Origin of the sequence: Candidatus Pantoea bituminis (assembly GCF_018842675.1) — a bacterium.
Classification (GTDB): Bacteria; Pseudomonadota; Gammaproteobacteria; order Enterobacterales; family Enterobacteriaceae; genus Pantoea; species Pantoea phytostimulans.
On sequence record NZ_JAGTWO010000001.1, the window covers coordinates 170,794 to 227,844 of the forward strand.

52 protein-coding genes and 12 pseudogenes (1 of these 64 only partly in view) are annotated in these 57,051 nt (G+C 48.7%); 23 read left to right on the plus strand and 41 right to left on the minus strand.

What is annotated here, in order from left to right; translation table 11 throughout:
* From KQP84_RS00910 to KQP84_RS00920, 3 genes and pseudogenes are all read right to left on the minus strand, one after another.
* Positions 1-47 (minus strand): annotated as a pseudogene (locus tag KQP84_RS00910) (O-acetyl-ADP-ribose deacetylase); it reaches 471 nt to the left of the window's first position.
* Positions 48-110: 63 nt separating this feature from the next.
* Positions 111-281 carry a DUF2256 domain-containing protein gene (locus KQP84_RS00915; protein ID WP_215844837.1) on the minus strand — a complete coding sequence of 57 codons (171 nt, stop codon included), beginning with the start codon at positions 279-281 and terminating at the stop codon, positions 111-113.
* A 209-nt stretch (positions 282-490) separates the two neighbouring features.
* A pseudogene (locus KQP84_RS00920) lies at positions 491-1,434 on the minus strand (LysR family transcriptional regulator).
* Between the two features lie 94 nt (positions 1,435-1,528).
* Here KQP84_RS00920 and KQP84_RS00925 point away from each other — a divergent pair.
* Positions 1,529-2,017 carry a GNAT family N-acetyltransferase gene (locus KQP84_RS00925; protein ID WP_215844838.1) on the plus strand — a complete coding sequence of 163 codons (489 nt, stop codon included), beginning with the start codon at positions 1,529-1,531 and terminating at the stop codon, positions 2,015-2,017.
* A gap of 177 nt (positions 2,018-2,194) precedes the next feature.
* On the opposite strand, the gene KQP84_RS00930 is transcribed toward KQP84_RS00925, so the two are convergent.
* The 4 genes and pseudogenes from KQP84_RS00930 to KQP84_RS00945 all read right to left on the minus strand — a co-directional run bounded on the left by KQP84_RS00930 (position 2,195) and on the right by KQP84_RS00945 (position 5,813).
* Positions 2,195-3,214 (minus strand): alpha/beta hydrolase, encoded by a 1,020-nt coding sequence (locus KQP84_RS00930; RefSeq protein ID WP_215844980.1) that lies wholly within the window; start codon positions 3,212-3,214, stop codon positions 2,195-2,197.
* Between the two features lie 323 nt (positions 3,215-3,537).
* Entirely contained in the window at positions 3,538-4,089 is a 552-nt protein-coding gene (locus tag KQP84_RS00935; protein WP_243079445.1) for an NADPH-dependent FMN reductase, read from the minus strand.
* Positions 4,090-4,134: 45 nt separating this feature from the next.
* Positions 4,135-5,255, minus strand: a pseudogene (locus KQP84_RS00940) (porin).
* A 93-nt stretch (positions 5,256-5,348) separates the two neighbouring features.
* The gene (locus KQP84_RS00945) at positions 5,349-5,813 is read right to left on the minus strand and encodes a helix-turn-helix domain-containing protein (protein WP_252515122.1); all 465 of its coding nucleotides are present in this window, start codon (positions 5,811-5,813) and stop codon (positions 5,349-5,351) included.
* A gap of 431 nt (positions 5,814-6,244) precedes the next feature.
* On the opposite strand from KQP84_RS00945, the gene KQP84_RS00950 reads away from it, so the two are divergent.
* Positions 6,245-6,454, plus strand: a complete 210-nt coding sequence (locus KQP84_RS00950) for a DUF1471 domain-containing protein (RefSeq protein WP_215844840.1) — start codon at positions 6,245-6,247, stop codon at positions 6,452-6,454.
* A gap of 422 nt (positions 6,455-6,876) precedes the next feature.
* Here the strand turns inward: KQP84_RS00950 and KQP84_RS26375 are convergent.
* The 5 genes and pseudogenes from KQP84_RS26375 to KQP84_RS00975 form a co-directional block, all read right to left on the minus strand.
* Positions 6,877-12,431: pseudogene (locus KQP84_RS26375) on the minus strand (AAA family ATPase).
* Complete coding sequence (locus KQP84_RS00960) at positions 12,428-12,814, minus strand: response regulator (RefSeq protein WP_215844841.1); 387 nt, start codon at positions 12,812-12,814, stop codon at positions 12,428-12,430. Before KQP84_RS00960 ends, KQP84_RS26375 begins: the two are co-directional and overlap by 4 nt.
* 44 nt (positions 12,815-12,858) lie before the next feature.
* Positions 12,859-13,112, minus strand: a pseudogene (locus KQP84_RS00965) (XapX domain-containing protein).
* Positions 13,113-13,114: 2 nt separating this feature from the next.
* The gene (locus KQP84_RS00970) at positions 13,115-13,366 is read right to left on the minus strand and encodes a DUF1427 family protein (RefSeq protein ID WP_215844842.1); all 252 of its coding nucleotides are present in this window, start codon (positions 13,364-13,366) and stop codon (positions 13,115-13,117) included.
* Between the two features lie 57 nt (positions 13,367-13,423).
* Positions 13,424-14,116 (minus strand): hydrolase, encoded by a 693-nt coding sequence (locus KQP84_RS00975; RefSeq protein WP_215844843.1) that lies wholly within the window; start codon positions 14,114-14,116, stop codon positions 13,424-13,426.
* 331 nt (positions 14,117-14,447) lie between these two features.
* On the opposite strand from KQP84_RS00975, the pseudogene KQP84_RS00980 reads away from it, so the two are divergent.
* From KQP84_RS00980 to KQP84_RS01000, 4 genes and pseudogenes are all read left to right on the plus strand, one after another.
* Positions 14,448-16,323, plus strand: a pseudogene (locus KQP84_RS00980) (amidohydrolase).
* Between the two features lie 592 nt (positions 16,324-16,915).
* A pseudogene (locus tag KQP84_RS24900) lies at positions 16,916-17,350 on the plus strand (DUF3757 domain-containing protein).
* Between the two features lie 871 nt (positions 17,351-18,221).
* Positions 18,222-19,269 (plus strand): annotated as a pseudogene (locus KQP84_RS00995) (tyrosine-type recombinase/integrase).
* 432 nt (positions 19,270-19,701) lie between these two features.
* The gene (locus KQP84_RS01000; protein WP_215844846.1) at positions 19,702-20,103 is read left to right on the plus strand and encodes an H-NS family histone-like protein; all 402 of its coding nucleotides are present in this window, start codon (positions 19,702-19,704) and stop codon (positions 20,101-20,103) included.
* A gap of 98 nt (positions 20,104-20,201) precedes the next feature.
* On the opposite strand, the pseudogene KQP84_RS01005 reads toward KQP84_RS01000, so the two are convergent.
* Positions 20,202-20,692 (minus strand): annotated as a pseudogene (locus tag KQP84_RS01005) (DMT family transporter).
* A 9-nt stretch (positions 20,693-20,701) separates the two neighbouring features.
* Entirely contained in the window at positions 20,702-21,136 is a 435-nt protein-coding gene (locus tag KQP84_RS01010; RefSeq protein WP_215844847.1) for a DMT family transporter, read from the minus strand.
* A gap of 97 nt (positions 21,137-21,233) precedes the next feature.
* On the opposite strand from KQP84_RS01010, the pseudogene KQP84_RS01015 reads away from it, so the two are divergent.
* Positions 21,234-22,168: pseudogene (locus KQP84_RS01015) on the plus strand (LysR family transcriptional regulator).
* Between the two features lie 135 nt (positions 22,169-22,303).
* Here KQP84_RS01015 and KQP84_RS01020 read toward each other — a convergent pair.
* Together KQP84_RS01020 and KQP84_RS01025 are read right to left on the minus strand one after the other, a co-directional pair.
* Positions 22,304-22,519 carry a YdgH/BhsA/McbA-like domain containing protein gene (locus tag KQP84_RS01020; RefSeq protein WP_215844848.1) on the minus strand — a complete coding sequence of 72 codons (216 nt, stop codon included), beginning with the start codon at positions 22,517-22,519 and terminating at the stop codon, positions 22,304-22,306.
* Positions 22,520-22,726: 207 nt separating this feature from the next.
* Positions 22,727-23,116 carry a RidA family protein gene (locus tag KQP84_RS01025; protein ID WP_215844849.1) on the minus strand — a complete coding sequence of 130 codons (390 nt, stop codon included), beginning with the start codon at positions 23,114-23,116 and terminating at the stop codon, positions 22,727-22,729.
* 130 nt (positions 23,117-23,246) lie between these two features.
* Between KQP84_RS01025 and KQP84_RS01030 the strand changes: the two genes are divergently transcribed.
* Positions 23,247-23,918 (plus strand): TetR/AcrR family transcriptional regulator, encoded by a 672-nt coding sequence (locus KQP84_RS01030; RefSeq protein ID WP_215844850.1) that lies wholly within the window; start codon positions 23,247-23,249, stop codon positions 23,916-23,918.
* Between the two features lie 12 nt (positions 23,919-23,930).
* Here KQP84_RS01030 and KQP84_RS01035 read toward each other — a convergent pair whose 3' ends face one another.
* On the minus strand, positions 23,931-24,140 hold the full coding sequence (locus tag KQP84_RS01035; protein WP_215844851.1) for a YdgH/BhsA/McbA family protein: 210 nt from the start codon (positions 24,138-24,140) through the stop codon (positions 23,931-23,933).
* 818 nt (positions 24,141-24,958) lie between these two features.
* Here KQP84_RS01035 and KQP84_RS01040 point away from each other — a divergent pair.
* Together KQP84_RS01040 and KQP84_RS01045 are read left to right on the plus strand one after the other, a co-directional pair.
* On the plus strand, positions 24,959-25,351 hold the full coding sequence (locus KQP84_RS01040; protein ID WP_215844852.1) for a recombinase family protein: 393 nt from the start codon (positions 24,959-24,961) through the stop codon (positions 25,349-25,351).
* Positions 25,345-26,484 (plus strand): recombinase family protein, encoded by a 1,140-nt coding sequence (locus tag KQP84_RS01045; RefSeq protein WP_215844853.1) that lies wholly within the window; start codon positions 25,345-25,347, stop codon positions 26,482-26,484. Before KQP84_RS01040 ends, KQP84_RS01045 begins: the two co-directional genes overlap by 7 nt.
* Before the next feature lie 1,419 nt (positions 26,485-27,903).
* Here the strand turns inward: KQP84_RS01045 and KQP84_RS01050 are convergent.
* On the minus strand, positions 27,904-28,425 hold the full coding sequence (locus KQP84_RS01050; protein WP_215844979.1) for a GNAT family N-acetyltransferase: 522 nt from the start codon (positions 28,423-28,425) through the stop codon (positions 27,904-27,906).
* 1,413 nt (positions 28,426-29,838) lie between these two features.
* Between KQP84_RS01050 and KQP84_RS01055 the strand changes: the two genes are divergently transcribed.
* Together KQP84_RS01055 and KQP84_RS24905 are read left to right on the plus strand one after the other, a co-directional pair.
* Positions 29,839-30,273 carry a hypothetical protein gene (locus KQP84_RS01055; RefSeq protein WP_215844854.1) on the plus strand — a complete coding sequence of 145 codons (435 nt, stop codon included), beginning with the start codon at positions 29,839-29,841 and terminating at the stop codon, positions 30,271-30,273.
* Between the two features lie 46 nt (positions 30,274-30,319).
* Positions 30,320-30,609, plus strand: a pseudogene (locus KQP84_RS24905) (mechanosensitive ion channel domain-containing protein); the annotation flags it as partial.
* A gap of 423 nt (positions 30,610-31,032) precedes the next feature.
* On the opposite strand, the gene KQP84_RS01060 reads toward KQP84_RS24905, so the two are convergent.
* From KQP84_RS01060 to KQP84_RS24915, 4 genes are all read right to left on the minus strand, one after another.
* Positions 31,033-32,316, minus strand: a complete 1,284-nt coding sequence (locus KQP84_RS01060; protein ID WP_215844855.1) for a globin domain-containing protein — start codon at positions 32,314-32,316, stop codon at positions 31,033-31,035.
* Positions 32,317-33,512: 1,196 nt separating this feature from the next.
* Positions 33,513-33,755 (minus strand): hypothetical protein, encoded by a 243-nt coding sequence (locus KQP84_RS01065; protein ID WP_215844856.1) that lies wholly within the window; start codon positions 33,753-33,755, stop codon positions 33,513-33,515.
* A 133-nt stretch (positions 33,756-33,888) separates the two neighbouring features.
* On the minus strand, positions 33,889-34,473 hold the full coding sequence (locus KQP84_RS24910) for a YsnF/AvaK domain-containing protein (protein WP_309140108.1): 585 nt from the start codon (positions 34,471-34,473) through the stop codon (positions 33,889-33,891).
* Positions 34,458-34,877: a hypothetical protein gene (locus KQP84_RS24915; protein ID WP_252515092.1), complete on the minus strand. Its 420-nt coding sequence runs from the start codon at positions 34,875-34,877 to the stop codon at positions 34,458-34,460. Before KQP84_RS24915 ends, KQP84_RS24910 begins: the two co-directional genes overlap by 16 nt.
* A 726-nt stretch (positions 34,878-35,603) precedes the next feature.
* Here KQP84_RS24915 and KQP84_RS01075 point away from each other — a divergent pair.
* On the plus strand, positions 35,604-35,822 hold the full coding sequence (locus tag KQP84_RS01075) for a hypothetical protein (protein ID WP_215844857.1): 219 nt from the start codon (positions 35,604-35,606) through the stop codon (positions 35,820-35,822).
* A gap of 566 nt (positions 35,823-36,388) precedes the next feature.
* Here the strand turns inward: KQP84_RS01075 and KQP84_RS01080 are convergent.
* From KQP84_RS01080 to KQP84_RS01090, 3 genes are all read right to left on the minus strand, one after another.
* A complete protein-coding gene (locus KQP84_RS01080) occupies positions 36,389-37,264 on the minus strand; it encodes an EamA family transporter (protein WP_215844858.1) in 876 nt (291 codons plus the stop codon).
* Positions 37,257-38,480: an ATP-grasp domain-containing protein gene (locus tag KQP84_RS01085; RefSeq protein ID WP_215844859.1), complete on the minus strand. Its 1,224-nt coding sequence runs from the start codon at positions 38,478-38,480 to the stop codon at positions 37,257-37,259. Before KQP84_RS01085 ends, KQP84_RS01080 begins: the two co-directional genes overlap by 8 nt.
* Before the next feature lie 524 nt (positions 38,481-39,004).
* On the minus strand, positions 39,005-39,430 hold the full coding sequence (locus KQP84_RS01090; protein WP_252515093.1) for a GNAT family N-acetyltransferase: 426 nt from the start codon (positions 39,428-39,430) through the stop codon (positions 39,005-39,007).
* Positions 39,431-40,182: 752 nt separating this feature from the next.
* Here KQP84_RS01090 and KQP84_RS01095 point away from each other — a divergent pair.
* The 3 genes from KQP84_RS01095 to KQP84_RS01105 all read left to right on the plus strand — a co-directional run bounded on the left by KQP84_RS01095 (position 40,183) and on the right by KQP84_RS01105 (position 41,940).
* Positions 40,183-40,425: a hypothetical protein gene (locus KQP84_RS01095; RefSeq protein ID WP_215844860.1), complete on the plus strand. Its 243-nt coding sequence runs from the start codon at positions 40,183-40,185 to the stop codon at positions 40,423-40,425.
* A 76-nt stretch (positions 40,426-40,501) separates the two neighbouring features.
* Positions 40,502-41,170: a hypothetical protein gene (locus KQP84_RS01100; protein ID WP_215844861.1), complete on the plus strand. Its 669-nt coding sequence runs from the start codon at positions 40,502-40,504 to the stop codon at positions 41,168-41,170.
* The gene (locus KQP84_RS01105) at positions 41,167-41,940 is read left to right on the plus strand and encodes a tyrosine-type recombinase/integrase (RefSeq protein WP_215844862.1); all 774 of its coding nucleotides are present in this window, start codon (positions 41,167-41,169) and stop codon (positions 41,938-41,940) included. The genes KQP84_RS01100 and KQP84_RS01105 overlap by 4 nt, the downstream gene beginning before the upstream one ends.
* 231 nt (positions 41,941-42,171) lie before the next feature.
* Here the strand turns inward: KQP84_RS01105 and KQP84_RS01110 are convergent.
* The 4 genes and pseudogenes from KQP84_RS01110 to KQP84_RS01125 form a co-directional block, all read right to left on the minus strand.
* Positions 42,172-42,479 (minus strand): annotated as a pseudogene (locus KQP84_RS01110) (DUF6404 family protein).
* 123 nt (positions 42,480-42,602) lie between these two features.
* Positions 42,603-43,214, minus strand: coding sequence for a hypothetical protein (locus tag KQP84_RS01115; protein WP_215844864.1), 612 nt, complete (start codon positions 43,212-43,214; stop codon positions 42,603-42,605).
* A 17-nt stretch (positions 43,215-43,231) separates the two neighbouring features.
* Complete coding sequence (traL, locus tag KQP84_RS01120; RefSeq protein WP_215844865.1) at positions 43,232-43,528, minus strand: type IV conjugative transfer system protein TraL; 297 nt, start codon at positions 43,526-43,528, stop codon at positions 43,232-43,234.
* Positions 43,529-43,537: 9 nt separating this feature from the next.
* A complete protein-coding gene (locus tag KQP84_RS01125) occupies positions 43,538-43,867 on the minus strand; it encodes a type IV conjugative transfer system pilin TraA (protein WP_215844866.1) in 330 nt (109 codons plus the stop codon).
* Positions 43,868-44,150: 283 nt separating this feature from the next.
* Here KQP84_RS01125 and KQP84_RS01130 point away from each other — a divergent pair, with 283 nt between their 5' ends.
* The 3 genes from KQP84_RS01130 (at position 44,151) to KQP84_RS01140 (ending at position 45,477) form a co-directional block, all read left to right on the plus strand.
* A complete protein-coding gene (locus KQP84_RS01130) occupies positions 44,151-44,507 on the plus strand; it encodes a hypothetical protein (RefSeq protein ID WP_215844867.1) in 357 nt (118 codons plus the stop codon).
* A 185-nt stretch (positions 44,508-44,692) separates the two neighbouring features.
* Positions 44,693-44,983: a MarR family transcriptional regulator gene (locus tag KQP84_RS01135; protein ID WP_215844868.1), complete on the plus strand. Its 291-nt coding sequence runs from the start codon at positions 44,693-44,695 to the stop codon at positions 44,981-44,983.
* 131 nt (positions 44,984-45,114) lie between these two features.
* On the plus strand, positions 45,115-45,477 hold the full coding sequence (locus KQP84_RS01140; protein ID WP_370661465.1) for a helix-turn-helix domain-containing protein: 363 nt from the start codon (positions 45,115-45,117) through the stop codon (positions 45,475-45,477).
* A 46-nt stretch (positions 45,478-45,523) separates the two neighbouring features.
* Here KQP84_RS01140 and KQP84_RS01145 read toward each other — a convergent pair whose 3' ends face one another.
* Positions 45,524-45,925, minus strand: a complete 402-nt coding sequence (locus tag KQP84_RS01145) for a relaxosome protein TraM (protein WP_215844870.1) — start codon at positions 45,923-45,925, stop codon at positions 45,524-45,526.
* Positions 45,926-46,340: 415 nt separating this feature from the next.
* Here KQP84_RS01145 and KQP84_RS01150 point away from each other — a divergent pair, with 415 nt between their 5' ends.
* Positions 46,341-46,838 (plus strand): lytic transglycosylase domain-containing protein, encoded by a 498-nt coding sequence (locus KQP84_RS01150; protein ID WP_215844871.1) that lies wholly within the window; start codon positions 46,341-46,343, stop codon positions 46,836-46,838.
* 261 nt (positions 46,839-47,099) lie between these two features.
* On the opposite strand, the gene KQP84_RS01155 is transcribed toward KQP84_RS01150, so the two are convergent.
* The 3 genes from KQP84_RS01155 to KQP84_RS01165 form a co-directional block, all read right to left on the minus strand.
* The gene (locus KQP84_RS01155) at positions 47,100-47,543 is read right to left on the minus strand and encodes an LPD29 domain-containing protein (protein WP_215844872.1); all 444 of its coding nucleotides are present in this window, start codon (positions 47,541-47,543) and stop codon (positions 47,100-47,102) included.
* Complete coding sequence (locus KQP84_RS01160) at positions 47,510-47,953, minus strand: hypothetical protein (protein ID WP_215844873.1); 444 nt, start codon at positions 47,951-47,953, stop codon at positions 47,510-47,512. The genes KQP84_RS01155 and KQP84_RS01160 overlap by 34 nt, the downstream gene beginning before the upstream one ends.
* Positions 47,954-48,017: 64 nt before the next feature.
* The gene (locus KQP84_RS01165; RefSeq protein ID WP_215844874.1) at positions 48,018-48,611 is read right to left on the minus strand and encodes a hypothetical protein; all 594 of its coding nucleotides are present in this window, start codon (positions 48,609-48,611) and stop codon (positions 48,018-48,020) included.
* Positions 48,612-48,781: 170 nt separating this feature from the next.
* Here KQP84_RS01165 and KQP84_RS01170 point away from each other — a divergent pair, with 170 nt between their 5' ends.
* On the plus strand, positions 48,782-49,039 hold the full coding sequence (locus KQP84_RS01170; RefSeq protein ID WP_215844875.1) for a hypothetical protein: 258 nt from the start codon (positions 48,782-48,784) through the stop codon (positions 49,037-49,039).
* An 844-nt stretch (positions 49,040-49,883) separates the two neighbouring features.
* Here the strand turns inward: KQP84_RS01170 and KQP84_RS01175 are convergent.
* From KQP84_RS01175 to KQP84_RS01200, 6 genes are all read right to left on the minus strand, one after another.
* Positions 49,884-50,114: a hypothetical protein gene (locus tag KQP84_RS01175; RefSeq protein ID WP_215844876.1), complete on the minus strand. Its 231-nt coding sequence runs from the start codon at positions 50,112-50,114 to the stop codon at positions 49,884-49,886.
* A gap of 649 nt (positions 50,115-50,763) precedes the next feature.
* Complete coding sequence (locus KQP84_RS01180; protein ID WP_215844877.1) at positions 50,764-51,087, minus strand: hypothetical protein; 324 nt, start codon at positions 51,085-51,087, stop codon at positions 50,764-50,766.
* An 84-nt stretch (positions 51,088-51,171) separates the two neighbouring features.
* Positions 51,172-51,618 carry a hypothetical protein gene (locus tag KQP84_RS01185; RefSeq protein ID WP_215844878.1) on the minus strand — a complete coding sequence of 149 codons (447 nt, stop codon included), beginning with the start codon at positions 51,616-51,618 and terminating at the stop codon, positions 51,172-51,174.
* 1,317 nt (positions 51,619-52,935) lie between these two features.
* Positions 52,936-53,316, minus strand: a complete 381-nt coding sequence (locus KQP84_RS01190) for a hypothetical protein (protein ID WP_215844879.1) — start codon at positions 53,314-53,316, stop codon at positions 52,936-52,938.
* The gene (locus tag KQP84_RS01195; protein WP_215844880.1) at positions 53,313-53,462 is read right to left on the minus strand and encodes a succinate dehydrogenase flavoprotein subunit; all 150 of its coding nucleotides are present in this window, start codon (positions 53,460-53,462) and stop codon (positions 53,313-53,315) included. The genes KQP84_RS01190 and KQP84_RS01195 overlap by 4 nt, the downstream gene beginning before the upstream one ends.
* 135 nt (positions 53,463-53,597) lie before the next feature.
* Complete coding sequence (locus KQP84_RS01200; protein WP_215844881.1) at positions 53,598-53,921, minus strand: DUF5983 family protein; 324 nt, start codon at positions 53,919-53,921, stop codon at positions 53,598-53,600.
* Positions 53,922-54,344: 423 nt separating this feature from the next.
* Between KQP84_RS01200 and KQP84_RS24920 the strand changes: the two genes are divergently transcribed.
* On the plus strand, positions 54,345-54,644 hold the full coding sequence (locus KQP84_RS24920) for a hypothetical protein (protein WP_252515094.1): 300 nt from the start codon (positions 54,345-54,347) through the stop codon (positions 54,642-54,644).
* Between the two features lie 252 nt (positions 54,645-54,896).
* Positions 54,897-55,175, plus strand: a complete 279-nt coding sequence (locus tag KQP84_RS24925; protein WP_252515095.1) for a GIY-YIG nuclease family protein — start codon at positions 54,897-54,899, stop codon at positions 55,173-55,175.
* A gap of 222 nt (positions 55,176-55,397) precedes the next feature.
* On the opposite strand, the gene KQP84_RS01210 is transcribed toward KQP84_RS24925, so the two are convergent.
* Both KQP84_RS01210 and KQP84_RS01215 read right to left on the minus strand, forming a co-directional pair.
* Complete coding sequence (locus KQP84_RS01210; RefSeq protein ID WP_215844882.1) at positions 55,398-56,033, minus strand: YuaM family protein; 636 nt, start codon at positions 56,031-56,033, stop codon at positions 55,398-55,400.
* Positions 56,034-56,288: 255 nt separating this feature from the next.
* Positions 56,289-56,681, minus strand: coding sequence for a hypothetical protein (locus KQP84_RS01215; RefSeq protein ID WP_215844883.1), 393 nt, complete (start codon positions 56,679-56,681; stop codon positions 56,289-56,291).
* Positions 56,682-57,051 lie beyond the last annotated feature (370 nt).

The following is a 57,051-nucleotide window of genomic DNA, read 5'->3' on the forward strand; positions in this document are numbered from 1 at the left end:
GCAGAGACTTTGGTTATATCGCCTTGTAACAAGGTTATTTTGTTCATTCTTTCCCCCTATTCAGACTTACAGAGTGCTTTTCCGCCTAAAGCTGCCTGCTATGACGTTTTTCATTCAACGTTGCTGACAACCTGCTGCTTTCTCTGCCGTCGGCATCGCTCGGAGCAATATTGCACGTCATCCCAACACGTTTCCCATTTCTTACGCCAGTTCATCGGTTTCTTGCAGCATTTGCAATAACGCACAGGTAACGCTTTTTTATTGCCTTTAAATTCGGTCATACCTGTCCCATCAATCTAGCGCTACGTTTTTAGTCTTTTTACGTCAACTCACTACCTCATTTTAGCTTACGGATTTGATAAGATCTGGCCGCGCAGATTAACTGAGGCAGCAAATGTACAGGGAAAGCGGGCGCACCCGTCGCGGATTTGGCGGGTGCCGAAATTTGATGATTAAGGTGCGTTGAATACCTGGATTTTTTCCGAAATAGTTAACCTTCGCGACATTCTGCGGAGGTATAACAATATTCTTTCTCCGTTACTGATCTAACAATTTTTGATTTAATCCATTCCGTCGGCTCTCTTTTACCGCTTCGTTTGTGTGAGTATATTTTCACTGTGAATCTGGGTGCCTCAAAAGGGAGTTTGAAGATCCTGACCTTGGCGGTCTGTGAAATTTTGCTCGCCACATAAGAGGAATTGCCATCAGCAGTTCGCTTTCCGCAATAATGAAGGGAGCGCCAAGCATTGACGGGGTTTTAATGACAACTTTGCGTTTTAACCCCAACCGTTCAAGGTGTGAATCAAGCAGCCCCTGCTTTTCATTCCAGGGCGTAACGACTAAATGCCCGGCAGACAGATACTCGGCCAAATCCAGGCTGGAACGCTGCTCAGTGCTGATGACGACAAACTCGTCGCTGAATAAATCCGTTTCCTCCAAATCGGGATGATTAAGTCCGCCCGGCTCGCTGAAGCTAAGCGCCATATCAATCTCACCGGCGAGTAATTCATTGAGAGCCGGATTATGGGGTAAATGGCAGAGCTCAAAACTCAGGTGTGGCGCTTCGTCTTTTAGCGCCTTCATTAGGCCGGGAAATAAGCAAAAGGCCGTGTAATCCGTAACGGCAATTTTAAAGCTGACGTCACTGGTTCGTGGGTTAAAGGGCTGAGCGGGACAAAGATGCTTATTAAGCGCCATGAGTGCTTCAGCAATGTAGGGCGCTAACTGGCAAGCATAGACACTGGGACACATTTTATGACCGTCCCGATAAAACAGCGGATCTTTAAGAAATTCCCGCAGTCTGGAAAGTGCATGACTTAGCGCGGACGTGCTCATAGAAAGCTCTATCGCGGCCAGCCTCACTGAGTTATGCCTGAAAACGGCGTCGAAAACCGGCAGAAGGTTTAAATCAAGTCTCCTCAGCACATGATGCATGAGATTCACCTTTAGTTGATTTTATTGCACTTATTTCATCGAACAATAACGATTATGCTGGTCAGCTTCAATCTTATTGAGCAAGCGATGACTTATGGGCGTGACTATTCGACAGGCGTATCCCGAAGATGCAGACATTATCTACAACATGATCGTTGAATTATCCATTTACGAGCAGGGTCTGCAGCAACCTCTAACAAATGCAGAGGAGATCAGGAATACGTTGTTTGGTTCCAATAGTAATACTGAAGCCTTCATTTGTGAGATTGACGGGGTCACTGCCGGATATGCTGTGGTATCAACCAGCTATTCAGCCTGGCTGGGACGCAGCGGTTTATACATGGAAGATCTCTATTTCTCTCCAAATTACCGCGGTTTAGGCGCAGGCAAAGCCCTGCTTCAGTTCATCGCACAGCAGGCGATAAAACGTCAGTGCGGCCGTATTGAATGGAGTGTCCTGAACTGGGATCAGTCCGCTAAAGATTTCTATCTCAGCATTGATGCCCTGCCCTTAAATGAATGGGTTCGTTATCGCCTTGATGGTGCAGCTTTACAGAAGTTTGCTGAAGCTGGCGCTAACTGAAGCCGTTGTCAGGCAAAACCCTCTTAACTGGCGTTCCGTTGCAAAGGCTTACGGCAATGATGGTGTAAACGAGAGGTCGGTGAATGATAACCGGCGATAGAACGGGATAGGTTCGATGTTCACTCATAGGCATCATGAGTGAAAACATCATGCCAGCCCTGAGGCTGGCAGGGTTATTTACTTCAAATGCAAACGGATTTCTGAAGACGCCTGCTGTAGTGCCGTTCGTACCGTGGGTTCCTGACTCAATGCGTTAAGTAAGCCGTAGTCGTGGATCATCCCGTTATAGCGGGTCACGGTAACAGGGACACCAGCCGCATCAAGCTTACGTCCAAATGCTTCGCCTTCATCACGTAATACGTCCAGTTCGGCTGTCTGAATCAGGGTTGGCGGTAAGCCTTTCAACTGCTCAGGGGTTGCCCGTAACGGAGAGGCGAAGATGTTATTACGATCTTTTTCGGAAGTGGTGTAGCTGTCCCAGAACCATTTCATCATATTGCGGCTAAGGAAATGTCCTTCCGCAAACTGCTGGTATGAAGCATCGTCAAAATTTGCATCAGTAACGGGCCAAAGCATAACGCTATAGCGGATGGCTGGCGTGTGATATTGCTTTGCCTGCAGCGCTACTGCCGCAACCATGTTACCGCCGACACTGTTTCCGGCCAACGCCAGACGTGAACCATCAACACCAATTTCAGCGCCGTGCTCAGCAACCCATTTAGTCGCTTCATACGCCTGCGTAATGGCGACAGGATAATGCGCTTCAGGAGAAGGCGTATAATTTACAAATACCGCCGCCGCACCAGACTCATTGACCAGATCGCGCACCAAACGCTCGTGCGTCGGGTAATCACCCAGAACCCAGCCACCGCCATGGAAAAACATAAACACAGGCAACGTTCCCGACGTGTTTTCAGGCTTCACTACGGTAAGCGTTAAGGGTTTGCCCAAAACATTGATGACTTTTTCAGTTACCACAGCCGGAGGAAGTTTAACGCCTTTCTGAGCACCAATGAGCACGTCGCGCGCCGCTTTCGGTGAGAGCTGCTCAATAGGCTTACCGCCGCTGCTGTTCAGCACAGTGAGAAAACGTGCTACACCCGCAGTAGGTGCAGGTGTGTTATCTGCCGTTGCAGCATAGGCAGCCGAGATCTGAGCAGCCAGCAGCAAGGCGCCTGCTTTCATTTTTATATTCATCATAATTCCCTGTCATTAATTGCAGTTAAATGTTGCGCTATATACGGTTGCCAGAAATAAGGTTATTAACCGATATATAACGCACCACTCAATGTGTGGATCTCAATTAAATTTCATTGGTATTGATAGAGCACAAGAGCCTGTCGTCATAGAAGATGTGCGGGATTCATTAATATGTTAATTACTGACATAAACGCGTGTTCATTTCCGGCATGCAACATGGCCGGAATAAGTAAAATCCAGCGCTTGCACCCGTGAAATGCGTGTAAATAAAAGCGCAGAGAAAATACTGTAATGCTCTCTGCGCCTTATTCAGCGACAACTCACTTTGCAGCAAACTCGGTAAAAGCCGTTAACTGACGTGCCAGAAAAGCCCGCGTATTCTCATCTGTCAGCCTATTACCGCTGATTTTCTCGCTGACATCACCAATGATGGCCTCAGGTTTATTCATTATGCGGGCATCGAAATAGCCCAGAATCTGCCGCAGATGTATCTGTGCTCTGACGCCGCCTAACTTCCCGGGTGAAGCTGACTGAATCAAAACCGGTTTACCTGCAATCGGTTGAGGGGATACGCGTGACAACCAATCCAGTGCATTCTTCAACACGCCTGGTATCGAATGGTTGTATTCGGGTGTAATGATGATAAGCCCATCGGCCTGGATAATACTTTCAGCCATGGCTAGCACTTCCTCGGGAAAACCCGCCGCTTCTGTATCGGAACTGTAATGCGGAAATTCACCGGGAGAACCGAGCGGCGTAAAAGAGACGCCCTCTGGAGCCAGCTCCGGCAAAGTATTGGCAATGATTGCGTTAACAGAGCCGGTACGCAAGCTGCAGGTCAGCGTGACAAATTTAAGGTCTGGCGTGTTCATGTTTGCCCTCAGGGTTTTCATATTCATGTTATGCAGGCTGGGTTATCAGAACTGATAGACAAGGCCAACGGCCAGGATGTCATCGGTTGATACGCCTGCCGCCTCGGAAAAATCACTTTTATCAATCAGGTTCAGCTTGTAATCCACGTACGCCAGCATGTTTTTGTTGAACAGATAGGAGCCGCCAAAATCGACAAACTTCACGAGATCCTGATTGCCATACGTTCTACCGTTACCGGCCATTCCCAGGTCTTTAGCGCGCGCCTGGTTAAAAGCAATGAAGGGAACCCAGCCTGAGTCAAACGTATACTGCGCAAAGGCCTCAAAGATGTCTGACTGATTGGCGTAGCCATACACGCCAGCATTTGCGCTAGAGCCAAAGCGTGAGGCGTTATACGCCTGCGTGTACATCACGCCCAGATAGACATTGTTCGCATCATATTTTAGCGCTGCAGAGTAGGCTTCTGCCCTGTCACCGCGCCCCATAATGCCGCTGCTGCCATTCTGCTCACGGGTACGATCGGAATTTGTGAAAGCACCCACGGCCTTAAACCCGTCGCCAAAAGCGTAAGAAACCGACATACCATATCCGTCACCGTTCTGACGCAACACGTCGCGAGCGCCAGGCTCACCGTCGCCGTCATTTTTCCCTGATACTGCAGTGTGATGTCCAGGCCATCGATTAAGCCGAAAAGATCGCTATTTCGGTAAGTGGTGAGGCTGTTTCCGCGGCGAAACATAAACTGATCGGTGTTATAAGTCAGGGCATCAAATTCCGGCTGCATATCTGTCAGGCTTAGCGCGTCATAAAGCACGCCGGTGTTGCGGCCATAATCAAATGATCCGTAGCTGCCTACCTTAATACCGGCAAAGCCCAGACGGGTGAACATGGAGTTGCTGTCGCTCTCCGGCTGGTTAGCGTTGAACTGGCTCTGCCACTGGCCGTAGCCGGTGATCAGGTCTGAAATCTGGGTTTGGCCCTTAAATCCAATACGCATGTAGGACTGATCGCCATCCTGACTGGCGTCATCACTAAAATAATGCAACCCCGATACCAGACCATATAAGTCAAGCTTGTTGCCATCTTTATTATAGATTTCGGCCGCAGAGACATTCCCCGACAAAATGATGCAGGACGCCATAAGCGCCAAATATTTTATATCCATTAATTCCTCTTGGTGCGGCATAAACATTAAGTCTAAATATTTGCTTCGAATCTCAACTACCCCAGCGGATCTTTTAATTTCTACCTAAAAATTTTATTTTCTTAATTCATTAAAAAACATTTGCTTCGATATCTGGCAAATATGATTCTCATGCAAATTTCGCGTGATCTCCCTGAACGCGACTTCCTGGCCTGAACACTCTTTTCTGAATATCGTCGGTGCAATCAGAAGATACTTTTTAAAAATTCGGCTAAAGTTTTGTTGACTGGTAAAACCATTTTCAATGGCTATGTCGAGAATATCTCTATTAGTAAAGGCGACTGAAAAGGCTGCCCTGGAAATTCTTCGCAGCCGGATGTACTCAGCAAGGTTACACCCCATTTGCACTCTGAATACCCGCTGAAAATGCCAATGCCCATAGCCACTTCGTTGCGTGACCGTTTTCACCCGTATCGTTTCATCAGACAAATTATCTTCAATCCATGGAAGCAGGTCCCTGACCACGGTATCCACAATTTTACTGCGTACCGTAATCATCTTCTCGCCAGGATGAGTCATGTTCACATCGATTTCCCGTTCGGTTAACTCGATATAAAGTGCGCTTAGCGCAATGACTGAGCGAACTTAAGGTGGATAAATTATCAGGTCTGCTTTAAGCAAAAGGAAGTTATACAAAGGGATAGGTATACAAACAGATAGTTATACGAAGAGATAATTGAAAAAGCCGCTGACAGGAGAACTTAACTTTTATGCGGCCTTGTTCTTTATAAATGGCTGTGAAGTATGACATACCCTAAATATTCAACCTGGCGGTTGACTGTCTGAGCAAAACCCGTCTATCGATAAAATTTTTACTGACAATGAAGGTTCAAATATTTTGATTTACTTCACCACAAAACAGCTATTTTAACCGGAACCTTATCGACCTACTATTCATCCCATCGAGACAAATCGTCTCATAAACTGAAAATCTCAATAAGGAACCGACCATGAATATCGTCAAAAACATTGTTGCTTTAGCTGCTCTTTCTTTGTTCTCTTTCTCAGGTTTTGCGCAGAGCGTGACTGCAAGCGCCTCGACGCTTGATAGTGCTGAAGCTAAAATTGCGCTTCAGGCCAAGCAAGCGGGCACTTCATATAAGATCACCAGCGCACGCTTTACAAACGGTGCTTATATCTCAGCAGAGCTGGTTAAGTGATGAAAAGGGCCGCAGCTAAAGCGTTAAGCCTGCGGCCGGATTCAATGGAGAGAATAAGATGAATATGCTCAAAAATTGTGTTGTGCTGCTCTTTGTCGCCCTTTACTTAATCACATTAAAAAAATGCAGCCGTCCGGGCGAACAAAACCGTATTTCTGGCAGAACGGTAAACACGCTATCGAATCACTCATAAGCCCATAAGCTGTTGAGGTAATTTGAAAGGAACGTCTAAAATAGATAGCGCGACGCTGACAGGATATTTATCATTATTTATCCAGACACAAATAATAATGATAAATATCATCAAGCCAAGCGTATTAACTGATTATAACGTGGTCAATTTAGTTAGATAATATTTAATTGAAATAGAATTAATTAAAAAAACCTCCCGCGGGACACGCGGGAGGGTTACGTTAACGCGCTTACGCTATATTCAACGGAAGCGTAAACCAGAACAGACTCCCTCCGTCCTGCCGGTTTTCAGCACAAAGTACCCCGCCGTGTCGTTTGATAATTTCATTGCAGATGGTGAGCCCCATTCCCATCCCTTCCGCTTTGGTGGTATAGAAAGAGTCGAAAATTTTACCGATAACCTCTTCTGCCAGACCTGTACCGTTATCTGCGACTTCAATCTTAATAAGGTTATCAGCGGGATGGGAGGAAGCGAGTCGCAGAATACGTGCGCCCTGATTATCAGTCATTGCTTCAATAGCATTGATAACCAGGTTAAGGAGAACCTGCTGTATCTGTACGCTCTCGCAAAATATCTCATCCAGTTCCGCTTTAAAATCCAGCTCCAGCGCAACGTGTCGACGCTCAAGTTCAAGACGCGATAGGGTTAAAATATCACGTGCTAGCAGATGAAGCCTGGCGGGGGCAAATTCAGAGACGTTATTACGGGTGAGCGCCTGCAACCCACGAATGATCTCCCCGCCCGGCGACCTTCCTTGATAATCTCTTCCAGACTCTGACTGGCATTCTCGAGTTGCGAAGGTTCACGTTTCAGCCAGCGTAGGCTGGCACCGGCATTGGCCACGATAGACATCAGCGGCTGATTGATCTCATGTGCGATAGAGGATGTTAGCTGTCCGACAGTCGTGGCGCGCGCGACGCGGGCAAGTTCAGCCTGAGCAATCCTGACAGCATCCTCAGAGTGGCGTTGCGCCGTGATGTCCGTCAGCGTGCCAAAATATTCCGCCACTTCTGGCCAGTTTTCGACGGGCTCGCCAATGCCTTTAATGTACCGGCATTCACCATCATCCCGAATGATGCGGAATTCAGCCTTCATGCTGACACCATCACGAACACTCGTTTCTATCAGCGCTTTAAGACAGTGAATATCATCTGGGTGAACACGACTCTGGAATTCAACCATTGACGTGCTGCTCTGTTCGGCGGGCAGGCCCATAATGCGTTTATATTCATCTGATATCAGCTGTATGTCTGGATCCAGAAGCCAATGCCACGTGCCGGTATTACTTATTTTTTCACCGAGCATCAGCGAGGTCTGGCTGGCGCGAAGCTGTTTTTCAATTTTCCGACGCTGGATGTTTTCATCCACCAGCTCAGCGTACAGACGAGCAGTCTCAAGTGAAACAGCGGCCTGCGCGCCCAGCATCGACACTATCCTTGAATGTTCGGCGGTAAACACGTCCGGCATCAAACGATTCTCCAGATAAAGCACCCCGACCATTTGTGCTTGCCTGAACATCGGCACGCACATGACCGCAGCACCAGATGCGACCAGATAGTTGTCCTGACTGAACGGGCTGAACACTTCCGGTTTGCCCGTGCGGATTTCCTGCCCGGTGCGAATGACTGCAGATAATATTGAAAGCGGAAGATCCGTAGAGACCGGCAGCTCTTTGACGATTTTCACCCGAATCCCGTCAACAGTCGTGGTGGCCCTGGCCTGAATTTCTGGTACATCGCCGTCAGTCAGGCGGATAAGCAAGCAGTGCTGCGCCCCGGCTCTTTCAACCAGCATCACCATAAGGATATGAATCAGGCGATCCAGATTGATCTCTTCTGTCAGCGCACGCATAGCCGTTACCATGCTCTGCAAATCGCTGATAACCGCGCTTTGCTCAAAGGTCACTGTGTTGAGCGCCGTCTGTGGGTTCGGATTAGCCAGATTAGGATATAAGCTTTCAAGCTGGCGCACCTTCGCGCCAGCCCCCAGCGTTCCCATGCTGACAGCGCACCCTTAATGTAGGCATCTCCAGCAAACACCAGGTTTCTGTCATAAGCAAAGCGAGCCGCCAACTCGCAGGCCAGACCATTGATGTGATGAAATTGCTCTTTACGCGACAGTTCAATGGCCTTTTCATACTGCTCCATCGCCTGCGCTGTCTTTTCCTCAAGCCTCAGCAGCTCGGCACGCAGCAGCGCTTCCTTGTCTGAAAATGTTTTTTCATTCTCATTTGACCAAGTGACGATCTTATCCAGATGGCGCATCAACTGCTGACGCTTCTCTTCGTCAAAAGTGTTGGGCTTAAGCGGTACGGAGAGAGCCAGCGCACTGTATAAATGGAAATCCAACATATGCACATGACCCGGGATAAATTCAGTCAACGGTGCTGCGTTCGCAAAACATTGACTGGCCGAGTCATACTCATGAGCGAAAAAGTGCGCCATCCCTTTGTAAAGGCGTGACCAAAACTGCATGAGCAACACGGGTTCGATAGCATTTTCCGGCTTCAACACGTTTAAAACGGGTGTCATAAAATGGTCGCCTGAAAACGTATCGCCTCTTGGCTTACGTAAGAACATAACGTAGTCAAGCTGCATGCCCAGAATCACTTCCACATCAGGGTATTGCGCCTTACGCACATAAGTTATCCCGCGCGTGATGGAGGTGTGAACACCATCCAAATGATCCCCGCGTGCGAGATAATTCATAACGACATGACGCAACGCCAGGCACGCGGATGTCCGATCCCCCCTTCAACAGCAACATCAAACGTCGCTTTAGCGCACTCAATGGCGTAAGTCAGGGGCATCGTCCAGACGCTGACTTGGTCAAGGGGCAGCAGCGTTCGGGCTTTATAACTGACAAAGTCGTGTTTATAGACCAACTCGCGCGCAAGCAGTGTACTGGCGAATCCACGGCTGTATTCATCGTATTGATCGCCACAGACAACGCCATACCAGGAGAGCGCAAGGGTCGAAGCGCCGCTGATGCCGCGGGCCATGGTCAGATGAAGCAGTTTGCACAGGATCATGAATTGAAGACGCGGACTGATGAAGGCAGCGAAAGTGCTGGCACTGGCCATCAGATTCATCACAGCTTCTGTCTTTTCACAGGTCAGCCGCGGCAGTGAACGGAACCGGGTATAGGGGTTTTTACCCACATCTTCTTTCAGCAATATCCTGGCTGCATCGCACTCTTGCTTATCGGGATAACGGTTCAGCTGTATGCCAAAAACTGCCAGCCAGGCGAGTGCTGTTTCCAGCGCCAACTGACTGTCCGACTGGCGCATATGAATCTCTGCAATCAGGCTGGCAGCCTCCGCTTTATTCGTCACATCACCGGGTGTCGTGAGGATTTTTGAGCTTATCACCAGCGCAGCGGTTAAATTGCCGTTTAAGAATTCGCATTCGGCCTCTTCAAGCATAAACATGCCGCTATCTTTGGTGCCTGAAAGGGTGTTGAGCGCGCGCGATGTATGTAAAAAACGCAGCGCAGAAACGTAATCGCCGGTAATTTTAGCCCGCTTACTCGCGTCAAAAATCAGCTGTGCAAACGTCTCGGCCTCGGCGGCTAACAGTGCGGTATTTTGAATAGTGATTAAATGATGCGCAGCCCTGAAGAGTGTGGCGCTGGTGATATCCCGGTTGGATTCATAGCTGTAATACAGCGCGGCTGCGTAATGAAAGTTATCTTTCTCTTCAACCGTCATGAGATTAAGCGCGCCTTCATGCATGCTGGCATGCATAAAAGAGTAACCCGTATCGGTCAGTGAAATGAGTCTGGCTGTCGCTGCTTGCAGCAGCATGGCTTTGATTTCTGCGACAGGTATACAAAGAATATTACTGATTATGTTCAGATCACCCGCGCTTCCTGTGCAGGCTAATTTTCCCAGCAGGCTGCGAAGCGGCGGAGGAAGCGTTTCCAGATGCTGTAATACCCCCGCAGCTACATTAGCGGTGTAATGACTGTTTCTAAGCACCTGAGAATCAAACGTCCATTTAGACGGGGCTTTGTGCGTTATATGATTATCCTGCACGGCTTGCCTGAAAAACTCACGCGCTGCAAGCGGGTTACCCGCCGTTTTTTCATGAATGATTTGCGCAAGCTCTATGGTTGCTGCACTTCGGGTGTGAAAAAGCCCTGCCAGCCAGTGTGCAATATTTTTTATCGATAGCGGCTCTGGCGTAATATCAACAATGCGGTTTGCGGCTGCCCGGATACGGGTAAGGTTAGCGGCTACGGCCGGACAGGGTAACGAAGCGTCGTCCCGATACGTTACCACCAGTAACAACGGGATATCATCGCTTGAGTTCAGAAGATTCTGCAGCAAATGCAGGGTCGCTTGATCAGCCCAGTGAACGTCATCAATAAGTATGACCAGTGGCCTTCCCGGTGTTGTGAATGCCTTAGCCAGGCTGCATGCGACAAGATTTACGCGCTTTCGTGCATCAAGCGAGCCGGCGTCTGTCTGGAAGGCTGCTTTCTGGTTTAGCAGTATGCCCAGATCGGGGATCAGGTTCACCGCAAGGCCGGCATAATCTCCCAGTACGCGTGTGATATGCGCTTTCCAGCGCGCCATCTCTTCAGCGGGAAGGCCCAGCAGATGTAAGGTCAGCTGTTTGAAGGAAGAGGTGAAAATTGCGTAGGGTAATATCGGAGAATGCTGGTCTGCTTTCACCATCGTCAGCAATGTTTTTTGCTACGCAATATTTTTAACGACGAAGCAATCACAGATGATTTGCCTGAACCCGGCGCTCCGCAGACTGCCACCAGGCTATGTTTTCCGCTACTGCAGACTTCATCAAATGCCGCCAGGATGTCGCTTGCCTGAGTGTGATCGGAATAAAGTGAATCAGTGGATAACGTCGAAGGCTGCATATCCTGCAAACCCAATGCAAAGGATTCAATAATCCCATCAGGCATCAGATTTGACTCACAGCGCTTGAGATCGGCCAGTAACCCTTCCACCGTTTGATATCGGTATTCAGGTGACTTAGCCAGTAGCCGCAGAATAATGGAAGAGAGCACGACCGGAACGTCTTTACGCAACTTATGCGGCGGCAGCGCTTCTGATGCAATGTGGTGGTGAACCCATTCTGCCAATCCGCCCTCGGCATTGCCGTAAGGAAGCTTGCCCGTCAGTAATTCATAAAGAACGATGCCCAGGCTGTATAAATCACTCACCCGGCTGACACGGTGTGCTGTCCGTGAAGTATGCTCTGGCGACATATAGGCAAGCGTTCCGCCTGACACTGGCAACAGGGCTTGCTGCAGGAGATCCCTCTCCATTGATGCTAGCCCGAAGCCACCAAGCTGAACGGTGCCCTCGTCGGTAAAGAAAAAGTTAGAGGGCTTAATGTCGCCGTGAACCAGCCCTTGCTGATGCATCTTACCGAGGGCGTCACATAGCATCGCTGCGCTGTTGAAAAAGGTCCTGATGGTGTCAGGCGGCACGCATAAAGAGTCGGCCAGCGTTCTGTAAACAAAAGAGGAATAAATGAGAGAATAACGTCCCTGGTAGAAAGCCTGTCTTAAAGGCTTAAGCGCCCAGCTTTCAGATAACGTATTGCGTAATGAAAACTCATTTTTCAGCCGTTGTGTTACCTGAAAGAGTGCTTCCTCATTCGCTGCAGTTGCCAAAACAAATGTTTCACCAGAACTGGCATGACGACAAAGAAACCAATTTACGCTGCCTTCCTGAGCCAGAGGCGTGAAAACAATTTCTTCACTGATAGCGAAGTCTGTTTCATCGGCGCTATGTAAAGACAATAAAATTGAACTCATAGGCGCGAAGACCGGATAGAAAACTCCAGCCGGATATGATCGAATAAAGCATCAATATCAATTGGCTTTCGCATAAAAGTAATGGCGCCTAAATTGATTGCGTACCAGAGCATTTTGTCATCACCGTTACCGGAGATAATAATGCCTGGGGGATTTTGCAGTCTCTTTATGAGCTCTCTGAATAAATCAAAACCAGACATACCTTTCAACTGGACATCAATAATGAACAGCGCAGCGTCCGTAAGCGCTGTTTCATTACATAAAAGATCTTCTGCCGATTCAAATGACTGCGTCGAGTAACCTTCCGACTGAAGCAGGTTTGTCAGGGCACTGCGAACAGAACGTTCATCATCAACAATGACAATGCGCTGCGACAGCTGCATGCTGTTTTCCTTAAATATTTTTCACAACTCCCTGAGGCGCTTCCTTAGGAGGGTTTGTCAGCAGAGGGCGGAGGCGTACCGCTAATTTTCGGCACACACTCATGACGAAACCAAGCCAGAGTTACCGGCTGACGATTAATCAGTCGCTTACACAGCGGAATAATCTGTTCGCCGACCAGCATACCAAACAGTCCCAGCAACGCAATGACTGGCGGAGCCGGGAGTTGACGTCCATAAAGGCGTGAATAACACCGACCAGCACGCCCATCACCAAAGAAATAACGTAGGTTTTCAGCATGATTAGCTCACCTGCTGCGTATTTGATAGATCGAGTGCCGGACGTTTATCAACAACATGCAGCCTGTGATCATGAGCTGGAACCCAGGCAGTGGCATCATGATGCAGCAGCTTTATACCTAACGTACTACCAAAAATCATTCCCAGCAGACCGACAAGCGCCACTGCCGGCGGAGCCGGAGATCGTACATTGAGCAGCGCATAAATAAGGCCAATAAACACGCCCGCTCCCAGAGATATTAATAAAGGACTCATAGGCCCTCCTTTTTATAATGGCTGGCCAGCCGCGAAACGGACCAGCCAGCTTAGCAATTAGCGAACCGGTGCAGGTACCGGAGCCAGAGTCTGGTGTTCGCTCTTCTGACGGGAAGGCGCTTTGTGCACCATGGTGTAGGCATAATCAACGCCAATACCGTAAGCGCCTGAGTGCTCTTTCGCGATATCCATTACCGCGTTGTACGTCTCTTTGTGTGCCCAGTCACGCTGCCACTCCAGCATCACCTGCTGCCAGGTCACCGGGATCACGCCGGCCTGGATCATGCGCTGCATCGCGTAGTCGTGGGCCTCTTTGGTGGTGCCGCCTGACGCATCCGCCACCATGTAGATTTCGTAGTCGCCTTCCAGCATTGCGCACAGGGCGAAGCTGTTGTTACAGACTTCCGTCCACAGGCCGGAAACCACCACCTTTTTCTTGCCGTTAGCGGCCAGTGCGTCACGCACTTTCTGGTCATCCCAGGAGTTCATTGAGGTACGCTCAAGGATGTCCTGGCCCGGGAACACGTCCAGCAGCTCCGGGAAGGTGTTGCCGGAAAAGCTTTCGGTCTCAACGGTGGTCAGGACGGTCGGGATATTGAAGACTTTGGCCGCTTTGGCCAGCGCCACCACGTTGTTTTTCAGCACCTGGCGGTCAATTGACTGCACGCCAAAGGCCATCTGTGGCTGCTGATCGATAAAAATAATCTGGCTGTTCTGCGGCGTCAGTACTTCAAGTTTGCTAATAGTCATGTTTATGCCCATTGAGGTGAGTGTTGATAAATTCTGTAAAAGGATAATCAGCGTTAAGAGACATACATCCCCAGTATCCGAATAGCGTTATGTTGCTCTGCCGCTGCCCTTCTGGTTGGGTAACTGTCTGAGCGCAGTGTAGGAACCTTTCATTCTTCATACTATTATCTATAGGTATAACTATACGAAGGTATAGGTATCCTTTCGTATAACTAGACGCTCTTCGTGCCGCCTGAACATAATCTCGCTACTCATTTATCCTGCGTGTGTAGCAGGAGATATCTTTGTCCGCAGCTATCGCTGCCGTTGCGGATCCTCATTAGGAGTTTCAATGGTTACTCTCGGTAAAGCAGACGTCATTTTGACTAACGGCCGGTTTCATACGGTCGATCGCGCGAATCCCATCGCAGATGCCGTTGCCATTCGTGACGGTAAATTTCTTGAAGTTGGTAGCCTGGCCGACGTTATGCAGCATCACTGCGAAGGCACCAAAGTCATTGACCTCAAGGGCCATACCGCCGTGCCCGGCCTCAACGATTCTCACCTTCACCTGATCCGCGGCGGCCTGAACTACAACCTGGAGCTGCGCTGGGAGGGCGTGCCGTCGGTATTTGACGCGCTGCGCATGCTGAAGGAGCAGGCGCTGCGCACGCCGTCACCGCAGTGGGTGCGCGTGGTGGGCGGCTGGACCGAGTTTCAGTTCGCCGAGCGCCGCATGCCGACGCTGGATGAGATCAACGAAGCCGCGCCGGACACGCCGGTGTTCGTGCTGCACCTTTACGACCGCGCCCTGCTCAACCGCGCCGCCCTGAAAGTGGTCGGCTACACCCGGGACACGCCAAATCCGCCGGGCGGCGAAATTCAGCGCGACGGCAACGGCAACCCCACCGGCATGCTGATCGCCCGTCCGAACGCCATGATCCTCTATTCAACCCTGGCAAAGGGCCCGAAACTGCCGCTGGAGCAGCAGGTCAACTCGACGCGCCAGTTTATGCGCGAGCTGAACCGCCTCGGCCTGACCAGCGCCATCGACGCCGGCGGCGGCTTCCAGAACTACCCCGAAGACTATGAGGTGATCGCCGAGCTGCACGGGAAAAAGCAGATGACGCTGCGCATCGCCTATAACCTGTTTACCCAGCGCCCGGGGCACGAGCTGGAGGACTTCGAAAAGTGGACCGACATGCTGACGCCGGGCCAGGGCAGCGACTACTTCCGCCACAACGGGGCGGGCGAAATGCTGGTGTTCTCGGCCGCAGACTTTGAGGACTTCCTCGAGCCGCGCCCGGATCTGGCGCCGGGCATGGAGGACGAGCTGGAGCGCGTGGTGCGTCATCTGGTCGAGCACCGCTGGCCGTTCCGCCTGCACGCCACCTACGACGAGTCGATCAGCCGCATGCTGGACGTGTTTGAAAAGGTCAACCGCGACATCCCGTTCAACGGCCTGCACTGGTTCTTTGACCACGCCGAGACCGTGACGCAGCGCAACATCGACCGCATTAAAGAGCTGGGCGGCGGCATCGCGGTGCAGCACCGCATGGCGTTCCAGGGGAATACTTTGCCGAACGCTACGGCATTGAGGCCACCCGCCACACGCCGCCGGTGGCGCGCATGCTGGAAACCGGCGTGCCGGTTGGCCTGGGAACGGACGCCACGCGCGTCGCCAGCTACAACCCGTGGACCGCGCTGTACTGGCTGGTCTCCGGACGCACGGTGGGCGGTATGCAGATGTATGACGTCAACGCCCGCCTCGACCGCGAAACCGCGCTGATGCTGTGGACGCAGGGCAGCGCCTGGTTCTCCAGCGAGCAGGGAAAAAGGGCCAGATCAAGGCCGGCCAGCTGGCGGATATGGCGGTGCTGAGCAAAGACTTTTTCAGCGTGCCGGAAGAGGAGATCAAGGGCATCGAGTCGGTGCTGACGGTGGTGGACGGCAACGTGGTGTATGCCGCCGGCTCGTTCAGTGCAGAAGCGCCGCCTGCGATCCCGGTGCTGCCCGACTGGTCGCCGGTGGTGACGGTGCCGGGGCACTACCGCAGCGCGCCGCCCACCGCGGCCACGCGCGTGGGCATGATGCAACAGCCGCACCAGTGCAGCGGTCCGTGCGGGGTGCACAGCCACTCGCACGACATCGCGCGCGGCTCTGACGTGCCCGTCGCCGGAGACAACGCCTTCTGGGGCGCGCTCGGCTGCAGCTGCTTTGCATTTTAATCGCTAAGGTTTTATCAACAGCCTCGCATTGATGCGGGGCTTTTTATTGCCTTGAGTCAATGAACATCGTCATTGAGGGAAGAGTAAGTAAACGCTGCCATCATTTTTATTTGCTCATTGTTCTGCATCCAATTTAGATCGGAGAAGGCTTTATTCTGTCATTCCCTTTAATAATTAACGTCAAATTATTTTCAGTGGCAAAAACAGTGAGTAATAACATCACTATCGAAACAGACACCCAACTCAGTCGTTTTAAAGCATGTTCGATAACAATGAATAGTTGTTAATGGGCCTGATTGATACTGTGCATACCATCAATAATGGCCGCGGTTAATAACGCCACTAACATTGCAACACCAGATATTAAAAACGCGACAACCTTCATACGTATTGGAATCAATGCAGTGAACTTACAAGTCCGGGCATAGGACATCACTCTCTTGCCCGGACCATAATATATTTAAAGCCCGGGATTTTATTGGGAAACGCCTCGCACTGAATGAATTTTAAGTCTATAAAACCTAATACTGACTTGTGCCAGCCAATATCGGGGGATATAAAAGGGAGGAATTTTAAATAAGGAGCGTTTGTAATGAAGAATTTAATAGCGTTAACAATTGCTGTAGCGTGCGTGAGTTTTTCAGCGGTTTCTCAGGCAGCGGAGCATTGCCCTGAATTAAAAAACATTGAAGAGATTGGCAGTGGCGTCTACCGTGCTGATGGGCAAAAAGGAGAATGGTCCGGCGTTTTGCAGGGAATTGTCGCGAAAAAAGCCCCCGCCCACTCTTTTCAGATGGCTCTTGCTATTCAGGAAAATGAATCATCCCCAATTAAATTATAGTACTGCACCTATAATGTTGGCTCTGATAAAACGCTTGAAATGCGTTTTATTACCAAAAATGAACAAGCGTTTTCTATCCAGCCTGACGGAGACGCCTGGAAAAAGGAAAGCGGGCCTTTTGGGTTAATTTATAATGTCTGTGAGAAAACCTCACCGGAAAAATGTAAGTTTACTGTTTATTTATAAATATTAATTGCCAATATAAATCTAGAAAGAAACATGATGCGGCCCTGCTGATTTTAGGCTGATATTTTACTCTATTTTTCCGGCACATTCCGCACCTGGGATGTGCTTTTTTCCAGCGAATGCTTCCCATTAAAAGCGCTACACACCCTTAATTTATTAATCGAAGAATTAAAAATGACAGGCATGATATAATCATTTAAGGTTTCAAATTAATACTCGATTGTTAATAGTAACAAACAGCATTTTCTTTCATTTAAATTAATCCATTCATTTATGTAAAATTGCAGACATACGCTCACTAGAGACTGAGTCTTTATTTAAAAGGTAGCAGTTATAAATATAACCCATCAATGTATTGTTCTTATTTTCATACTACTGCTTTCTGCGTTAGCAGATATTATTCCTGCAATCACTGTTGCGCTGACGTGTCTGAAGCCATCCAACATCATTTGGAATTCAGTTACTGTTAGCTTTAAACCAGTGCTACTGGTGCATCTCATTTTATCGGCCCACACCAGAATCTACATCATGAGCCTTAAAACTACCCCGTGTCGGCCTCTCGCCTGCTGGCTTGTTATTGTTGTCTTTGATCGAACCCGGATCTCAATCAAGTGCAGCTCTAACTTTACATAATTAGCATTATGTAAAGTTAGGATCCTTGTTAGATCCCCGGTATGATGAGCACTTCCCGCGCGATCTAATAAAAGGCGGATAAATAATGTTCTTACACTCTTCTGGATTTGAATCTGTAGAGTAAACATCAGACACAAAATGACAGCGCTACGTGAATTCTGGCGGGTTATCCCCCTGCAGTTTCTTCAGAATTCACGTAGCGCGATCATCTTATAAATTGTTTATATAACGAGCAAATATGCGTGAAACTGTTCAAAAAACGGACCTCATTGTCTCCTTTCAGGCTGATGAAGATATTTCTGCGCGACTCAGAGAATTTGTCCAAGACAAGGATGCCTTTTCATCCAATACATGGTCTCAATTGATGAGTGTGATGGCGGTCTGCTGGCGCTGGGCAAAAGAACATCAACGCAGCTTTTTGCCGATGCTTTCTAGCGATCTTCGTGACTACCTTTCTTGGCTACAAGCCTCAGGGCGAGCTTCGACCACCATTTCAACACACGCATCCTTGATCTCGATGTTACACCGTAACGCCGGAATCACGCCGCCTAACGTTTCTCCACTGATTTACCGCGTAATGAAAAAATAAACCGCACAGCAGTGGTGTCTGGAGAGCGAACGGGCCAAGCCGTACCGCTCCGGCTTTCTGATTTAAACAAAATTGATCACTGCTGGGCTGGCTCCTCCCGTCTACAGGAATTGCGTAACCTTGCCTTTCTTCACGTGGCCTACAGCACGCTGCTCCGCATCAGTGAACTGGCACGCATCAAAGTGGGCGATATTTCTCGCGCCGAAGATGGCCGAATCATTTTGGACGTCTCACATACCAAGACCATCGTCCAGACGGGTGGACTGACTAAGGCGCTTAGCACCTTTTCCACACGCCGGCTGGATGAATGGATTGACGCTGCCGGGCTCAGCAATGATCCAGATGTATTCCTTTTTGTAGGGTGCATCGCTCAAATAAAGCGCTTCCGTCGCCCGACCAGTTATTGAGCCGACCGGCTATTGAAGAGATTTTTAGAAAAGCCTGGCAGGTTGCGGGAAATGAAAAGCCCCTTAGATCGAACAAAAACCGCTATCGAAACTGGAGTGGGCACAGCGCGCGCGTAGGCGCAGCCCAAGATATGACCCGTAAAGGTTATCCGGTTGCTCAAATTATGCAGGAAGGAACGTGGAAAAAGCCCGAAACCCTGATGCGTTATATTCGTAATGTGGATGCGCACAGTGGCGCTATGGTGGATCTGATGGAGCAATCCGAACGTCCACGTGATGAGACAGATTAATCGGCTATCAGATAAGCTGCCCCTTATTGATCGGTAAGCACTCAACACTGCAGAAAACTTATCCACAGAAAATGTGAACAGCCTGTGCATGAATGGGTATGGTTTTAGCCCGTGGCGGGTGTTTTCCTTTTTTCACTCTTCCCGTTCATCCGATAATTTACGTGATATCAATAAGCTATATGGCTCTGAATATTTTCCCCTTCATTCCTCTTGCGGCTATTTCTCGCCATAGGCCGATCAAGCATCAATCGTGACCGATGCTGTATGGCATTTCGACAAAATACAGAGGCCTGTCAGCTCGATTAGCTAACATTGCTTTACTTTCAATCGATTAGCCACCGCAGACTTTATAATTCAGGTTTATCAATGTTACCCTTACCCCTTACAGTGAATTCTTGCTGTTGTTCCATTTGAGTATTTGAGGAAGTATCTATGAGTGAAAGTCTGAGCAGCCTGAAAAATATCCGTACGCTACGGGCACATGCGCGCAATATGTCTGTTGATGTACTGGAAGAGATGCTGCAAAAGTTGGATATGGTTGTGGCCGAGCGCCGCGATGAACTGAAAGCCTCAGAAGCTGAAGAGCGCGAGAAGGCAGAGAAGTTGGCGATGTACCGTGAGCTGCTTCAGGAAGATGGCATTAGCGTGGAAGAACTGTTGAGCGGAATGCAATCAACCAGCGTGGGAAAAACGAAACGCGCCCCCCGACCGGCTAAATACAAATACACCGACGAGAACGGTGAAGTAAAACACTGGACCGGCCAAGGCCGTACTCCTTCTCCAATCAAAACCGCGATTGAAAACGGCCAGTTGCTTGATGATTTCCTGCTGTAATTTGCAGTAACTGAAAACGGATTAACGAATAAGCTATTCCGTTAATCCGTAAGTGGCAGGTTATTGCTGAACACTAAAAATCTTCAGGTTCACTTCTCTTAGCGATGTGCCGATGCTTTTTTTAGTTTTTTGACCGCAGGTGTTGCACTGCTTTTACTGCTTGAATAGATGAAGAACAGTGCAATACCCAGGCAGATCACTGCACCCAGGCGTGTAGCAGAAAAATGAATCGCTTCATTCCCTAACCAGCCAAAATTATCGATAAGCATGCTCATCGCCAGTTGACCAAAGATAACGGCGACCGTAGCAACCGCTGAACCGATACGTTGCACGGCCAGCACCATAATCACGATATAAGGTACGCCACATAAGGCGCCAAGCAGTTGCCATTTAGGCATATCCATCAAGGTGAGCGTCTGCTTGGGTTCAAAAAGAAAATCAGCAGTGCAGTTACTAATGCACCCAGCGCGAAGGTTAGAAATGCACTCCGAAACACACCCACTTGACTTCCCAACTGCCCATTAATCGCGGCCTGAATACTCAGTACGGCGCCACCAACAACAGCCAGAACGATCATTAAAATAGTCATCAGTTAATCTCAGCCTTTAGCCACAAGAACAAGGGCAGCAATAATGAAAATCAGCGCAATAATACGTTTGCTGTCGATTTTGCGATGGGCAGTACCGAACAAACCGTAATGGTCAATTACCAGACTTTTGAAAACCTGTCCGGCAAGAATGCCGATCATCGTCATAGCGATACCAATAGTGGGAACCGCAACGGTCAGGATAACCACGTAAATGGGTCCCAATATGCCGCCCAACAAAGTCCACGAAGGTTGTGCAAAAAAGGACGGGCTATTACGTGGGCTGAAAAACAGCATCAGTAAAAACGTCAGCGCGGCACCGACGCCGAAAATACTGAACGTCGCCCATAAGTCCCCGACTTCGCTTCCCAGTGGTCCTAATAAACCGGCTTCTACGGACAATCCCATCCCGCCAGCAACAACAAGTAATATAAATAAAAGCTGCATCAAACAGTCTCCAGTGGTTTAGGCGCCGGATCATAGTGCAGCTTCCAATAATGAAAAACGGTATAATTCGGGAAACACCTTTGCAGGAATCGAGATAATGTATGATCCCAGCGCCATCAATTTTCGGACACTGTTATTTTTTATTGGTGTTTTTGAAGCGCAAAGCTTCTCAGTTGTCGCCAGGCGCGAGGGTGTTTCAGCATCCATGATTTCACGCGTTATTCTTCAACTAGAGGACAGGCTGGGTCAGCAACTTTTTTATCGAAACACACGGGCGGTTATTCCTACAGAAGCCGGGAAGTTATTTGTAGAGTACGCCCGCACTATCACTGAGCAACTCAGCGAAGCCCAAAGAGAACTGCTGGACCGCTCGCTTGAGCCAGCCGGATTGATCAAGATAAATGCGCCGGTGTTTTTCGGCCAGCGCCACATTGCTCCCTGGCTGACGGCGCTTTCCGTTCGCTATCCGCGTTTGCTCATCGAGCTGACGCAAACCGATGACTATATCGATCCTCACAGAGATGCATCCGATCTCATTTTCAGGATTGGCACCCTGACCGACTCATCTTTTCATGCGCGGATATTTGGCACTCAGCATTATCATTTGGTTGCCTCTCCCGGCTATATCAAAAATCATGGCAAGCCGGAAAAGCCGGTTGAATTGGCTCAGCATAAATGTCTGGTCTACAGAGGTTCATCCGGCCCGAACCGGTGGCTGTTCCGTGAACCCGATTACAGCTGGATTCATTATCCGGTTTCGGCGTTACTCATCTCTAATAATGCTGAATCTTTACTGACTGCGGCGCTAGGGGGAATGGGAATGGTGCTGTTTCCAGACTGGCTGATTGGCGACAGCATTAAAAAGGGGAGTTAGTCAGAGTAATGACGAATTTCGAGGCAGCAATTAAAACGGAGCCACAACATATTGCTGCTATTTACCCTAACGCTCGCCACCCTCCGCTCAACGTCCGAGCAGTGATCGATTACTTTGTCGAGGTTTACGGTTCGCCACTTTACTGGCAATTCGATTAAAGCCTGGCTGAAGATATTGCAATCTTTGCTGGGCTGTCGCGATCGCATCAGCAACCCACTTTTATAAAGTGAGCAGATACAAAAAAGGCCGCCCATTGGGCGACCTCTTCCGGCACTTCCTTATGCGACCATACGTTATTTGTACAGTTCTGCGGTCATATGCACGCGATTATTGGTGTTAGCTTCGGTAATTTTATACTGCGCACCCTGCTGCTCTGCCTGGGCGGCGATTTTAGCTTCTGCACCGTCCAGCGTTGATGAGGTAACAGACACGCTCTGAGCGAAGCTACCAAATGAGATCAGCGAAAGAGCGGTTACAGCGGCAAGTGACAGTGTTTTGATGGTTTTCATGGTCATATTCCTTCATTTATGGTGAGGAGGTTGTTTGCCTCCGATGGGAATAATAATAACCTTAGTTACCATTAGCAGATTAACAATACGTGCTGGTATTGTGATCATGCTAACTATTACGGCGATAGGAAGCGCCAATATAGATAAGAGCACCGATTCTTGAGGCTCAGTGAAACGTATATCTCATCTATATTTCATCCTGTAAATTTATGGAATGCGCGCAATGACTTTAATTTCAAAATCAAAGCCAGCGAGCCAGTTTACTCCCACGGCGGTCCAGTTGGGATAAGGCGCCTGAGGGAAAACTTCCGCTTTGATTTCCATAACCGCTGGAAACTGCTTTTCAGGATCGGTATGAAAAGTGGTTACATCAACCAGATCATCTAAGCCGCATCCTGCGGCAGCCAGGGTTTCCTTCAAGTGAGCAAAGGCGAGTCTTACCTGCGCAGCAAAGTCCGGTTCCGGTGATCCATCATTGCGGCTGCCTACCTGCCCGGACACAAAGAGCAAGTCGCCAGAGCGTATCGCGGCAGAGTAGCCATATTGTTCATACAAATGATGGCGATTGGCTGGGAAAACAGGTTCGCGTTCGATCATGATTCACCTTTATAGTAATTGGTTAGGTTGAACTCGTATTATTGGTTTAAGATACATCTCGTATATCAAATTAGTTGCATACGGTGCGTATGTCAAATATGTGCGCACTGTTTAGTACTTTGAGGGAAACATGGCAACAAAACGTCGAGCAGAAACAATGGAAGAAAATCGCAAAAAGCTGATCGCCGCTGCACGTAAAGCCTTTGCTGAAAAAGGATTTGCCGCCGCTTCGATGGATGAATTGACCGCAAGCGTGGGCCTGACCCGTGGCGCGCTTTATCATAATTTTAATGATAAACGCGGCCTGCTGGCTGCGGTGGTGGCTCAGGTTGACAGTGAAATAGCGCATCGTGCGAAAGAAATTGCGAAAGAAGCAGAAGAAGGTTGGAACCAATTGCTGGCTGAAGGTGTGGCTTATATCCAGATGGCACTTGATCCCGAAGTACAACGCATTGTACTGCTGGATGGCCCTGCATTCTTAGGTGACCCATCGCATTGGCCAAGCCAGAATGCCTGCCTTGAGGCAACGCGAACCACGGTTGCAGAGATGATAAATAAGGGCGTACTCAAAACTGTAGATGCGGATGCAGCTGCACGTTTGCTCAGCGGCACAGCTCTGAATGCGGCGTTGTGGGTGGCAGCGAGTGATAGCCCGCAAGAGAGGCTGCCAAAAGCTATCGAAGCCTTTACGCTTATGGCAGGGGGCTACGCGCTTAACCGAGATGACATGCCTTTGTCAGTTTCATTACGCGGCAGCTACAAACGTAAAAAAGGCTGCCTGATGGGGCAGCCTTTTCGGTAGGTCATTGCAAAATTATTTAATCAGCTCGGCAGAAATGTAGGCACCATTATCAACGCGGGCCCCAGTAATTTTATATGACGCGCCGGCCTTATGAGCCTGAGCCGCAATTTTGGCTTCAGCACTGTCCAGGGTGGAAGCAGAAGCGGTAACGCTCTGCGCAAAGCTGCCGAAAGAAACCAGTGTCAGGGCCGCAACTGCAACAAATGTTTTGATGGATTTCATGGTCATTTCCTTGGGTAATTAAAGTCAGTGTGAGACGCTTTGTCTCGATGTGAAAAGGATATGCCCTTCACGCCCCAAGGAACAGCGGATATACTTGCTGAAATGAATCAAATAATTTGAATATCAAACAAGATACGTAATCTTATACTTACTTTTCATTGCTGCTGGAGCTGCAAGCGAATCCGGCAGCAATCCCTTCAACTAAACGCCCATCATTATCCAATGATCCAACACGTTTTAAAGGTTCGAGCTTCATTAAGCCTTTCAAAGAACAGTGAAATATCCCAATACAATGGCCTTAAGTTAACTCACATGCCACGCTGATTTCAATGTTACACCGTAACTTCTGACTGAAGCTTCCTAACTCTTCACCACTGGTTTTCCAGACGATAAAGAAGATAAACCGCATGGCCGTCACGCGGGCGGGCGCGCCGGGAAGACCTTTCACTTCCGGCTGTCCGATCTGCTGGCTTTGGATGCGCAGTGGTCAAACTCCGTAAGGCTTCAGGAACCTGCTGCAACGCGGCGAAAGAGCGCTGCGGGCATCTCACGGCAGTGCCGTCTGGCCAACTCCGGCTGATGTAATGTTTAGCGTTGGTGCTGCAAATGAACAATAAGAGTTTCCTCCTTTAATTCTAAAATTCGAAATGTCTGTCACTAAACAACTGCTAGTTACTAAACAACTGCTAAACGCTTTTCACAAACAGGCTGCCGAAATTATTTCTATTTTTAATACCGTGCTGCGAGGCAGCGAGCAGAAGCGGAGACGGATACCTGTTAAAAGTTCTGCTCTCACCATATTGATAAGGGAGTTATGAGTGAAAAACGCAATCGCTTACCTTCGTTTCTCATCTCTCCAGCAGGTCCACGGGGACTCCTTCAGGCGTCAGCAGAAGATGATTGCCGAATGGCTTTCGGCACATCCTGACTATTTCCTTAATCCCGTAACTTACGAAGACCTGGGTCTCAGTGCATTTCGAGGAGTTCATGCAGCCCGCGGCGAATTCTCAGTATTCATGGAAGCCGTGGAACTCGGGCATATCCTGAGCGGTTCTGTACTACTGGTGGAAAGTCTGGACAGACTCTCAAGAGAGAAAATCGGAGATGCTACGGAGCGGCTCAGGGCTATTCTAAAAGCTGGCATTGACGTGGTAACGCTGAGTGATGGAGCGCATTATACCTCTGATTCTCTCAATGACCCTTTTTGGTAATTAAAGCCGTTCTTATTGCACAGCGCGCCAATGAGGAGAGCGAAATCAAATCCAGACGGATGCAGTCGGCTTGGGCAGCTAAGCGTAAGCTGGCTGTTGATGCCGGCGCGGTGATGACTACCCGCTGCCCCGCCTGGCTCACGGTCAGATCGGACAGAAGCGGTTTTGACGTCAATAATGAGCTTGCGGATACCATCCGCTACATTTATATGCTTAGGCTGAAAGAGTACTCCTATGGAAAAATAAGGTTAATCCTTAATCAGGAAAACAGAAAAAATCTCAAAGGTGTAAAGGGAGCGTGGAGTTCCAGCTCAGTTGACCAGCTTCTGAATAAGAAATCAGTTACCGGCATCCTTGTGCCCTCCCGTTACAACACCTGCAAAGGAATTGAAGAGTTGCCCGGCTATTATCCGGCCATAATTGGAGCTGATGTCTTCAGAGACGTTCAGCTGATGAGAACCGAATCAGAAAGCAAACTCCGCTCGAAGGATAATCCCCTTTACATCAACTTGTTCAGGTCAGTGATGATCTGTAAATGCTGCGGTCACCATATTGTACTGTCATCACTGGTTGAGAACAAATACGGCTACTATGTCTGTACTATGCGCAGAGAAAAGCGCTGCACGGCCAGTGCAATTAACCGGGAACCCGTTGACAAATTTCTGACTCAGGGTTTGTTGCACAGCCTTGAATATTTAATAGGGGAATCCCCTAGGAAAGTCTCCATCGAAGATCTCCTCAACCGGCACGTTGAGCTCTCCATGAGAATGAATAATATACTTGAAGCGGTTGAAGTGGCGCCGGACGTAAAGGAACTGACCGTGCGGGCAAGAGATATGGCAAAGCAGCTTCGGGAAGCAGAAACAGACATCGACCGCTTTCGGAGCCGGCCCGCAATCAAGACTAAAGCACTTCGGGAGTTTAATCTGGCCCTCTGGGCCGAGCGCAAAGAATGTCAGGCTGTTGTGAAGCATCTGGTGAAGCAAATCGTTCTTGATACCGGGCATAAATGTTGCGACATCTGGCTCATGAACGGTATCAGAATTCTAAACTATCCGCTTGATCGCAGGACAGACGCGGGATCTCTTGTCAGCGCAATGAAGTATATGCAGGACAACATGCTTATTCTTTAAGGGCTGACAAACCCGATTAAGACCGGGTACCCGGTGCCAGCATCCGGTACAAAAATATGGCCGAAAGATTACTTTATCTGACAATCACTCAGGTAAGGCGTTAACCTGTAGCTTCGTTATTAGCTTCCTGTGACACTGATATTACCGGCAGTAATACGATTTTTCAAACCCCTATCTGCGGTCCTGAAACGACATTGTTTGTCAGTTTACCCGCAGTAGTCAGTCAGCACACCGTCTTTCCTTCTGGCTTCTGTATAAGTCCAGCGCTGTACTTGTGATTATCCTGCAGTGTAAATCTTTATTCAGGCGAGTTACCAGAGAAGAATGACGAGGTTGCTTTCAGCTTTGCGAAAGAATCGCTTCACGTTACGCGTGAGCTGTCTGTAAAAAAACGGGTCAGGTTGACGCGCTCAACTTCATTGAATGACGAAACGGTAAGACTACTGTGGAAGTGACCTGTATGGAGGTGCCACCCCAAACGACATGTAACTCAGACGCCTCATGGCGCCGTTAGCCCGCCCTGCCAGACGCCGTCGGCCTTTCAACAGCTTATATGCCAGACTATCGCAGACTAACAGAAGACAATGCGGCTGACACTGACAGCGACACCGAAGTTAGTAGTTGCGCCATTCATTATCAGCAACTGCAGTACCGTCTCTGCGGGCCGGGCGGCGGGGGCTGTTCAGTGGGGGCAATCGGACTTCAGGTACGGCGCGGGTCTGGGTTGAGAGGAGCGATGGGTTTCAGAGACGTGTCAGGGAGGGGCTTTGAGGGTAAGGTGGAGTGTTGGATGTTAGCTAGAGAATTACTGGATGATGTAACTACATACAATAAGACAGCACTGCTGTGTTAAACGCTGACGTACAGTGGTATTTGTTGGGAAAGTTGCACTCGCTTTTTTTTGCCGGGCATTATTTCTGCCCGGTAAAGCCGCCTTTTATTTATAACAAGGCGAGAATAAAGAGTATGGCAGATGTAAAGTTTAATTATGATGAACAGGCAATCATGGCTTCTGCCCGAAAGAAAGGTTCAGTGTCCGTCCCGTAACCACAATGGTCTGATAAATGGGGTCCGCTTGGAAAACGGAAATTATCCTACGCTAAGCGCGTTATTTGTTCTTGATTCAATCGACGGTTCGCACCTGCAAAACGTTACGCAGTCATGCAGTATATAGCCTCGGCACCGAGACTATATACTGCATGCCCTAAGGACGACTAATCAGTGACATTTAAGTTATGACAATCACACGCATGACAAATAAGTGATGACATTAGGGGCTTTCAGGGGATTTACCCTGTGACATTTGGGTATACTCAAATGTCGCAGGCAGGCTTCAGCAAAAGCGGAAAAGCGACCAAGGCCTTTAAAGGCTAATTCCTCAAATGACCCGCTAATAATTTGCCTTTATGGTTTGATTACTTACTGGCGTATAAGCATGCGTACCTGCTTGCCGCGATAGTTAACATAATCTTGAAACTGGAAACCAAAACGCTCAGCCAGATAATTTGAACGTTTATTTTCTTCGTCAATGATACAACACACTGGGGAGGAAAATGTCTGGTCGGCCCATAGTAAAACTGCGGCCAGTGCTTCAGACGCATAACCTTTGCCACGAACCTCAGGAATCAACGTCCATCCAGCTTCAGGGTATTTTAACTCAGGTGTGATATCACGATGAGCATCCTGGAAACCAAACGAACCAGCATAACGACCTGTTGTTTTCTCAGACACTGCCCAATAGCCATACCCTAACGCGTGCCAGTGCCCGATATAACGTAATAAGCGGGTCCAAACCATTTCTGCTGTTGGATTCTCACCGCCATTAATTTTAGCCATTTCAGGAGTGCTCCAGCACGCCATAAGCGTTGGAAACTCGTCGAGCGTAAATTGCTTTAAAATCAGTCGTTCTGTTTCAAGTCGAGGTGCTTGCTGAGCAGTCATCACTTCTCCTGGTTTTAGCATACTTGATGCGGCTGTTTTACCACCATGAACGGTTCTTCTTTCACGGGCAATCAAACTGTACCAATGTCCGCTTCTGGCACAAAGCGGACATTGAGTGAATGTCATCATTCGATTGTCACTGACTTAAAGGTCAACCTAAATATCAGGGGTGCTTTCAACAAGATGATATAGCCGGAATTTTATATGCATTACAGCGCTACTTTCTTATTGTCATCAGTTTAGTAGCAGTTATGCGGCATAACCTAAAAGTCACTTTCAGCAAAACCAGTAATGGTCTAAAAGGCATAACATTAATGTCAGCGACAGTCGGGCATACCCTAATGTCACATACGGGTGCATAAAAAGAATGTTCTAACTTTCAGAATCCAAGGAAATTAAAATTTGCGGGGAAAATTCCTAATTTGAAGATATTCGCTACACGCCTGATTTTACTGAAGACCACTGCGGGAAAGCCTGAACGTTTTGCCCTGGTGTTGGCCGTCCGGCTTCCCCGCAACCGCTATACATAGTATCGGCAGCAGATGATAAAGCTATACCTGAAGCATCCTTTCTTTTGCTTTGTAAACAAAGTTGCTTATGCTAACTGGCGTCGGCGGCTGTGAGCGGACAATTGGCCTGGCATTGTGAAATGTTAAGCAAACGACAGAAGAACCGCTCAGTAAATTTTTCCGGTTATCCAAAAAATTGCAGCTTCTAAATTACTGAAAGACTTTGCGTATTATTAAACTAAATATTCGATTTATATTATGCTGAGCGATCAAGGTTATTAATGGATTTATCTTATTTTTACCGGAAACCAAACCAGTTAAATAATTCTTATCTTTCAGGCGGATGGGAGCATTAATATATATAATACTTCTGGGAGATCTGACGTAAAGTAAGATTTAAGCTTGTTATTCCATTAGTTAGCGGTAATCATTCCCTCAGGCATAGCAAACGGAATTGAAGAAAATGAAGACTGGCTTTAAAGCTGGCAATTATTAGCTGAATACCCTAGCATTTTAGGGAATGCCTGAAATTTTACTAAAATAAAAAGTGCGTAAAAAATAATCGTCTTTTCTGACGCACTGGAAAATGTAAAGTTGCAGTTATAGCATTTGACAATCATTTTCTACAAAAGTGTGCTTCTGGTTTTTTAAATTCCTAAGGAACTATCGACTCACTTTAAAGGATTCGTAAGCCAGCAAGAAATTACAGCTCCTGAAATATTGTGTCTTTTACGATCACAGGGCGTGGCACTACTAATTTTAGTGGGTTGGTTAATTGCCTGACTATGTGTAGTATGGAATGCGTCAAAAAATAAGATTTTATTGCTGCACCAGGGAAATCAACGCACTACCAAATTAATCTTTTTATATTCAAGGTTACACACAGAACTTAAAGGAAATAACGGTGATAAAGTCGTATTATTACTATGCCTGTATTGATCCTTTTTTAGGGATAACCGTGCATTGCAAGGGTTGTAAAAAGCTGCGGCAAGAAGGACAAATATTCCTGGGCTCGTTTTATGAATATCATCAGGCTGTGGCCGCGGCTAAACGCCGTTACAGTGATATCAGCCAATGCCTTGACTGCTTAAAAGGGAAGCACAGCATCCCTGGACCGGTAGTTATGGTTGAAGCTGTTAAACCGAAAGCCAGACAGGAAGCCATTACCGTTAAGCCGCGTATCTGTGCTGCACCACCTTTAACGGTTAAACCTGAGAGCGAGCCTGTCAGGATGCGTCAAAAACCTGAGGCGCGTCTCTCCCCTGTGCCTGTTCCTGAGTTGAGGGCTAAAAGTAACGTTCACCGCGTACCCAGAAAGCACTCGCCGGGCAACTACTGACAACTTAACTCCTCTCAGGCTCTGCTCTCATATTAAAATTGCTCTTGCCGTTCTGCCAGGTGCAGATTCGCTGGCGTTTGAAGATAAGCGCTTTCTTCGGCCTGACGCTAACACCAGGCTCTGCCGGCGTGATGAACCACGCCATGAGTGAACTGGTTCTGACCTGTTCCCGTGCGCTACGTACAGGCGAGGTGATAAGGATTGCCGATCATGAGGGTGTGGTCAGCGGGTGGGTATGCTGGCAACCAAAATCCTGCCCGAGAGAACTATGAGGTGACGGTTCCCAATGCCGTGGTGGTCAGTGGCCGAGTGGTAACGCACATGAAGAAACGGCCGTCAGCTTAACGGTAACATTGTGGCATTAGTCCCTTTCCCCGTTGTAACGCAAGCTGTTCGAACAGCAAATCAAAGAAAAACAGGACAGCATCCTGTTTAGCTTCTGACGGCAGGGGTGGTCAGCCGGCGAGCACAACCATTTCAAATATGTATTGTGGTGAAGTCCCGTTACCGGACACCTGCCGTGCTGCTCCAGACGACGCCTTTAAGCCCAGGAAGAACCTTCGCAGAAGTACAGAAAGTTTTGTATGTTCAGAAAACAACGCTGCAAACGGGACTTCTGGCCTGAGCCCGGATGACGGAGGAGCAGCAAAGCCAGCAAAACAGCTGCTGGCTTCGGGTTCTGTACGTTTCACGATAATCGGTTACACGGAGCCAAAACAAATACGGAAAAGGACTTTAAATACCGTCATAAAGTCGCACCTACAGATGCAGCCCGCCAGTCCCGAAAGCTTCACTGAATATCTTCTCCTTCGGCACGCCCAGACTGATCAAAGAGCGATATTGTTCCTGCATAAACGGAACCGGTCCGCATAAATAGTAATCAGCCTCTGCGGGAAGATATGCCGCCGGAAGAGCGTTTAAATCGAGCCTTCCCTTCACCTGATAATCTTTACCGGGGACCTCATCTTCTTTTACATTTTCATAGGCAATAAAAACGTGAAGATTATCATTCTGGCTGGCTAAGTTTTTCAGCTCCTTACGCAATGCATGCACTTCAGAACTGCGCGCCGCATGAATAAAGTATATTTCTTTTTTCAGCGCCCGGTATTCTCTGGTTCCGGCATTTATGCCGTCACGTAATGCCGGTTTAAAGTTTGGATCGGCATGCTCTGCAAGCAAATGATTAACCATAGAAATCATCGGCGTCAGCCCGACGCCTGCGCTGATGAGTACGTTGTTCGTATCCGGGTTCAGCAGATAAAAATTTCCTGCCGGGGCGCTGAGTTCAACAACGCTGCCCTTATCAACGGTATTATGCAACGTGGACGAGACATAGCCCGGATCCTGCCCTTCCGTGCGGGCATCCTCTCGTTTAACAGATATCCGCAGGTAATTATCCGCCGGGCTGCTGGATAAACTGTACTGGCGCGGTTGCTTAATGCCCAGCGCCGGAACCAGCACCCGTAAGGTTATATACTGCCCGGGTTTATAAGCCGGAAGCGGCTGTGCGTCCTGTGGAACCAGATAAAAAGAAGTGATTTCTTCACTTTCTTTTACTTTTTTGTCCACGATAAAGTTTCGCCATCCTGTCCAGCTGCCCGGAGACTGTTTACGCTCATCGTAAAGCTGATTTTCTGTTGAAATAAAAATGTCAGCGAGCTGTTTATATGCCGCACCCCAGGCTGTTATCAGTTCATCATCCATAGGGATGCTGAGTACTTCACTTATTGAATGCAGTAAATTTTCGCCAACAATATCATAGTCCGGCGACTGGATATTCAGGCTGACGTGTTTATTGCAAATGAGCTCAATAACCGGTAACAGCACTGCCGGATTGTCTATATTTTCGGCGTAGGCCAGCACGGCTCCCGCCAGAGCTTTTGCCTGCGCACCGCTGCGCTGATGGCCCATATTGAAGGTTTCTTTCAGCCCGGGATTATTTTTTAACATACGCTTATAAAAATAGTCCGTTAAAGCCTCACCGTTTTCTTTCAGCACCGGTACCGTTGCCTTAACCAGGTCTTTCTGTTTTTCATTTAACATGCCTGCCTCACATTTTTATCAGCCGCTTATAAAGACTCAAAGAAAACCAGACCCCCTCCCGGGTCAGTTTTCAATACCAATCTAAATATAGACCCTGTAAATACCCCCGGGTCTTTAGCGGCTTTACAGACCGGCTTACCGGCAGAAAACCAGCCCCTGAGGCTGGTCTGAGTCATTGCGGACCGGATACCGAAAACCAGGCGAAGCCGTTGATAAAAAGTTAACGGCAGATAAGGCTCGCATTAACCTGCTCTGGACTGCCTTTTCACACAGGTCAGCCTCCGCCATAACAGGAGCCAGTAATCTGTCGGAGCAAAACAGGTTGTGTTTGCATCTTTCAAACTGAAACGGTGAAAGAATATCCGGGTGGGTCAGTGAGAGATTACCGGACCCGCGCTCAGACGTGTAAGCGGAGGCACCCTACGGAGCGGAGTCAGCTTTTAATAAGAAGCGGTGCAGAGAATAAGCCTGCGCGACATCACGGGTTAAGCCACAGGGATAACAGCCGAAATCAGGCTGGGCCGCTTTCCCTGTACGGGACTGACAGGATTTTCATCGTTACTTTCTGTCGCAATGCATTAAAGCGCAACGTGGCATTCACGCTGGTTAAGGCATTTTTAGCATGAGCAGAAAGAAAGATAAATAACCCTTCAGATTAAATGATAAATCCGCTCTCTTTAGTTCAGTGAGTTTGAAAAACGAGTCAGTTACAGTCTGGATAAGTGCGCTTTGCTATTACCAATACCATATAACTTACTGATAAAAAGTCTTAATCCGGACAATAACAAAAGAGAATAAAATCACGGCGGGTTTATATAAATTAAACTAATGATTTTTATTTGCTTGTGTCATTATAAAGCTCAGCTTATAAGCTCTGGGACTATAATAATGAAAAATATGTACTATATAAGCATTTCAAAAGTAGCAAACAACCATGTTGTCCATAACGGTACGTGTATACATGTCAGAAATCATGCAGAGGACATGATTTTGCTGGGAGAATTTGGTCAGTTATTTCTGGCTCTGGGCATCGCCCGAAATAACTTTAAATCAGTAACGCCCTGCGAAGAGTGCCTGATCCCCAAACGTGCGGCCACTTGTCTCGCGAAAAAGCCATCAGCACCTGCCCGGCTTTTTCCTCTGGAAAAGCCTTAATTAGCGGAGAGGCAATTTTCCTGGAAATGCTTTCGCTGTTTTTATTTCAGGCCATCAACAAAGATTAATAAAAGAAGCGAAGCCATGGGGCCTGCAAATGCTCTGTAAAAGTTACCGGATTTTTTTACAGGTGAAAGCCCGCGCTGACTGTATAATTTTCCAGTAATCTGGAGCGATTCAGGCAGGAAAACTTCATTTATTACCTCAGGCAAAAGCAGAGCTGACAAATAATCACTGTGACCAGCTTCAGGCACTTTCAGGCTTGTAATATCCGCTTCTGCCATAAAGCCGCCATTGAGCAGGTTTTCAGGGGCTACTGTGAGCGGAAAGCACGCACAATAGCCGGCAGTTAACAGGTGAAAAAAGCCCGCACATCTTGATGCGGGCCTGAGCGGTGGTTATCGCCAGGGAAATAAATTACGGCTTTTTGAACTTGTCTTCGACTTTCTCTTTGGCTTCCGCAATTTTATCACCTGCCTTGTCGGCTAAGCTTTCTTTGTGCTCCGGGTGATCCGTGCGATTATTATCTGACGTGACGTCATACTCTCTGACATTACCTGAGCGGGATGCTTCCGGCAATGTCCCGGCATTATGGGCTATGTCTGAGGCCTGCACGGTGTCTGCATGATCGATATCCACTTCCTGACGGCGCACTGAATCACTGACCGTCTCCACCCGATCGCTTTCATCTTTACGTACCACCACTTCTTCTTTGATGTGCGCCGTTTTGTTAATGACGGGTTGTTCATGGGTTTCAGCAACTTCTACCGTTTTTTCTGACCAGTCAACGCTGTCCGGCGAGCCGGTTTCACTGAGCGGGCGACGGAAAATTTCGGCGTGCTGTTCGCGCAATGAGATATTTTCCGAAACGCGATCGGTAACGGTATAGCGGCGGACACGGGTAGAGCCCTCGCTGACCAGTCGCTTACCGACTTCCAGTCGTTCTTCAGCCAGGCGAAGAACGTCTTCCTCGCTTTCATCACCGGTCAGTGATGTCCGCACTGCATCCGTGCCGGTCTGGTTACTTTTGCCCCCGGAGGCGAAGTAAGCTCATTATCAGTCGTGTAATCAGCCGGGGCCGCTGCGCTGCGCCCTGTAAGTTCCTCATGCGCATCCAGAATACCCAGCGCGCGCGGGGCCTCATCCTCATCTGCACGAAGCGACAGAACCACCCCGCCGGTACGCAGCGCATCTTCGTAAACTTCTTCCTGGTCTTCCTCAAGGGTATTGCCAAACAGGCGTTGCCAGAAACCGGGATGACGTGCTTCATGCCCCTCAGAACGGAGGCGTTCGCCTGAGATAATATCAATATCATCATCGCTGAAGCCGGCCTTAATCAGGTTACGCTTCGCACCTTCCGCCAGTGTTAAGGTACTGAACATCGTTACGATTGTTTCATGAGCCATGGGTCTCTCCTGGGTGACAGTTCAGATGTGTTATATCCTGCAACGGTTGTACATACGTACCTTTTACCGGGTCCCGCGGGCATAACCCTTTAAGCGGGCTGCGGGCCGGCGTGCTTTAAAGGGTTATGCCCGACCCGGGCGACAGAAAATATATTCCCCTGCAAATTTTCCGGCGAAATCACTGGCACGTACACAAACAAGCCTGGCATAACCTGAAGAAACTGACAGAAAGTGCCGGGTGAACAGGCCGTGATGAGAAAAATGACACAAACCCATGCGGCTCGTCATAAATTCGTAAGCTAAAGCTGGCGGTTTCTGAGAAATGACAGCGTGTTTAACAGGCGGGGTAACAACACAAGTTGTAATCTGCCCGCGCCTGGTTTCGCGTAGCCCTGCTGAATCCTGCTGCAGGAAAAGGAATAATGGCCTTTTTTAAAAGGAGTTTCATCAGCACCTCGCAGACTTCTTCTGGCTCGGCGGTAAGGCAGGGAACCAGCCCTGCAGCGCTTACTGGCCGGAAAGTGATGGCGAAGGGCTGAAACTGCGCAGCCGGAATACGCCTCGCTTGCAAACAAGAACTCTTTAGCCAGAATCTACAGCTGCACAGAAAGTATGAAATGTGCACCTGCGAGAAATCCTTGTTACTTTTGCCCGCTGCTTATTTGCGGGCTTTTTTCGTCTTCACCCACAAGGACAAAGAGCGGCCGGACAGATAACGGAGCATTCATGACAGTGGAATCAGCAGACTATGTAAATAAAGGCGGTAAGCATTATGCGAATGATGACACGCAGTTCAGTGTCTCAGGCCATCAGCAGGCGAAACCGGAGCTGGAAGAAAAAATCTGGTCGCTGTTTAGTGAACCTGAAGCCGCGGCGGATAAAAAAGAGCAGGAAGCCATTCGTGAAAAAATCTGGCAGCTGGCTGAAGACAACAGTGAGAAATAATCTGGCTGGCGCGGAATAAAACCATAGTCAGGTTAAATCTATATTAAACAAAGAATTAATGAACCTAACGCAGACATTACGGTCTACAGTTAATGCGGAGGTCTCCTCTGTAACGAATTTTAACCCGCCCTGTGCGGGTATTTTTTTGCCCGCAATCCGCAACAAAAGAATAAACAGCCAACGCATCGCACCTGCCGATTCCCCGGCAGCGCCGGGTCGTGAGCGCTGTTGCGCTTACCGGTTGGGGTCTGATGGCAAGGGAAGTTGTCAGCCTGAATCTGGTCCGGAGGGCGATGCTGTAGCCTCAAATGAGGGAGAGATAAGCGAAAATGAGCGGATACCTGAAGTTTTTACAAGCTAATTAATACAGGGAAGGTCCGCTATGAGCGATCTGCAGACATTACTAACAGCATTCTATGTGAATCAACCAGGAGCAGGTCACCTCTTGTCTGCTCTTAACAAATTCATCGATTAGTATTTTCAAGATGTTCAGATTTCCTGTTGTATAATACATAAGGTTCAAAAATGCATAACGCCGTGACAGTAAAACCGCAACGGCGTAATAATTAGGCAAGCTTACTTTTTAATCTTTGCTCCATCCATATCTGGAAAAATGAGGCCCCAACACCGATTAAAAGTACGCCTAAAAGATAAAAGTTAACTCTACTGCCGAAAGTTATCTCAAAAATATATGTGATTAACGGCAGCATGCTTAGACACATCATCGTGATCAATGGCGACGATTTTTGCATTCCTTTTTGCATAAAATACATTGGCAAAACAACCCCGACTAACACTAACCAGAGCGAATTAAAAATATCACCACTCGTTATTTTTTCAACGGGTATAAATGCGTATATTACTAAGGAAAGGAACCACGTAAGGTGAAAGCGCCACGCAAGAACAATGATTGGCGAAAGTGATAATAACTCCGCTTTTTCACTGTTCCACGCAACAAGCGCCGCGCCTAAAGCTGCTGCTATAGCTAAAAAAATACCCATAATAACTTGGAATGAAATGATTTTCTCGCTTATTATACAGACGGAAACGACACCACATAACATAACAAGCATGGATGTAATAATTGAAGTTAAAAATACCTTTTTCCTGGAAAAAGTCACACCAATTATTATTATCCACAAAGGCCCTGCCGCGGCCTCCAACAACGTAGCAATAGAAGCAGGTATCAATGTAATTGAAATATAGAAAGAGACAAACGCTAGTGCGGTGCTAACGTTTAGCCTGATAATACAAGGGATCTGTGGCCTAGAAAGCTTAATTCCTCGCAATTTAGATATTAAAAAATATACAGCACTACAAGTCAAAAAGGCGACAGTGACGAATATTAATATTGAATCTGAGCTCATGTTTTTTGTCATAAAACCATAAGCTAATGACTGCATCAAAACGGATAGAACTATCGCCGCAGTAAATTTATTCATAAGAATTCATACCAAAAATGATATTTTCATCTTCCATCTCATGGAGTATGGATAACGACTGCTCGAGTAAAACTTTATCCTCATGACAAAAGTATGCTATACCAAAATCTCCGGTTGTAAGTAAAGGATTCACAGACTGGTGCCCTATCTGTGGAATGTTCCTGATACTGTGGTATCCAGGAAGCCGTCTGATATTTTCAAGCCCCTTGCGGTTGCTAATAATCCCTTTAACACTGCATCTTAAAAAAACCATAGAAAAATGCTTTTTGGGTGTGGGTACGCTGTAATTCAAGCGTCGAATGAAAATTTCCGGATGGATGATCGACTCACATAGCAGTGACGGTTGGCTATAACCGAAAGCACAATAAAATGCATCGACATCAAGCACGGGACCCATGATACGGCTATTTACTTCAATAAGACATGGGCCCGTATTAGTGAGCCTTAGTTCGGAGTGAGCTGCACCCTCTGCAATTCCTAAAGAAGTTAAACATTTTTTTACATAGTCTGTGATGAGACTATAAACCTCACCTTCCGTGGGTATATCGAGAGTGACAATACTGCGGTAAATTGGAACGCCGTTATGCTGATCAATTCTTACTCTGTAAACATCACTGATGAGGTGCTTGCCACCAAGAGAGACTGAGTTAACAATGAATTGCTCTCCTTCTATAAATTCCTGAATCAGTATTGAACTATTCCTTTTACCTAGCAAATTATAGCAGCCATGTATCTCTTTGAAAGATGATGATAATTCATTGAAATCATTAACTCTTTTACAGCCATCACTTCCCGCGCTATCTACAGGTTTTATAAATAGAGGGAAATTAATTTTTTGATGTAAAGACTCAAGTTCATCGTAAGAATCAATGGTGAAAGATTGGGCGCATTTTAAATCAGACTGTTGTAATTGCTTGAACATTTCATATTTATTAATTCTGGATTGCACTTTAGAAAAGTCATTTCCTAAGAATCCCATAAGATAATTAAGCTTGTCTGTTATAAATGTTCCAAACTCACTACCGTTTATTATAGATTGAATCCCATGTATTTTAAGGTGAGCGATGGTTTCGTCAAAGTTTAAAAAAACAAAAAAATCTCCATTATCTGGTTTAAGATGGTCCTCATAGATTTTCATTACAGTTGCCCCAATGTCCTCTAATGATTTTAGAAGACACTTACCACTTGATACAGGATTAATAACTGCTATTTTCATTTTCTTTTCTCTCGATAACATCAACTAATTCTTTAGTTTTCCCAACGCAGAATTTCAAATAATTTACAATTGGATAAATTGTGCTACTTAAGTTACCGATTAACCATGCTCCGTTTTTTTCAGAAAGATAAATTCACTTTCTTCTATTCTAGGAACACTATCATCGCTTGTGAAAACATAATGATTATTATCTTTTTTAATGTAATGACTTTTTATGCCAGCCGCAATAACCAAACCATCATAATGAAGCTTATGATTATTTAATGCTACTTTCCCATTCTCATACCTAAAATCATCAGCACTGTTTTTTCCAACTTTTAGAAGTCCAATTTCATAATAGAAATGAATTTTTTTGCATTTTCTAAAGGAATTGATGATATGTATCTTGAAACCAATTTCAATGTGCGATTACGAATTTTTTTATATCAGCAGCATTCATATTTTTTAATGTGCTATTACTAACCGACTTTATTAACTAAAGGTTGTATCTAATCTTGGGGGCAGGTCACTTGTTATGTTTGCTTTTATCTATTGGTATAGATATCAGGCCGGGTGATAGCCCACGCATAGTTTTTCTTATTCACCGGTTCATAGCCAAACTTTTCATAAAGCCAGGGCGCAGTTGTTGTGAATAACAAGATCCTACGAAGCTTTTCAAACACCGGGTGGCTATGAATACATTCCATAAGCCATCTTCCCAACCCGTCGCCCTGGTATTCCTCAAGTACATACACATCACAAAGATACGCGAAAGTAGCATAGTCCGTTATCAGACGTGCAAATCCTGCCTGAGATTCATTGTGATAAATGCCAAAGTTAAGGCTGTTCGCTACTGAAGCCGTGACGGTTTCCAGATCTATACCTTTTGCCCATATAGATCTCGTCAAATACTGATGCACAGCCTGTATGTTCAACTTTGCATTGTCTGTACTGATCAGAAAATCATTCATACACCATTCATATATCGCTGAAATGCTCACTTTCACACCTATCCAGATGTTGTAGGGAGAATTAACCTTATCATTATCTAAGAGAAATTATCCGAACTGAATCGAGCTGACTTCCAAAGATTGAACCGTTAGCGCTAATGCACAATGTCCGCTTTTCGCTCAGAGCAGACCTTCAGCAGCCTCGACCTAAAAACAGCATGCCCGTGCCATCCGCTCATGACTGATACCTTTTATGCAGGCGTTCCGGTAAAAAATTTGCCCTGACCCCAACTCCTCCACGTGACTTCACTTGTTAAATCCTGGAGATCCGGAAAAGGACAGAAGCGGATCTGCTTTATCCGGCACCAATAATTTTCCTGAAACGAAAAATTTTTATGTCCTATACTCCCATTAAATAAGGGCTGCACAGGGGTTTCCGCACTCGCTCGCCCGGTAGGGAGACGACGTGATTTTTGTCGAGTTGCCAGCTTCCTTGTAGTGATACACTTCCGGAAACTGCTAAATAGAATAAAAGTCGGATCAACGGGATGAGGTAATGCGGTAATGCGGTAATGCGGTAATGCGGTAATGCGGTAATGCGGTAATTTAACAACGTTTCTATATGCGTGATTATTATTTCCATGGTTAATTTCACAGTCTGGGATAATACGAAAGTAAAGGACAGGTTATGACGGGTGATGATTTCAGACGGAGATAATTAATGTGAGGGGTTATTTTTAATGAGAAGGGAAAAAATCAGGATTGGTATTTCGATGATGCGATTAGCCCTTCTGGCCATGGGACATGAAAACGTTTGGTACAGGGATACAGGATCACAAGTACAAATCATTACATGGGATGGATTCGTAGCTGCTCAGCTTAATAGATCATCCGAGAGCTGGGAAATTCAGCTTGGTGCGAATGGCACGTTCAGCAACCCAGGAGGCATTGAGCCAGATGATGCTAGAGAACTGACTGAAGAATATGCATTTAACCTGTCAACTGTACATCCATAGTTTCAGAACGAGTTGTCTCCAAAGGCAACATAGTCTTGAAGGGCGGCATTACACGTCAGTACAGGAGCACAGATATATGGGGAGCGGGATTTCATTATGGGTGTCTTTGATCAGTGCAGGCGCGGGTATTTTGGGTGCCCTGGGTAGCCAGTGGCTTTCGCACCACTTTGCCACTGCACGTGAACTGCGGGCGTCAGAAGATAAGCTGGCACGGGAACGGTATTTTATCGCCACCGAGCTGGTTTTCGTGCTGGAGCAGTTTGCTGAGGCCTGCATCGCACCAGCCTGTGATGCAGGGACTTTTGATCACACAGAGGGCCGTCGCACAGGAGAAACTGATTTTCCAAAGTTTGACTATTCCTCCATCACCGGAAACTGGCGGGTGCTTCCTTCCCGCCTCATTTACAGGCTGCGCGAAATGATTGTGCTGCAGGAAGAATCACGCAGGCTGATTCATCAGTCTTTTGACTGGGATGATGTGACAGATCCGGTTGAAAGTTTTGCCATTCGTCAGTACCAGGCCGCCCGTCTCGGTATGAAGGCAAAGATTCAGGCGGGGCGGCTGAGGAAGCTGTGCGGTATGCCATCTACCGCACTCCTTCAAGGCCAGCGCTCCAGCGGCGCCATTCTGTGGAAGCTGTGGAGAATTCATCGCAGTAAGGAAATGGGGCGGTTGATAACTGAAAAACTTTTCCGCGACACAATGGACGGCCGCACTGATAGCAGAGAAGGAATATTACCATGACCGGACTTGTAGCCTGGGGCAACGCACTGCCGCCAGCCCAACTGCCCGTAGCCCTCGATTATCCGGCCGCGCTGGCGCTGCGCCAGATGGCCGCGAAGCACGATGAATATCCGCAGTACCTTCTGGCGCCGGAGGTCAGTGCCCTGCTTCATTACGTCCCGGATCTGAACCGCAAGATGCTGTTCACCACGCTGTGGAATACCGGCGCGCGCATTAACGAAGCGCTGGCCCTGACCCGGGGAGATTTCAGTCTGGTGCCGCCCTACCCTTACGTGCAGCTGGCCACGCTCAAGCAACGCAGCGAGAAGGTCGCCCGCGGTCCGGGACGCGCTCCCGCCGGTATTGTGCCGCACCGCCTGGTGCCACTGTCCGATCCACAGTACGTGGCCCAGCTGGAGATGATGGTCGCCACGCTGAAAATTCCTCTCGAGCGGCGTAATCCGGAGACCGGCCGGACGGAGAAGATCAGGCTCTGGACCGTGGCCGACCGGACGGTGCGCACCTGGCTGAATGAGGCCGTCGCCGCAGCCGCCGATGACGGAGTCACGTTCTCCGTACCGGTGACGCCGCACACCTTCCGCCACAGCTATGCCATGCACATGCTTTATGCGGGGATTCCGCTGAAGGCACTGCAGAGCCTGATGGGGCACAAAAGCATGAAGTCCACCGAGGTGTACACCAAGGTGTTTGCGCTGGACGTGGCAGCACGGCACCGTGTGCAGTTTCACATGCCGGGAACGGATGCCGTGGCCATGCTGAAAAAGCCGTGAAGGCCCGAGCTGTACGAAACCGACCATTTCAGTACGGGGCCATTTTTTTACGCGATACAGTGGACAGTTGCCTATATAAAAACAGGCTTAGTGAAGGATGTTTTTCGTTTTCCAGACGGCACTTAATAAATACTTCGTAGGTCGTGAGCATGCAGGATTTTTAATCCGGGACGCGAGGGACCGGCCAACCGCAGGGCGGCAGGCCGTTAACAGCACATCAGTAAGGCGGGATTAAAGTTGTTCCCAGTCCGGCAGGTCTTTTGCTTTCCGGCGTGAACGGAAAACGGCTGCCATGCAGAGCCCAAATAACAGACCGGCAACCAGCGCTGTTATCACGCTGGCCAGTGGGCTGTACCCCGGGGGCGCCAGGTGACAAACCACATGCAGCATCCCCAGAACACGGCATAATAAACACCGAGAAAGCACACATTGCTGGCAAAGCTGGAGAAGAGTGCGGGGGTTTTCTTTATACCCATCCACCACAGCAGCCGGTAGGTGGCCGGGATACGCTGGCTTTTACGCAGGCCTTTCTCAGACATCAGCGCAAAAGCCTTTTCTGTTTTTCGCTTAAATTCTGCATCTTTCACTCAGTAAACCTCCTTTTAAACCGTACAGCACACGTCATCACCATACGCATCAGTAGCAGAATCGCAACCCTTTGTTCAGTCAGGTTTTCCGGTAACCAGCACGTTCATCAGGCCTGCATCCGAATACGCATAGCGCAGCAACTGAAGGCCGGAAAAGAACACCGCCGTGTTCAGAAAGGGCAGCAGCCACAGGCTCATGTTGTGCATCGCCATGCCGGCCAGCGGCGGCATGATAAGGGCGCTTACGCCCGTCGCCATGAATACGGCGGTGAGGTTGCGTCCGCGCACGAAGCGTCCTTTTTCACGCTTCATCAGCTGTGAGTGCAGCAGCAGGGTCACCGGCATCATGTCCGGGCGGGTCTTCACTTCCCGGATGCGCGCCGTTTCGGCGTCTGTCAGATTGTGCGTGTCGGAGAAATCCTGAATAAACGCGTTCACTACGCTCTGGACGACTTCACTGCAGCGGGGTTCGGACGAGTTGAAGAACTTACCGTAGATGCCTGTGGTGCTGTACTTACCGAGCAGCGTGGTAATTTCGTCAATGCGCCCGCCTATCAGTGAAGAGTGCTCGCGGGTGTCGCCGTAAATGCGCCAGCAGAGCGCCAGCGCGAGGATCGTGATAACGAGCAGCACCAGAATAGCCACGGCCATATTGCGGTTTCCCGCCGAACGCAGCTTTAATTCCATGTTGTCTCCGGAGGGGGTCAGGCGACCCAGTGCCGTTTGTAGCTGTCAGGCAGGATGCTGATAAAGAAGCGCATCACTGATGTAGGCAGGCACCAGTACGCCAGGTTGAGAAGATACTGAGAACCGCGGCCTTTCTTGAGGTGACGAATTCCAACCACGGCGGCTAAGAGCGTGGGGCCAAAAATCCACATGTTGAGAAACACTGCCAGCAGTGCCAGTGGCACGTACAGGCAGAACTCATCAGGTGGCAGCCCCACGAACCGCTTTTGCTCGGAAAACGTAGCCGCAAAAGTATACCGGTCACGTTTATCCATAAGCGCGCATTAAGCCGGGATAATGCCGAAGGCGACGTTGATAAACACCATGACCGCAGCGATACCGCCGAACATGGCCAGGTTCTTGGTTTTCACATATGTAAACACGGCCGCGATAATTTCAAGGATATAAAGAATCCACACAACTGTAGATCCAGATCCGAATGTATCGTTAATCCTAGTTTTCCCGTTTGCAAAGAGATCTTCGGCGTGGGCTGGCATCGCGGCTGAAGCCACGATCGCCATTCCGGTAAACAAAGCTGGCTTGTTTACTTTGTTCCACGCTACCGCCCCTGCCTTGCGGCAGTAATTTACACACGAAGAGAGAGTGCCCTTCATAGGATTTTTCCTCAGTTAGGGATATAATGGTCAGTCGGTTGAACTATCGTCTGTTGCTGGCCATATGGCCTTAAGTCAAATTAATATCTTAACGGTTACGCCTCCTTTACATATCTGCAGCATTGCTACAGAAACTTACAATTTATTTACGGGCTGGCGTTTTTTTACGCTCCCGGATCGCACACTTCAATTTAAGTTATTGATCTTAATGATCATTTTCTCTTATCGTCGTAGTGAGAGATTTCACTTAAATCACTAACTGGTTGAATGGAAATGAAAAATCATGGCTGAAACTGCCGATTTGATTGTGCATGTCGCCGATCCGGCGGGCCTTTCGGCTAAGATTTTTAGGACAAATGATGAGACGGGCTTAAGTAACCTGCTTGAAGAGGCCCTTTTCCGTTACAGGCGCGACCCGGGCTGGTTTGAAGTGACTACACCTGAAGGGCGCTTCTATGCTTGTCAGCTCGTTACCATTCCCCTGCTCATATTCATTAAAAAGCGTGTCCCCGGCAGAACGCTGCAATCGGCTGCTGAGCGGGCACTGTCGCAAATCAGTCCTTATTCAGACACGGTGGTGCCTGATGCCTGGATAATGATAAATGCGGATTTACTCACCCCCTCCGCCGTCCCGGAGTAAACCTGTGGCACGCCCGCAAATTAACAAACAGTCTGAATAAAGCGATATTTACTGAACCGGGCGCTGACAGTGATCCTGAAAATAACTGTGCGTCGGGATTAATAAATCCCATACCTACGCGGGAAATAAAAAGCGCTCCTTCCGCCACGAACAAAAGGAAAGACAGCCCGGACGCGGATAAAATTATGGAGCGCGTCATGCTCGGCTGGCGCGTAAAGGAAATATGCGAAGAGCAGAGCTGTTCTGAAGCTTATATTTATAAGCTGATAAAAAAACGCAAAGGCAGTTCTGCAATGGATTATCGCTGGAAGCAGTGGGAACTGATTGCGGCCATGTATCACGCTGAGCCAAAATTGACGCTGGAAGAAATTGAACAGGCGTGCGGTGTATCACGCGCGGTGATTTATCATGCCGTTAAAAAAATAGCCGAACGGGACGGGAAAGAAATTATTCCGCGCGAAAAAGAAAAAAACTGACGGCAGAAGACGTTGACAGCATAAAGCAGAAGTTAAAGGAAGGTGTACTCCGCAAACATATCTGCACCGAATATGGCATTACTATTGATACGCTTATTAAATACGTCGGCACGCGCGAGGAATACAGGGCCATACCGGATGATTTAAAAGCTTATGCGGTTCGCCTGCGCGTTCAGGGTAAAACACTTCAGCAGACCGCCGATATTCTTGGGGTGACGGTCGCGACGGTAAAGCGGGCATGGAGTAAAAAGAAGGATTCGCCTGAAATTAATGAAAAACGCGTCAAGTACGATAACAGAAACGTGCTGTCTAAACGCGATCGCGATCAGGCTGTGAATGCCGTTCTGCGCGACGGACATACGCGAAAGCAGGTTTATAAGCAGTACGGAATCAACGCGCTCACGCTTCGCAGATATATTCGTGATGCACAAAAAAGAGAGACAGAAGAACTCAGGAAGAAGGATAAAGGATCAGACAGCAAGGATGAAAGCTGAATAAAATTGCCTGACACACTCCAGATCCTGCCAGGCAAAAAAACTACTATTTGAAGAATTCAAGTAATTTACCAGCCACTCTTTCCTTCATTTCTTTTGGCCAGTCAGGGTCAAGTAGCATTTCATTCCTGACGACTTTAGAAGAGTCAATAGTTTCCTTCATGATGCCGAAAATCGCATCTATAATGAAACCGTTCATAAGCGCATTTTTAGCAATTAACTCCAGTTTCTGATCCAGCGTCTTTGCTGAAGCATCTTTATTAATTTTATTCTCATGCACTCTCAGGCCGAGCCTGAACATTTCCATTACAAAAGATGATCGATTTGCAGTATCACGAGACTCACCGTCTTCAAGCATTTTTTCCACATGCGCATCAACTTTCTCCAGCAATGAATACGGGACAGTAAGGTAGACGCGGTTTCTTTTAGATGAATTTTCGTCATTCATATTTATTTCTGCCTTAAGGTTTTATAACGTTCCGGAAACAGCTCATCAGATGAGTTCAGACTGGGTAACGACCTGTCTAAAACAGTTACTTTTATGGATGCCACCCGGCAACCGTATAGCCTCCTTAAGGAAATTTCAAGGCATCAATCGGGCAATTTTATGCATCTTATTTTCTTTAAATATATGTTTTTAATGATTTTGCCTGAAAGCAACTTACTGGCCACCAACAAGAACGCTGCCGGCAACCAACTGGCAACCACAATAGCGCTTAAACTTCCCACAAAATTAACATAATACACTGATATTAAAGACATAAATAAGCAAAAATAAATTTGCGAGTGGTGTGTAAAAATAACTTTCTTATGATATTGTTGGGGCTAACAACTCCCCCGACCTTTTCAAAACCGGAGCCGCAATGCGTTTATTTCTGCACGCTGCTGCCCTGCTGGTGACAGGCATTATCTCAACCGGCGTGAAAGCGGACTGTTTTATTAAAGCTGGTGAATGGTATTCCATCGATCCGGATTATCTGCGTGCAATCGCCTGGCAGGAATCCCGCTACAATCCGGCGGCCGTAAATACCAACATTTCAAAAGATGGAAAACCCGGAAGCAGCGATTACGGCATCATGCAGATTAACACTGTCACGATGCGCGGATTACAGAAGGAATATCCCGGACTCAGCAAAGAAAAGCTGCTCTCCGATCCGTGCCTGAATATTTACATCGGGGCAATGCTGCTGCGCCGTAACTTCAATCAGTACGGCACCACGTGGCTGGCGGTGGGCATGTACAACGCGGGAATGAAGAACATTTCGCTGACGATTAAGAACCGCTATAATTACGCAATGCTCATCGACGGGCATTATAAAGGAATCAAGGCCGGAAAGATCCCCCGCGTTCCTGTCGGCTGATCCCCGCGATTTCTTTGTCATGAAGACGACGGAACAGTTAATAATTTCTGTGCTCCTGATAATTATCAGAAAAGACCAACGTTATCGCGCAGAATTGCCCGTGACGGTTCAACACCGGAACAGGACAACCCGGGACACAACTTAAATTTTTAAAGTTTTCATTATCCGCTCGGATCTTTGAGGTTCTATTCTCTCCGTCAGGGAGTAATTTATTCCAGAGATTTACGGGTAAAAGAAAGGAGCCTTCCGGCCCCTTCGTGCTTACGCAGTGGTTACTGCCAGTATTTTATTTATTTCGCCCTGGATGCCATGGCCGTGGCCAAAGTAATCCTGCCGTATACGCCAGAGTTCGCCGGTGTTGTAACGTGCAACGGAAATATCTTCACCATCGAGAAGGTGATCATACTTAATCCTGAGGATCCCGATGGCCTGTTGTTTCATTGCGTCCGAGTAATCACGGTCAACAAAAACGTAGCCAACGCCCCCATAAATTTCATTAAATGGCGACGAACAGGAAACGAACATATCCTGCATCCCGTCGAAATAACTGTCCCGGTATTTACCCGTAATTTCTTTTACCTGTTCTTCAGTCGGCCCATCCGTCCAGTTCACGCTGATGCTGTCATAACTCCGCTTACGGACTGAGAATTTAACGCCGGGGAATTTTGCTTTCAGCTCTTTGCGGATATTCCCGGTAACCTGCACCGCCCCTTTTTATCCTGAGACAGGGCCGAATATTCCGGCGCAGTTTTCAGCCGCTCACATTCTGCCCTGTATAGCCGCTCTTCAGCCTCACGTTCCTGCGCTTTTCGGCGCTCTTCTTCTTCAGCATGCTCAACAATGCGCTTAACGTCTTTTGCCTTTTTTATTTCCGGGAATATGCTCCACTGTCTGCCGTGCAGAATACTTTCAGGCAGCGCCCGCGATATTTTTTCGCACTCGAAAGCAATATCAAAGGTAGCATTTCCGCCATATGAAACCACACCCGAAAGCGATCCCACCGAAGACGGTTTCTGCTCCCCGTGGATGGCAAAAACCACCCCGCGACCGCGATTGTATAACACCGTGCTGACTACCTGACCGATAACAAATGCCTGCGCATTTTGCATTTTCATTTCAGTTTTCCTTAAGTCGGCAAAGATGAAGACGGGACCTGTTAGGGCAGGCCGCCGCACGGTTTCAGAACGGAATTTCGTTTAACCCGGCATCATCACCGCTGGCAGTTGCCTGATTTTCTTCCCGCTGTGGATTCAGAGCTTTTTCAAGTGTGATAAAACCGCGCGCAACTTCACTGGCCTGGTAATGATCCAGCCCTGCCTCTGTCGCTGCATCGAAGGCATCCAGAAACTTCTGCACTTCCTCCCTGAGCACCTCAGCGGCCCGACGGATATACTCCCTGCGGATTTTCTGAAATGAATCCGTGCGATAAAAGACCTGGCCACGGCTGGCAATGAGATAACGCCCGGCTGCGTTCTCCCCCATGTCATACAATGCCGTCATGCCACCGCCAGAACTCGCCAGACGCGGCAGCTCCCGGAGGCCTGCTTCAATCAGCGTGTTCACCTCACTTGCATCAAGAAGCAGCACATCTGTGCCATAGCTGCCGTTTCGCGCCGGAAAGTGCTTTCCTTCTGCTGGCACAGCACGTTCGTTCTCTGCACCCAGAACGTGCCAGCGGTTACGTAGATCGTTCGCGCTGACGCAGATTTTTTGGCCGTTACCCCATGTTTTGGAAGATTCTGGAGCGGCGGTGTTGACGTGTTGTGTGTGCATGCTGCTTCTCCTGTCAGGTGGTTAATTTATGTTTCGGTGAGTTCCTCGCGGCAAAGGGCTGAGAAGCAACGGCAGGCAGCAGTGACAAAGGCGCCGCAGGCGTGCACTTCACCCTTGTCTCTGATGAATGGTGGTGCTTGGATTCGCCCGCGCGTGGAAGTTACCGCAACATGCCCACCGCATCCGAAGATGAGCAGGCACACACCCGACCGCAACGCGGGCGTCCTCAGCGGCCACGTCTTTTTGTGGCCAGTGAACGCGCGGGCGTACGTCCGCTGCAGGAGTTGATCTTGCCATCAGACCCCAGCCGCCAGGCCCGAAACGCCGCTTCTGGCGGTTCGGCGAAGCTTACCGGCCTGCCGGTTAGCGCAGTCGGGCTGACGACCCGGCTTGCCGGAGAGCCGAAGGGGCCATCAGGCTTTAGATAGTTTCAGGTTGAATGACCAGGAAACCGGGGACGCAGCTGCTGCACAGAACATGACTCAACTGCCAAAGGGTTCAGGGAGACAAGGGTGAGAACGAATCGACAAGAGAGAAGACAGAGACACAGCGGCCTGGAGAGCGAAGGCGCAGGCGTAAAGGGATGACCGGTGCGTCAGCACCGGCTTTTCCTGGCCCGCAGGGCCGCCAACTTCTTGGGGAGCAGTACCTGGAAACCTTATGTCCTGCACAGCAGACGTAAAAAAACCCTTTCGGGGCTGCATTTGTCTGCTTGCGACAATGTTGGACTCAGATGCCGCTCTGTCCAGGCTGGTTGTCAATGCAGGTTATAGCGTTCCAGCATTTTATGAAACTTGGGTGCAAGTAATACGAAGACTAACAGATACGTAATGGCAGAAAAGAGGGCTGAATGACCGAATCCAATTTGTGCGGAGATACTCCAGTCAGGAATCCATCCGTACCAGAATTCCTTATCGTAATAACATAAGTATGCAATAAAAGACCCCATGCATATTGCGAATATACCAAATGCAAAAGTGATCCAGCATCTCATGGAATACGAAAGCGCAAATATAGCTGGATAAAAAATGAAACACATCGTAATGCAACCAACTAAGCTCATATTTAATCCCTTAGACTGTGTCAGCGCAATATTATGCCTGTGTACAACATGCGCATCCAGAATGTTGGGCAGAACAACCAAGTGACTTATCCTTCACCACGCCACCGGATGATAATTCAGTGAGGCGGATCTCCGCCCTGCCGCTTCGAAAAAACAGTGCTGCAGACGAACCCAGAGGCTCACCGACGGCAACACAGACCTTTTCGCTATCAGTCCAAATCCATCTCCTGCCCTTCTTCACTGATAAGCACAAAATAACGATGTCGCTGATCCAGAATATAGTCCCGCGCCTGTTCGCTGATCCACGGTCGTGCCGCCTCAGCGGTATAAAGGTTGTAAGAGTGGCATTCTGCTTTGGTCATCACGTGACCTGTCCAGGTCACGTAGCCGGCTTTGAGCGGATTGTTCAAAGCCTCTGCCAGTCGTTCCTGCGTAGTCATGGCTGTTTCCCTGTGCCCCTGCAGCGCACTTCAGGGGATCGCGGTTTACCCTTTCAGGCGTGAATACTGCCAGTGGCAGAACGAACTCTGTTCATTCGCTTCCGGCAGGTTCGCCCGTGCATATTTTTCAGGCCATCATGCTCTGACCAGAATAGCTCCAGCGCGCTCACGGTCAGTATTCCACTGACCTGATAAACGTTCGTGGTCTGAAACTCGCGGATTTCCGGATATTCCTCCCTCCGAGGGGATTGGCTGAATGTACGATCCGCGTTTTATAGGTATCAGGAGCGGCTCCCGCTTTGGAGGCGTAAACGTTACCGTGACCTGCAACTGCTCCAGCGGCTTGATCAGCAGCAGGCCGGTTGAGGACGCATATTTCCCCGTGTCATAAACCGCGTTGTCACGCGTAAACGTGGCGGCAGCGAGGTATTCGAGGTGCATAGCAAAATCGGTCTGAAGCGCAGCACTGTTGACGTTGAAATCGGGCCGGTTGATAACAAAAGATGGCGGCGCAGACTGCGACGGATGGCATCAAAATTTACACTGCAGGACTGAGCGTCTTTATCGGGCATAGTTGGAGCTGTCATAGTGAAATCCTTAATGTGGTCTGGTTGGCCTAAGAAGAGGCACACCCGCGCCTCTGTTGCGTTCAGTTCTGCTGCCAGCGGTGAGTGATCATGCCAGGCATGAGGCGATACCCCACGTCGTACTCCTTCACCGCCACAGGCCAGTTATCGCGCAGATAAATCCGCAGTCCATCCGGCTCCTCTGTGGGTTCATGAATGACGCTGCACATGCCCAGTTCCTCCCAGGGCACCGCGCTGAATCCGGCAAACGTTCCTGCAGAACAGATGTGCGCATACAGATCGGCGAACTGCACCGCTGTCAGACAATCCAACGGCGCTTGCCCTGCCCCGCTGGCCGACGGGTTTACATCCTGTTTCGCCTGTGGGACGATACGGTTATCAAACATGTCGTTACTCCTTCGTGATTGATGTGACCGATAAGAATTGCCGCTCGAACCGGTTGTTAAGAGAGCAGGCTTATGCCTGCTTTTTTAATGCGCGTGTCCCATTGTCAGCACGGCACCCAGCTCTAGGTCAGCATGTGCCTTCCAGGCGTAATCCCGGCATTCGAAATAGCGTCCGCGAATGCGCGCAAAAATGTGCGTCACCCTGCCCGAATACATCTCACTGGATTTGAACGTCTCGCCTGCGGGGGATGAGCGCCAGTCCAGCGGCGGCATCACGTTCAGCTGATCATTCCAGCGCGCTTCGCTGATTTCCGCCCAGGGCCGGAACAGGCGGGTGCAGAACATCGCATCGGCTTCGTCTTCCGTCATCAGCGCCATATCCCAGTACTGGACCTGCAACTCTTCCAGCGTCTCAAACGTGCTGGCGGAAACGGTGCTGCCGTCATTGAGCGCGATCGCTTCACCAAACAGCTTGCCCGTCTCCACCCGCACAAATACCAGGCTTTCAGCCGTCGGGCTTTTGCCCTTCACCCATGTTTTGGGGATTCTGGCGTGGCGGTGTTGACGTTGAGGTTGTGTGTGTTCATGGCAATTCTCCTGTCTCTGTGAAGGTTCATGTTTCAGTCGATCCAGTCGCGGCAAAGGGCAAAGGAGCAACGAGAGACAGGCAGTACAAGGGCGCCTCCGGCGTGCATTTCACCCTTGTGCTGAATGAATGGCGGTGCTACGACAAGCCCTCCGCGGCTGGACTGACCGGAACAGCCTCACTCAACGGGGAACGGACATGAACACACCCCGGACGGCTTTGCCGGACCGGGCCTCAGCGGCCACGTCTTTATGTGGCCAGTGAACGCGCGGGCGCACGCCCGCTGCAGGAGTGGACCTGGCTGTTCGCCATCAGACCCCAGCCGGTAAGCGCAGTCGGGTTGACGACCCGGTATGCCGGGGAGCCGAAGGGGGCCATCTCGACCGGATAAGAAACAGTGAACACCTGAACCGTTAGCAGGCATGTCGGGGGAAACAAAAGGGGGATAAACAGAGGCAGTGGTGCAGTTAAATGGAATGACACAGGACAGTCAGTGTTCACCCACTCTGAAAATTACCGGTATTAAAAAAACCGCTTAAGAATGCAAGATCACTCTATAGTTTTTAAGTGAGTACCTAATCTACTTTTCATCTCAGAGGGAGAAAGGTCATGCTTCAGTCATACTATTGCTACGTAAGTCCAATTAGCTCAGGCGCCGTCAGACTTCCTTTGAAAGGGTGCTCACAGCTTGAAGATGAGACCTCACGCATTTTTCTGGGCTCAGTTTATAAATCTTATCAGGCTATGAGTCTGGCAAGACGATATAGCCCAAACGTGTCAGTTTGCCCTTACTGCATGGTGATGTGAAACAATGTGCCCAGTCCACAGATATCCCTGAACTCTGCCATATGCACCCGCCTGCCACCTCAGGCTATACAGGCAGTAAGTTTACCCGCCCTGACGCGTTTTCTTGATTTGAAGCCCCTGCACGATACCAGAGCGTTCACACAGCGATCCAGTATGACGGCACTGAACAGAGCGACGCCGATACTTTGCGAAGGTAAAGCATCCTACTGAGCATCTGCTTCGTGGCGTAAGCCACGAAAAGAATACGGTCAGGCAGTGCAGAAAGAGTGATGAACATACGTCCTGTTAAACATGACGAGTATCCTCGACAAAGCGGTGTCTTCATTCCGGGCTCAGCACGTCATCGATATTAAGATCACACTCCATAAAACGTTGCGGACGTTTTTATCACTGTTGTTAATGTGCCAAGGATTTGTAAGCACCCAGGAAGGCCTCCCAGCCTGGAATGAATAAGACTATTTTCGCAAGGCAAGCAGCTTTGTTAAAAACCCACGCGGCGCATCTGGACTGTCGGGCGTAAACACATATGGCACCAGCGCCTCGGGCTCATCACGTTTACGCTGCTGAATCTCATCTACCACATCATTCCACGCCCACTCTTCATCTTTCGGTTCGTGCACCGCATAGCAGTTCAGCAAACAGTCACTTGCCCGGGCAATACTGCGCGCCAGCGGCAACAATGACGGTACGCCGTCTGCCGGTTCGGCATCGGTGATAAACTCCCCGTTAAGGTAAAGCGCCTCGACGCCGTTGCTCAGCGTGATGTGACAGCACTGGCCCAACGGGTTATCCGCTTTCGCCTGCGAAGCCGCAACCTTATTCACATTCACTGTCATGTGCATTCTCCCTGAATCTGTTTAACGATCGCCATAAAAGGCGGCCACTGACTGAACCGGATGGCGGGCATCCGTGCCGGTTTGCCTGCCCGCAGGGCAAGCACAAACTGCGCCGCCAGACTTTCTAAAGATGTTTCATAGTACATTGCGTTATCTCCTTCATATTACGGGAAAGCCAGGGCGGTTGCCGCCGCCCGCCCATGATTTAAGAAAAGTTGTACTCACCAGTCGTGCATCACAAAGCCAGGCTGCCCAGGCGCATCCGGGTCGAAATGGAATAGTTAAATACCCGCCTCCCGCGACACGGTTCCCATCAGATGACACAGATCACCTGACGCACCTCGGCTGGCAAGCCAGGCGAGCCATTCGCCGTCGACGCTCAGGCGTATCAGCCAGCCGCACCCCGTATCGTGTATCCAGGTAAAAGCACCCTGTACGCTCTGATGGGGTGATGAGAGAACATTGAGCAATGTGCTGTCGGCATACGTTATGTGCGCATTGCTGAGGACCAGGCACTTCTCAATGCTGCGTGAGGCTTTTGCCTGCCATTCACTCCATCTTTCTGAGGGATTTTGAGCGGCGGTGTTGAGGTTTTGTGTGTGCATTTCAGTTCTCCTTCAGGGTGGTTAATTCATCTCTCGTCGGGACTTCTCGCGGCAAAGGGCGTAACCGCAACGGCGCATTAAAAAAGCAGGGCCGGCGCAGCCGTACATTTAAACCTTGCTTTTGAGGAGCGGCGCTGCGATACCCAGTCCTCCGCGGGAGAACGGATGAGAGATGACCACCAGCAAAAATGAAATGCACACGCCCTGCTTGCCGTAAGGCGTGAGGTCATAAGATCAGCAGCAGTTTTATCAATGTGGTGAACGCGTGGGACGTGGCCCGCTGGAGGTTTTGGCCCTTCAAAACAGCCTTAACGCCAGAATTTACGATTTCCTTAAAAAATGCCGCGGGGTGCGTCAGGAGGTCAGGTAAAGTAGAGTCAGCTATTACAGTGTTGAGAACACCTGCGTGAGGAAGTCGCGGCCTTGAAACTTTTTGATTACCTGAAAATGGTATTTACGGATATGACGCCAGATAACACAAAAGTGCATCTGGCGCAGTTGAACGAGTATAAAGAGGATCCGCTGGTTAAGTTCCGGGAAGAGAGCTTCGATGAGTGGCAATGCTGGCAGAAACGACTGGAATTCAGCCGCAGGTATGTCGCTTCCCTTATCAGGGTTCCCGGCACTGAAACCTGGCTGTTTGCCGGGGCTTTTGAGCAGCTGGGTAGTGAAGGAAAAAAGCGTATCCCGCCCGGGCTGAACTGTATTACCAGTACAGCCTAAGGAGAATCCCCGCAACCGAAGAATACGCGGGTCGGATGTATATCAGCTTCAGAAACACCGCCCGCAACTTCATCCGCCGGGGAAAGCATTCAGGAAGAGCTCATTGTCAGCGCCATCGCCCCCGTACGTCTGAGCTTTGGCGAGTTCCCCGGTTTTCGCAACGTTGTGCTCGACAGGAGCAGTATCGGTGCGATCCTCAGGCTTAATCTGCAATCCTGGCGAACTGCACTATCAGTGGTAAAAGGCATTTACGTGTTAACCGATCGCGATGGTGGGAAACTTTACGTGGGCAAAGCAGATGGAAACATGGGCTTCTGGGGACGATGGGAGTATTACTTCGGCTCAGGCCATGGCGGGAACGTTGGCCTCAAAGAAGCATTCGGGACCGGAGATCCTGAACGGCTGCAGAATATCACCTTTGCTATTCTCGAAGTCATGGATCCCAACGCCGGTGACGGTGAAATTGACCGAAGAGAATCCCACTGGAAACAGATACTGCTGTCGCGGGAATTTGGTCACAACCGGAACTGAAGCGCCCCGGGCAGATAACCGCGCAGACAGGTGCGGCTATGGGGTGTACCCGAAGACGGGCATCGATTAGCCTTAGCTCCTGGCAAGTTCAGAAGCTTTTTGGCATGATTGCTTCTGGTACTCCGTATTATAGGGAAGCCAGAAACAACTACTTATTCTCCATCATACCCTTCAACTTCATCGTCAGCTTTATCAGCGAAACGTGATAAGAGTAGCGCTCATTTATATTTTTGATAAAAACTCCCCCAGAGAAAGTCCAACGATAACTGCTAAAACCATCCACAAAATGGACTCCAGATAATAACCCGTGGAGAGAAAATGACTGAAAATTGCGGGCAACTCTTTCAACCCTCCCATTTCCTTAACAACAGGCCAGCCCAAACCCAGTAAAGCTAAAATCGTCGTTTTGTTCCCAAAAAAGAGTTTCAGTCTGGATTCATTCCTGGAGATTTTCGTTTCAATCCAATCCCGAGCATACTGAAGTTCGCGTTCGCTGTAGCCAACCAGTTTCATGGCGTGATTTTCATCATGCTCAACCTCTTGTATAAACATCTCATGTGTGCGTTTTTTCCACATGACCAGCGTGGCAACGAACAGGTAGACATCAGAAAAAATAAAAAGCAATGCAGAGATCTCAGCGATCACTGTAAAAAGAAGTCCGGTCTGGCTTACATACTTTGGTAACGGGGAGATATGGTGAACGACTAACAGCACTAAGACTTCCAGCATCAATGTCACAGCAATCATTAGAAATCCAAACTTAAACCCTTTAACTATATTCTCTCCTTTACTGGGCACCTTAAATGATGCTGATTTAAAAGAACCAAGTAATTTTATTATTTCCAGAACCTGATACATCACGGCCTCCTTTATCGCCTGTTCTCATTTTCCATCTCTACTGATTTAAGCTTAACGGTCAATTCACTTCCAGTCGCAGCAGTGCTGTCAGGCTGGCAGTCCGGACGACCGAGAACTTATTCAGCGTGACGACATGCATATTATAAAAGGGGAAAAGTGTGCCCCTGATTATCTCATTCACATCAATGAGCGCATCATAGGTTGTGGGGGTATTCAGGGTTTGATACTCCTCCGACAGGCGCTGAAACTCTGCTGTTACACTGAACCGTGCCTCCAGGCTGAAAAAAGCCGGGTGTACGAAACAGGGTAATTTAAGGGATAGCTATCAAGCTCTTCTGCCAGAATGCTTATAACCAGAACGTCCCAGGTATTAAATGGCCAGAGGCAAGCGTAATCTCTTTTAAGTTTAAGCACGGCGGGGATAGAGGGGTTTTTCTTCTCACCCGGGGGTGAGAACAGCTTTTTCTGTATCATCCATCGCTTCCAGTCGCCATAATGTCTCTTAAAGAGTGGGTCACGGTTATTTTCATAATCAGCCGAAAGGCGTTCAACCCTGTTTTTGACGTAAAGCAGCGTTTCCCTTTGCTTCATCTGTTGCTTACAGCGGAGTGAGAATGCCGCCCTCTCCGTGGCAATTTTTTGCTCCATAGCCGGGGCTGCAGCCAGATCCACAATGGCTTGTTATCACCTGGCGGGTAATATCGGCAAACAATACTCCTCTCCCCCGCGGTTTCGAGAACGGGAATATCGTCAGAGAACGCGTAAATGATAGTCAGAATTCTTCCGTTTAGCGTGGCCTCAGCAAGGACGTAACCATCATTTTCGGCAACCAGTCGTACCTCGTCACACAGTATATTTTTCCGGCTGCGCAGTAATACCTTTTCGGTAAATGTGGTGTCACCGCAGGTTTCAGTCAGCTCGTGATGAATGTCCGGCAAGAAAATTTTCTTTTCAGAAATACATTTTTTCAGTGACCTGAGCGATTTGGTTCGTCTGGCCGCCATAACCTGCAGTTTAT

Excerpts from the sequence above, each read along its gene's own strand:
- KQP84_RS00915 (WP_215844837.1), bottom strand. The coding sequence starts at position 281 with ATGACCGAATTTAAAGGCAATAAAAAAGCGTTACCTGTGCGTTATTGC.
- KQP84_RS00925 (WP_215844838.1), top strand. The coding sequence starts at position 1,529 with ATGGGCGTGACTATTCGACAGGCGTATCCCGAAGATGCAGACATTATC.
- KQP84_RS00930 (WP_215844980.1), bottom strand. The coding sequence starts at position 3,214 with ATGAATATAAAAATGAAAGCAGGCGCCTTGCTGCTGGCTGCTCAGATC.
- KQP84_RS00935 (WP_243079445.1), bottom strand. The coding sequence starts at position 4,089 with ATGAACACGCCAGACCTTAAATTTGTCACGCTGACCTGCAGCTTGCGT.
- KQP84_RS00945 (WP_252515122.1), bottom strand. The coding sequence starts at position 5,813 with ATGACTCATCCTGGCGAGAAGATGATTACGGTACGCAGTAAAATTGTG.
- KQP84_RS00950 (WP_215844840.1), top strand. The coding sequence starts at position 6,245 with ATGAATATCGTCAAAAACATTGTTGCTTTAGCTGCTCTTTCTTTGTTC.
- KQP84_RS00960 (WP_215844841.1), bottom strand. The coding sequence starts at position 12,814 with ATGCAGCTGTCGCAGCGCATTGTCATTGTTGATGATGAACGTTCTGTT.
- KQP84_RS00970 (WP_215844842.1), bottom strand. The coding sequence starts at position 13,366 with ATGAGTCCTTTATTAATATCTCTGGGAGCGGGCGTGTTTATTGGCCTT.
- KQP84_RS00975 (WP_215844843.1), bottom strand. The coding sequence starts at position 14,116 with ATGACTATTAGCAAACTTGAAGTACTGACGCCGCAGAACAGCCAGATT.
- KQP84_RS01000 (WP_215844846.1), top strand. The coding sequence starts at position 19,702 with ATGAGTGAAAGTCTGAGCAGCCTGAAAAATATCCGTACGCTACGGGCA.
- KQP84_RS01010 (WP_215844847.1), bottom strand. The coding sequence starts at position 21,136 with ATGCAGCTTTTATTTATATTACTTGTTGTTGCTGGCGGGATGGGATTG.
- KQP84_RS01020 (WP_215844848.1), bottom strand. The coding sequence starts at position 22,519 with ATGAAAACCATCAAAACACTGTCACTTGCCGCTGTAACCGCTCTTTCG.
- KQP84_RS01025 (WP_215844849.1), bottom strand. The coding sequence starts at position 23,116 with ATGATCGAACGCGAACCTGTTTTCCCAGCCAATCGCCATCATTTGTAT.
- KQP84_RS01030 (WP_215844850.1), top strand. The coding sequence starts at position 23,247 with ATGGCAACAAAACGTCGAGCAGAAACAATGGAAGAAAATCGCAAAAAG.
- KQP84_RS01035 (WP_215844851.1), bottom strand. The coding sequence starts at position 24,140 with ATGAAATCCATCAAAACATTTGTTGCAGTTGCGGCCCTGACACTGGTT.
- KQP84_RS01050 (WP_215844979.1), bottom strand. The coding sequence starts at position 28,425 with ATGACTGCTCAGCAAGCACCTCGACTTGAAACAGAACGACTGATTTTA.
- KQP84_RS01060 (WP_215844855.1), bottom strand. The coding sequence starts at position 32,316 with ATGTTAAATGAAAAACAGAAAGACCTGGTTAAGGCAACGGTACCGGTG.
- KQP84_RS01065 (WP_215844856.1), bottom strand. The coding sequence starts at position 33,755 with ATGGCAGAAGCGGATATTACAAGCCTGAAAGTGCCTGAAGCTGGTCAC.
- KQP84_RS24915 (WP_252515092.1), bottom strand. The coding sequence starts at position 34,877 with ATGGCTCATGAAACAATCGTAACGATGTTCAGTACCTTAACACTGGCG.
- KQP84_RS01075 (WP_215844857.1), top strand. The coding sequence starts at position 35,604 with ATGACAGTGGAATCAGCAGACTATGTAAATAAAGGCGGTAAGCATTAT.
- KQP84_RS01080 (WP_215844858.1), bottom strand. The coding sequence starts at position 37,264 with ATGAATAAATTTACTGCGGCGATAGTTCTATCCGTTTTGATGCAGTCA.
- KQP84_RS01085 (WP_215844859.1), bottom strand. The coding sequence starts at position 38,480 with ATGAAAATAGCAGTTATTAATCCTGTATCAAGTGGTAAGTGTCTTCTA.
- KQP84_RS01090 (WP_252515093.1), bottom strand. The coding sequence starts at position 39,430 with ATGAATGATTTTCTGATCAGTACAGACAATGCAAAGTTGAACATACAG.
- KQP84_RS01095 (WP_215844860.1), top strand. The coding sequence starts at position 40,183 with ATGATGCGATTAGCCCTTCTGGCCATGGGACATGAAAACGTTTGGTAC.
- KQP84_RS01100 (WP_215844861.1), top strand. The coding sequence starts at position 40,502 with ATGGGGAGCGGGATTTCATTATGGGTGTCTTTGATCAGTGCAGGCGCG.
- KQP84_RS01105 (WP_215844862.1), top strand. The coding sequence starts at position 41,167 with ATGACCGGACTTGTAGCCTGGGGCAACGCACTGCCGCCAGCCCAACTG.
- KQP84_RS01115 (WP_215844864.1), bottom strand. The coding sequence starts at position 43,214 with ATGGAATTAAAGCTGCGTTCGGCGGGAAACCGCAATATGGCCGTGGCT.
- traL (WP_215844865.1), bottom strand. The coding sequence starts at position 43,528 with ATGGATAAACGTGACCGGTATACTTTTGCGGCTACGTTTTCCGAGCAA.
- KQP84_RS01125 (WP_215844866.1), bottom strand. The coding sequence starts at position 43,867 with ATGAAGGGCACTCTCTCTTCGTGTGTAAATTACTGCCGCAAGGCAGGG.
- KQP84_RS01130 (WP_215844867.1), top strand. The coding sequence starts at position 44,151 with ATGGCTGAAACTGCCGATTTGATTGTGCATGTCGCCGATCCGGCGGGC.
- KQP84_RS01135 (WP_215844868.1), top strand. The coding sequence starts at position 44,693 with ATGGAGCGCGTCATGCTCGGCTGGCGCGTAAAGGAAATATGCGAAGAG.
- KQP84_RS01145 (WP_215844870.1), bottom strand. The coding sequence starts at position 45,925 with ATGAATGACGAAAATTCATCTAAAAGAAACCGCGTCTACCTTACTGTC.
- KQP84_RS01150 (WP_215844871.1), top strand. The coding sequence starts at position 46,341 with ATGCGTTTATTTCTGCACGCTGCTGCCCTGCTGGTGACAGGCATTATC.
- KQP84_RS01160 (WP_215844873.1), bottom strand. The coding sequence starts at position 47,953 with ATGAAAATGCAAAATGCGCAGGCATTTGTTATCGGTCAGGTAGTCAGC.
- KQP84_RS01165 (WP_215844874.1), bottom strand. The coding sequence starts at position 48,611 with ATGCACACACAACACGTCAACACCGCCGCTCCAGAATCTTCCAAAACA.
- KQP84_RS01170 (WP_215844875.1), top strand. The coding sequence starts at position 48,782 with ATGCCCACCGCATCCGAAGATGAGCAGGCACACACCCGACCGCAACGC.
- KQP84_RS01175 (WP_215844876.1), bottom strand. The coding sequence starts at position 50,114 with ATGACTACGCAGGAACGACTGGCAGAGGCTTTGAACAATCCGCTCAAA.
- KQP84_RS01180 (WP_215844877.1), bottom strand. The coding sequence starts at position 51,087 with ATGTTTGATAACCGTATCGTCCCACAGGCGAAACAGGATGTAAACCCG.
- KQP84_RS01190 (WP_215844879.1), bottom strand. The coding sequence starts at position 53,316 with ATGACAGTGAATGTGAATAAGGTTGCGGCTTCGCAGGCGAAAGCGGAT.
- KQP84_RS01195 (WP_215844880.1), bottom strand. The coding sequence starts at position 53,462 with ATGTACTATGAAACATCTTTAGAAAGTCTGGCGGCGCAGTTTGTGCTT.
- KQP84_RS01200 (WP_215844881.1), bottom strand. The coding sequence starts at position 53,921 with ATGCACACACAAAACCTCAACACCGCCGCTCAAAATCCCTCAGAAAGA.
- KQP84_RS01210 (WP_215844882.1), bottom strand. The coding sequence starts at position 56,033 with ATGTATCAGGTTCTGGAAATAATAAAATTACTTGGTTCTTTTAAATCA.
- KQP84_RS01215 (WP_215844883.1), bottom strand. The coding sequence starts at position 56,681 with ATGGAGCAAAAAATTGCCACGGAGAGGGCGGCATTCTCACTCCGCTGT.